Annotated in this window: 56 protein-coding genes and 1 pseudogene (2 of these 57 cut by a window edge); 29 read left to right on the top strand and 28 right to left on the bottom strand. The window is 63.8% G+C overall.

What is annotated here, in order from left to right; all coding sequences use genetic code 11:
• The 3 genes from AC3IYG_RS16785 to AC3IYG_RS16775 all read right to left on the bottom strand — a co-directional run.
• Nucleotides 1-288: the beginning of a glutathione binding-like protein gene (locus AC3IYG_RS16785; RefSeq protein WP_489310299.1), read on the bottom strand. The gene continues 363 nt to the left of window position 1, outside the view; the window shows 288 of its 651 coding nt (coding positions 1-288); the start codon lies at nt 286-288; the stop codon falls past the left edge of the window.
• 135 nt (nt 289-423) lie between these two features.
• Complete coding sequence (locus tag AC3IYG_RS16780; RefSeq protein WP_489310297.1) at nt 424-627, bottom strand: SEC-C metal-binding domain-containing protein; 204 nt, start codon at nt 625-627, stop codon at nt 424-426.
• 7 nt (nt 628-634) lie between these two features.
• On the bottom strand, nt 635-1,132 hold the full coding sequence (locus AC3IYG_RS16775; protein WP_489310295.1) for an LEA/WHy family protein: 498 nt from the start codon (nt 1,130-1,132) through the stop codon (nt 635-637).
• A gap of 114 nt (nt 1,133-1,246) precedes the next feature.
• Between AC3IYG_RS16775 and AC3IYG_RS16770 the strand changes: the two genes are divergently transcribed.
• Nucleotides 1,247-1,807, top strand: a complete 561-nt coding sequence (locus tag AC3IYG_RS16770; protein ID WP_489310293.1) for a hypothetical protein — start codon at nt 1,247-1,249, stop codon at nt 1,805-1,807.
• A 74-nt stretch (nt 1,808-1,881) separates the two neighbouring features.
• Here AC3IYG_RS16770 and AC3IYG_RS16765 read toward each other — a convergent pair whose 3' ends face one another.
• Together AC3IYG_RS16765 and AC3IYG_RS16760 are read right to left on the bottom strand one after the other, a co-directional pair.
• Nucleotides 1,882-2,349 (bottom strand): YchJ family protein, encoded by a 468-nt coding sequence (locus AC3IYG_RS16765; RefSeq protein WP_489310291.1) that lies wholly within the window; start codon nt 2,347-2,349, stop codon nt 1,882-1,884.
• Nucleotides 2,350-2,353: 4 nt separating this feature from the next.
• The gene (locus AC3IYG_RS16760) at nt 2,354-2,851 is read right to left on the bottom strand and encodes a DUF6231 family protein (RefSeq protein WP_489310289.1); all 498 of its coding nucleotides are present in this window, start codon (nt 2,849-2,851) and stop codon (nt 2,354-2,356) included.
• Nucleotides 2,852-3,255: 404 nt separating this feature from the next.
• Here AC3IYG_RS16760 and AC3IYG_RS16755 point away from each other — a divergent pair.
• The 4 genes and pseudogenes from AC3IYG_RS16755 to AC3IYG_RS16740 form a co-directional block, all read left to right on the top strand.
• Nucleotides 3,256-3,609: pseudogene (locus AC3IYG_RS16755) on the top strand (OmpA family protein); the annotation flags it as partial.
• Nucleotides 3,610-3,722: 113 nt separating this feature from the next.
• The gene (locus tag AC3IYG_RS16750; RefSeq protein ID WP_489310287.1) at nt 3,723-4,451 is read left to right on the top strand and encodes a PA1041 family peptidoglycan-binding anchor lipoprotein; all 729 of its coding nucleotides are present in this window, start codon (nt 3,723-3,725) and stop codon (nt 4,449-4,451) included.
• A 127-nt stretch (nt 4,452-4,578) separates the two neighbouring features.
• On the top strand, nt 4,579-4,854 hold the full coding sequence (locus AC3IYG_RS16745; protein ID WP_489310285.1) for a DUF1145 domain-containing protein: 276 nt from the start codon (nt 4,579-4,581) through the stop codon (nt 4,852-4,854).
• Nucleotides 4,847-5,626, top strand: a complete 780-nt coding sequence (locus tag AC3IYG_RS16740) for a collagen-like protein (protein ID WP_489310283.1) — start codon at nt 4,847-4,849, stop codon at nt 5,624-5,626. The genes AC3IYG_RS16745 and AC3IYG_RS16740 overlap by 8 nt, the downstream gene beginning before the upstream one ends.
• 71 nt (nt 5,627-5,697) lie before the next feature.
• Here AC3IYG_RS16740 and AC3IYG_RS16735 read toward each other — a convergent pair whose 3' ends face one another.
• Nucleotides 5,698-6,162 carry a CopD family protein gene (locus AC3IYG_RS16735; protein WP_489310282.1) on the bottom strand — a complete coding sequence of 155 codons (465 nt, stop codon included), beginning with the start codon at nt 6,160-6,162 and terminating at the stop codon, nt 5,698-5,700.
• A gap of 86 nt (nt 6,163-6,248) precedes the next feature.
• Here AC3IYG_RS16735 and dinG point away from each other — a divergent pair, with 86 nt between their 5' ends.
• From dinG to AC3IYG_RS16705, 6 genes are all read left to right on the top strand, one after another.
• Nucleotides 6,249-8,393: an ATP-dependent DNA helicase DinG gene (dinG, locus tag AC3IYG_RS16730; protein WP_489310280.1), complete on the top strand. Its 2,145-nt coding sequence runs from the start codon at nt 6,249-6,251 to the stop codon at nt 8,391-8,393.
• A gap of 71 nt (nt 8,394-8,464) precedes the next feature.
• Nucleotides 8,465-10,864 (top strand): beta-agarase, encoded by a 2,400-nt coding sequence (locus AC3IYG_RS16725; RefSeq protein ID WP_489310278.1) that lies wholly within the window; start codon nt 8,465-8,467, stop codon nt 10,862-10,864.
• A gap of 134 nt (nt 10,865-10,998) precedes the next feature.
• Nucleotides 10,999-12,144, top strand: a complete 1,146-nt coding sequence (locus AC3IYG_RS16720) for a serine hydrolase domain-containing protein (protein WP_489310276.1) — start codon at nt 10,999-11,001, stop codon at nt 12,142-12,144.
• A 126-nt stretch (nt 12,145-12,270) separates the two neighbouring features.
• Nucleotides 12,271-13,107, top strand: a complete 837-nt coding sequence (locus AC3IYG_RS16715; protein ID WP_489310274.1) for an OmpA family protein — start codon at nt 12,271-12,273, stop codon at nt 13,105-13,107.
• Nucleotides 13,108-13,128: 21 nt separating this feature from the next.
• Complete coding sequence (gene pdxH, locus AC3IYG_RS16710; RefSeq protein WP_489310272.1) at nt 13,129-13,776, top strand: pyridoxamine 5'-phosphate oxidase; 648 nt, start codon at nt 13,129-13,131, stop codon at nt 13,774-13,776.
• Nucleotides 13,777-13,890: 114 nt separating this feature from the next.
• Entirely contained in the window at nt 13,891-14,355 is a 465-nt protein-coding gene (locus AC3IYG_RS16705) for an outer membrane lipoprotein (protein ID WP_489310270.1), read from the top strand.
• Between the two features lie 67 nt (nt 14,356-14,422).
• Here the strand turns inward: AC3IYG_RS16705 and nhaA are convergent, their stop codons facing one another.
• Nucleotides 14,423-15,598, bottom strand: a complete 1,176-nt coding sequence (gene nhaA, locus AC3IYG_RS16700; RefSeq protein WP_489310268.1) for a Na+/H+ antiporter NhaA — start codon at nt 15,596-15,598, stop codon at nt 14,423-14,425.
• A gap of 248 nt (nt 15,599-15,846) precedes the next feature.
• On the opposite strand from nhaA, the gene AC3IYG_RS16695 reads away from it, so the two are divergent.
• Genes AC3IYG_RS16695 through AC3IYG_RS16685 form a run of 3 tightly spaced genes read left to right on the top strand, consistent with a single transcriptional unit; the run spans nt 15,847 to nt 18,357 of the window.
• Nucleotides 15,847-16,731, top strand: coding sequence for a DMT family transporter (locus tag AC3IYG_RS16695; RefSeq protein ID WP_489332212.1), 885 nt, complete (start codon nt 15,847-15,849; stop codon nt 16,729-16,731).
• 10 nt (nt 16,732-16,741) lie between these two features.
• Nucleotides 16,742-17,839, top strand: a complete 1,098-nt coding sequence (locus tag AC3IYG_RS16690; RefSeq protein ID WP_489310266.1) for a PLP-dependent cysteine synthase family protein — start codon at nt 16,742-16,744, stop codon at nt 17,837-17,839.
• Nucleotides 17,840-17,844: 5 nt separating this feature from the next.
• On the top strand, nt 17,845-18,357 hold the full coding sequence (locus AC3IYG_RS16685; RefSeq protein ID WP_489310264.1) for a GNAT family N-acetyltransferase: 513 nt from the start codon (nt 17,845-17,847) through the stop codon (nt 18,355-18,357).
• 9 nt (nt 18,358-18,366) lie between these two features.
• Here the strand turns inward: AC3IYG_RS16685 and AC3IYG_RS16680 are convergent, their stop codons facing one another.
• The 4 genes from AC3IYG_RS16680 to AC3IYG_RS16665 all read right to left on the bottom strand — a co-directional run bounded on the left by AC3IYG_RS16680 (nt 18,367) and on the right by AC3IYG_RS16665 (nt 22,726).
• Complete coding sequence (locus AC3IYG_RS16680) at nt 18,367-19,980, bottom strand: NAD(P)/FAD-dependent oxidoreductase (RefSeq protein ID WP_489310263.1); 1,614 nt, start codon at nt 19,978-19,980, stop codon at nt 18,367-18,369.
• Between the two features lie 97 nt (nt 19,981-20,077).
• Nucleotides 20,078-21,076 carry a type I glyceraldehyde-3-phosphate dehydrogenase gene (gene gap / locus AC3IYG_RS16675; protein WP_489310261.1) on the bottom strand — a complete coding sequence of 333 codons (999 nt, stop codon included), beginning with the start codon at nt 21,074-21,076 and terminating at the stop codon, nt 20,078-20,080.
• Between the two features lie 256 nt (nt 21,077-21,332).
• Entirely contained in the window at nt 21,333-22,004 is a 672-nt protein-coding gene (locus AC3IYG_RS16670) for a COG3650 family protein (RefSeq protein ID WP_489310259.1), read from the bottom strand.
• 122 nt (nt 22,005-22,126) lie between these two features.
• The gene (locus tag AC3IYG_RS16665; RefSeq protein ID WP_489310257.1) at nt 22,127-22,726 is read right to left on the bottom strand and encodes a short chain dehydrogenase; all 600 of its coding nucleotides are present in this window, start codon (nt 22,724-22,726) and stop codon (nt 22,127-22,129) included.
• A gap of 114 nt (nt 22,727-22,840) precedes the next feature.
• Between AC3IYG_RS16665 and AC3IYG_RS16660 the strand changes: the two genes are divergently transcribed.
• On the top strand, nt 22,841-23,755 hold the full coding sequence (locus AC3IYG_RS16660) for a LysR family transcriptional regulator (protein WP_489310255.1): 915 nt from the start codon (nt 22,841-22,843) through the stop codon (nt 23,753-23,755).
• Nucleotides 23,756-23,794: 39 nt separating this feature from the next.
• On the opposite strand, the gene AC3IYG_RS16655 is transcribed toward AC3IYG_RS16660, so the two are convergent.
• The 10 genes from AC3IYG_RS16655 to AC3IYG_RS16610 all read right to left on the bottom strand — a co-directional run bounded on the left by AC3IYG_RS16655 (nt 23,795) and on the right by AC3IYG_RS16610 (nt 33,302).
• A complete protein-coding gene (locus AC3IYG_RS16655) occupies nt 23,795-25,006 on the bottom strand; it encodes a class I SAM-dependent methyltransferase (protein WP_489310253.1) in 1,212 nt (403 codons plus the stop codon).
• Nucleotides 25,007-25,245: 239 nt separating this feature from the next.
• Nucleotides 25,246-25,755 (bottom strand): DoxX family protein, encoded by a 510-nt coding sequence (locus AC3IYG_RS16650; protein ID WP_489310251.1) that lies wholly within the window; start codon nt 25,753-25,755, stop codon nt 25,246-25,248.
• Complete coding sequence (locus tag AC3IYG_RS16645; protein ID WP_489310249.1) at nt 25,752-26,540, bottom strand: HvfC/BufC N-terminal domain-containing protein; 789 nt, start codon at nt 26,538-26,540, stop codon at nt 25,752-25,754. Before AC3IYG_RS16645 ends, AC3IYG_RS16650 begins: the two co-directional genes overlap by 4 nt.
• The gene (gene bufB / locus AC3IYG_RS16640; RefSeq protein ID WP_489313937.1) at nt 26,537-27,442 is read right to left on the bottom strand and encodes an MNIO family bufferin maturase; all 906 of its coding nucleotides are present in this window, start codon (nt 27,440-27,442) and stop codon (nt 26,537-26,539) included. Before bufB ends, AC3IYG_RS16645 begins: the two co-directional genes overlap by 4 nt.
• Nucleotides 27,443-27,468: 26 nt before the next feature.
• Nucleotides 27,469-27,774: a BufA1 family periplasmic bufferin-type metallophore gene (locus tag AC3IYG_RS16635; RefSeq protein ID WP_489310247.1), complete on the bottom strand. Its 306-nt coding sequence runs from the start codon at nt 27,772-27,774 to the stop codon at nt 27,469-27,471.
• A gap of 358 nt (nt 27,775-28,132) precedes the next feature.
• The gene (locus AC3IYG_RS16630) at nt 28,133-28,834 is read right to left on the bottom strand and encodes an ABC transporter ATP-binding protein (RefSeq protein WP_489310245.1); all 702 of its coding nucleotides are present in this window, start codon (nt 28,832-28,834) and stop codon (nt 28,133-28,135) included.
• 3 nt (nt 28,835-28,837) lie between these two features.
• Nucleotides 28,838-29,605 (bottom strand): high-affinity branched-chain amino acid ABC transporter ATP-binding protein LivG, encoded by a 768-nt coding sequence (gene livG, locus AC3IYG_RS16625; RefSeq protein WP_489310243.1) that lies wholly within the window; start codon nt 29,603-29,605, stop codon nt 28,838-28,840.
• Nucleotides 29,602-30,870: a high-affinity branched-chain amino acid ABC transporter permease LivM gene (locus tag AC3IYG_RS16620; RefSeq protein WP_489310241.1), complete on the bottom strand. Its 1,269-nt coding sequence runs from the start codon at nt 30,868-30,870 to the stop codon at nt 29,602-29,604. The genes livG and AC3IYG_RS16620 overlap by 4 nt, the downstream gene beginning before the upstream one ends.
• Nucleotides 30,867-31,790 carry a high-affinity branched-chain amino acid ABC transporter permease LivH gene (livH, locus tag AC3IYG_RS16615; protein WP_489310239.1) on the bottom strand — a complete coding sequence of 308 codons (924 nt, stop codon included), beginning with the start codon at nt 31,788-31,790 and terminating at the stop codon, nt 30,867-30,869. Before livH ends, AC3IYG_RS16620 begins: the two co-directional genes overlap by 4 nt.
• Nucleotides 31,791-32,174: 384 nt before the next feature.
• Nucleotides 32,175-33,302: a branched-chain amino acid ABC transporter substrate-binding protein gene (locus AC3IYG_RS16610; RefSeq protein ID WP_489310237.1), complete on the bottom strand. Its 1,128-nt coding sequence runs from the start codon at nt 33,300-33,302 to the stop codon at nt 32,175-32,177.
• Between the two features lie 313 nt (nt 33,303-33,615).
• On the opposite strand from AC3IYG_RS16610, the gene AC3IYG_RS16605 reads away from it, so the two are divergent.
• The 5 genes from AC3IYG_RS16605 to AC3IYG_RS16585 all read left to right on the top strand — a co-directional run bounded on the left by AC3IYG_RS16605 (nt 33,616) and on the right by AC3IYG_RS16585 (nt 37,807).
• Entirely contained in the window at nt 33,616-33,915 is a 300-nt protein-coding gene (locus tag AC3IYG_RS16605) for a DUF2288 domain-containing protein (RefSeq protein WP_489313936.1), read from the top strand.
• Between the two features lie 166 nt (nt 33,916-34,081).
• Complete coding sequence (locus AC3IYG_RS16600; RefSeq protein ID WP_489310235.1) at nt 34,082-34,447, top strand: DUF5064 family protein; 366 nt, start codon at nt 34,082-34,084, stop codon at nt 34,445-34,447.
• Between the two features lie 197 nt (nt 34,448-34,644).
• A complete protein-coding gene (locus AC3IYG_RS16595) occupies nt 34,645-35,538 on the top strand; it encodes an NAD(P)-dependent oxidoreductase (protein WP_489310233.1) in 894 nt (297 codons plus the stop codon).
• The gene (locus AC3IYG_RS16590) at nt 35,535-36,326 is read left to right on the top strand and encodes a hydroxypyruvate isomerase family protein (RefSeq protein ID WP_489310232.1); all 792 of its coding nucleotides are present in this window, start codon (nt 35,535-35,537) and stop codon (nt 36,324-36,326) included. The genes AC3IYG_RS16595 and AC3IYG_RS16590 overlap by 4 nt, the downstream gene beginning before the upstream one ends.
• A gap of 152 nt (nt 36,327-36,478) precedes the next feature.
• Nucleotides 36,479-37,807 (top strand): spinster family MFS transporter, encoded by a 1,329-nt coding sequence (locus AC3IYG_RS16585; protein ID WP_489310230.1) that lies wholly within the window; start codon nt 36,479-36,481, stop codon nt 37,805-37,807.
• A 74-nt stretch (nt 37,808-37,881) separates the two neighbouring features.
• Here AC3IYG_RS16585 and rapA read toward each other — a convergent pair whose 3' ends face one another.
• Nucleotides 37,882-40,728, bottom strand: coding sequence for an RNA polymerase-associated protein RapA (gene rapA / locus AC3IYG_RS16580; RefSeq protein ID WP_489310228.1), 2,847 nt, complete (start codon nt 40,726-40,728; stop codon nt 37,882-37,884).
• A gap of 231 nt (nt 40,729-40,959) precedes the next feature.
• On the opposite strand from rapA, the gene AC3IYG_RS16575 reads away from it, so the two are divergent.
• From AC3IYG_RS16575 to ccoM, 4 genes are all read left to right on the top strand, one after another.
• Nucleotides 40,960-41,259, top strand: coding sequence for an aspartate-semialdehyde dehydrogenase (locus AC3IYG_RS16575; RefSeq protein ID WP_489310226.1), 300 nt, complete (start codon nt 40,960-40,962; stop codon nt 41,257-41,259).
• A 45-nt stretch (nt 41,260-41,304) separates the two neighbouring features.
• Nucleotides 41,305-41,907 (top strand): alpha-ketoglutarate-dependent dioxygenase AlkB family protein, encoded by a 603-nt coding sequence (locus AC3IYG_RS16570; protein ID WP_489310224.1) that lies wholly within the window; start codon nt 41,305-41,307, stop codon nt 41,905-41,907.
• Nucleotides 41,904-42,062, top strand: a complete 159-nt coding sequence (locus AC3IYG_RS16565; protein WP_489310222.1) for a hypothetical protein — start codon at nt 41,904-41,906, stop codon at nt 42,060-42,062. Before AC3IYG_RS16570 ends, AC3IYG_RS16565 begins: the two co-directional genes overlap by 4 nt.
• Before the next feature lie 156 nt (nt 42,063-42,218).
• On the top strand, nt 42,219-42,335 hold the full coding sequence (gene ccoM / locus AC3IYG_RS16560; protein WP_489310220.1) for a cytochrome c oxidase subunit CcoM: 117 nt from the start codon (nt 42,219-42,221) through the stop codon (nt 42,333-42,335).
• 105 nt (nt 42,336-42,440) lie between these two features.
• On the opposite strand, the gene AC3IYG_RS16555 is transcribed toward ccoM, so the two are convergent.
• Genes AC3IYG_RS16555 through AC3IYG_RS16540 form a run of 4 tightly spaced genes read right to left on the bottom strand, consistent with a single transcriptional unit; the run spans nt 42,441 to nt 46,062 of the window.
• Nucleotides 42,441-43,526: an ABC transporter permease gene (locus tag AC3IYG_RS16555; RefSeq protein WP_489310218.1), complete on the bottom strand. Its 1,086-nt coding sequence runs from the start codon at nt 43,524-43,526 to the stop codon at nt 42,441-42,443.
• The gene (locus tag AC3IYG_RS16550) at nt 43,523-44,470 is read right to left on the bottom strand and encodes an ABC transporter ATP-binding protein (RefSeq protein ID WP_489310216.1); all 948 of its coding nucleotides are present in this window, start codon (nt 44,468-44,470) and stop codon (nt 43,523-43,525) included. Before AC3IYG_RS16550 ends, AC3IYG_RS16555 begins: the two co-directional genes overlap by 4 nt.
• The gene (locus AC3IYG_RS16545; RefSeq protein ID WP_489310214.1) at nt 44,457-45,428 is read right to left on the bottom strand and encodes an HlyD family secretion protein; all 972 of its coding nucleotides are present in this window, start codon (nt 45,426-45,428) and stop codon (nt 44,457-44,459) included. The genes AC3IYG_RS16550 and AC3IYG_RS16545 overlap by 14 nt, the downstream gene beginning before the upstream one ends.
• On the bottom strand, nt 45,418-46,062 hold the full coding sequence (locus AC3IYG_RS16540) for a TetR/AcrR family transcriptional regulator (protein WP_489310212.1): 645 nt from the start codon (nt 46,060-46,062) through the stop codon (nt 45,418-45,420). The genes AC3IYG_RS16545 and AC3IYG_RS16540 overlap by 11 nt, the downstream gene beginning before the upstream one ends.
• A 176-nt stretch (nt 46,063-46,238) precedes the next feature.
• On the opposite strand from AC3IYG_RS16540, the gene AC3IYG_RS16535 reads away from it, so the two are divergent.
• From AC3IYG_RS16535 to AC3IYG_RS16525, 3 genes are read left to right on the top strand one after another with little or no spacing between them, the layout of a single operon-like run.
• Nucleotides 46,239-48,242, top strand: coding sequence for an FUSC family protein (locus AC3IYG_RS16535; protein ID WP_489310210.1), 2,004 nt, complete (start codon nt 46,239-46,241; stop codon nt 48,240-48,242).
• Nucleotides 48,229-48,435: a DUF1656 domain-containing protein gene (locus tag AC3IYG_RS16530; RefSeq protein ID WP_489310208.1), complete on the top strand. Its 207-nt coding sequence runs from the start codon at nt 48,229-48,231 to the stop codon at nt 48,433-48,435. The genes AC3IYG_RS16535 and AC3IYG_RS16530 overlap by 14 nt, the downstream gene beginning before the upstream one ends.
• An 11-nt stretch (nt 48,436-48,446) precedes the next feature.
• Nucleotides 48,447-49,334 (top strand): efflux RND transporter periplasmic adaptor subunit, encoded by an 888-nt coding sequence (locus AC3IYG_RS16525; protein WP_489310206.1) that lies wholly within the window; start codon nt 48,447-48,449, stop codon nt 49,332-49,334.
• Nucleotides 49,335-49,428: 94 nt separating this feature from the next.
• Here the strand turns inward: AC3IYG_RS16525 and AC3IYG_RS16520 are convergent, their stop codons facing one another.
• Both AC3IYG_RS16520 and AC3IYG_RS16515 read right to left on the bottom strand, forming a co-directional pair.
• Complete coding sequence (locus AC3IYG_RS16520) at nt 49,429-49,899, bottom strand: MaoC family dehydratase (protein ID WP_489310204.1); 471 nt, start codon at nt 49,897-49,899, stop codon at nt 49,429-49,431.
• Nucleotides 49,896-50,855, bottom strand: a complete 960-nt coding sequence (locus AC3IYG_RS16515) for an alpha/beta hydrolase (protein WP_489310202.1) — start codon at nt 50,853-50,855, stop codon at nt 49,896-49,898. Before AC3IYG_RS16515 ends, AC3IYG_RS16520 begins: the two co-directional genes overlap by 4 nt.
• A 213-nt stretch (nt 50,856-51,068) precedes the next feature.
• On the opposite strand from AC3IYG_RS16515, the gene fadD2 reads away from it, so the two are divergent.
• Together fadD2 and fadD1 are read left to right on the top strand one after the other, a co-directional pair.
• Entirely contained in the window at nt 51,069-52,757 is a 1,689-nt protein-coding gene (gene fadD2 / locus AC3IYG_RS16510; RefSeq protein ID WP_489310200.1) for a long-chain-fatty-acid--CoA ligase FadD2, read from the top strand.
• Nucleotides 52,758-52,997: 240 nt separating this feature from the next.
• On the top strand, nt 52,998-54,352 hold the 5' portion of the coding sequence (gene fadD1, locus AC3IYG_RS16505) for a long-chain-fatty-acid--CoA ligase FadD1 (RefSeq protein WP_489310198.1). Its footprint extends 334 nt past the window's final position; the window shows 1,355 of its 1,689 coding nt (coding positions 1-1,355); the start codon lies at nt 52,998-53,000; its stop codon lies beyond the right edge, outside the window.

Below are 54,352 nucleotides of genomic sequence, written 5' to 3'. Positions count from 1 at the left end.
TTCCTGGCGACCGCGCAGGTCGCTCGGGATGAATTGCCCGATCTTCTCGGCGAGGTAGAGCAGGATCGCCCCGGACTCGAACAGCGCCAGCGGTTCGCCGCCGTCGGCCGGTTCCAGGTCGACGATGGCGGGAATCTTGTTGTTCGGTGAAATCTTCAGATAGCCCGGCTGGAACTGCTCGTTCTTGCTGATATTGATCGGATGCAGGCGGTAGGGCAGGCCAGCCTCTTCCAGAAACAGGCTGATCTTGTGGCCGTTGGGGGTGGTCCAGTAATAAAGATCGATCATCGAGGCATCTCCGCACGGTGGGCGTGCTGCAGACATGGGCAGGACGGGTTCGCTTGGCTGTCTAAGCTGCCTGAGCTCGGCGCAGAAACCAACAGGCCCGCTGTATGCGGGCCTGGCGGAAGAACGAGCGGCGGGTCAGGCGCCGTGGCACTTCTTGAACTTCTTCGCACTGCCGCAAGGGCAGGGGTCATTGCGGCCCACGTCCTTCAGTGCGTTGCGCACCGGCTCCTGGTGGCTGTGGTTGCAGTCCGGGCCATGCACGTGGCCGTGATCATGATCGTGATGATGGTCGTGGTCATGCTGGCAGTCAGGACCGTGGACGTGGGGTTCTTGGCTCATGGGGGTACTACTCCGGAATAAAATCGCCGGGAATTATCTCGCCATTTCGCTTCAGGTGCACGCTGCGCCCGAACAGCAGGCCGGTTTTCACTTCACCCTGGAAGCGATAGCGGATCGGCTGGTCGGGATGATCGAGCAGTTTGACGATGGGTTTCAGGTGGCGCCAGAGGTTGGTGCGCACCGGTACTTCGAATATGTGGTGGCCATTGGCGGGTACGGTGAACCAGGCGTCGGACTCGCCTTCGGCCAGCTTCAGGTCGTTCAGGTACAGGCTGTAGTCCAGGCCGCGCACAGGCAGGCTCACGGAGTTCGGGTTGTCGATGCGAAAGCGCAGGACAAACTGTTGCTCCAGCAATTTAGCCTTGATGACATCCACTTTGATGAGGCGGACATCCGGGTCCTTGAATTCGCCTGTGAACCAGGTACCGCATCCTGCGAGGCCTGAAAGCAGGCCGGAAAACATCAATAGGCTGATAATTCTTATCATTTGCGCCTGGTACGGCATTTCAATACTCCGCTGACGCCCCAGTGTGTAATAAGCAACTGCTTGGCTGCAACTTGTTGTTTATGGGAAAAAACCTACGCCATACTGACGGCTGACTCGGACAGGAGTGTGACCATGAGCCGCTACGAGATTGCCTTTTCCGGGCAGTTGGTACCAGGTGCCCAGTTGGAACTGGTCAAAGCCAACCTGGCCAGGTTGTTCCAGGCCGATGCCCAGCGCATCGCCTTGTTGTTCTCCGGGCGCCGGCTGGTGATCAAGAACAATTTGGATGCCGCGGCCGCCGAGAAGTATCGCGTGACCCTGGAGCGTGCCGGCGCGTTGGTGGATGTGCAGTCCATGGACGTCGAGATCGAAGAAGTCGAGCTGGCGCCGCCGCCGGCTTATGACGCCGCACTGGCGGTGGTCGTGGCTCCGCAGGCCGCTGGAGCGGCGCCGGGTAAACTGGTGGTGGTGCCGCGCGATGAATATATGGCGGCGTTCGTCGATGTCGAGGCACCAGACTTCGGCATCGCTCCGCTGGGTGTCGACCTGCAGGACGACAAGCCCGAGCCGCTGGCGCCGACTGTCGATTTGTCGCAGTTCAGTCTGGCGCCGGCCGGCAGCGATATGGGCCAGGCCAAAGCAGGCCCCGCTGGCCCGCCGCCGGACACCTCGCACCTGAAGTTGCAGGAGTAGCACCACGAGGCCCGCATCAGCGGGCCTTGTCGATTCTGTGCGGCGCAGAGGTGGGCCTGGTGGGCATCAGCCGCTTAGATGAAGCCGGCGCAACACTTCTTGAACTTCAAGCCGCTGGCACAGGGGCAGGGGTCATTGCGCCCGGCCTTGAGCGCTACAGTGGAGTCGATGAAGTACCAGCGCCCGTCGTTCTGCACGAAGCCCGAGCGCTCACGGTGGCTGTGTTCGCCCGCGCTGTCGTGCCAGCGAGCGGTGAAGGTGACGAAGGCGTGCTCCGGCTTGCCGCCATGCACCTCGGCACTTTCCACCTCGAGGCCGAGCCAGGTGCTTTGCAGGCTCCAAGCCCGTATGGCGTCGGCATCCAGCCCAGTCTGTTGCGCGGGCAGAGTGGTGGCCACCAGGTAGTCGATCAGGCCTAGCACATAGGCGCTGTAGCGCGAGCGCATGAGGGTTTCGGCGCTCGGCGCCGGTGTGCCGGAGTGGTAACGGCCGCAGCATTCGTCCAGGTGATTGCCACTGCCACAGGGACAGGCCGGAGTCATGGGCTTACCACCAGTACTTGCCGAAGTTTTGCGGATTGGCCCAGAACTTGGCGTTCAGCCAGTCGGGCACCTGTTTGTACTCGCGCAGATCGTAGGTGAACAAGGTCACGGTCTGTTCGGCGCGGCGGAAGCGTTCACTGGCTTGCAGGGCCAGGGCGAACAAGTCGGTGTCTTGCCAGCCGCAGGCGTCGAGGTCGATCAATACGGCCAGGCGGCTGGCATTGAGGTTGCGAATGCCGCCGAGCAACTCCAGGCCGGTGCGTTTTGGCAGGTGCTCCAGGCAGTCGGCGATCACCGCCAGGTCGAAACGCCGGGCGGCCAGGTCTGCCGGGAGCGGGCCGGCAGCCGCGTGAGCGAGTTGGCTATCGGGGTGTGCGCGCTGAAACGCTTCCAGTGCCGGCAGATCGCTAGCACCGACCAGCAGTACGCTGTCAGGGGTATAGCGATCGAGCAGGGCAGCCAGTGCTTGCTGCGGCGTGCGCGAAGAAAAACTCTCAGTCATCGAAAATCCTCGATCATGTTCGAGAAGACTAGCGTGGTGCGATGATACGGCCTAGTCCTGGCGGATTTTAAAAGTCCCGTCTTTACTTCCATGGAGTCGGTTTGAACCGATCCTATGAGGAGACTTTGCATATGAGCATTACAAGGACCGCATTACCCCTGATTTTGGTGACTGGTGTTTTGACCGGTTGCGCCGGTGTGCAAAAGACCGACTGGCCAGTTTGTGCGGCAGTCGGGGGCGTGGGTGGCGCGGCGTTGGGCGCCATCGAGAGCAGTTCCTGGGCGGGTTGGGGCGCGCTGATCGGTGGTGGTACGGCCGCCGCCTACTGCTGGGTGCATGGTGCGAGCGAGGAGGTGGCTGTCGTCGAGGAAGTAGTCGTAGTCGAGGAAGTGGTGGAGCCTGAGGCCGCACCGGTGCGCGTCGAACTGGACGTGAAGTTCGACTTCGACAAGTCGAAAGTCAAAGAAGAAAGCTATGGCGACATCAAGAACCTGGCTGACTTCATGAACCAGTACCCGGCCACTTCCACCTCTGTTGAAGGTCACACTGACTCCGTCGGTCCTGACGCTTACAACCAGAAGCTCTCCGAGCGCCGCGCAAACGCCGTTCGTGAAGTGCTGGTCAACCAGTACGGTGTTGGCGGCGAGCGCGTCAACGCTACCGGTTTCGGCGAGTCCAAGCCGGTTGCGGATAACGCTACCGCTGAAGGTCGGGCCATCAACCGCCGCGTGGAAGCGGAGGTCGAAGCCAAGCCGTAACCCGCGTCTCGCTTGGGTAGCACACCCTCTAGGAGGGTCGCTTGTGCAACCCGGGCGGCGGGTCTTTACTCCTGAGTTACCGGCATTCGCCGGTGACTCAGGAGATCCTCACCATGAGAACTTCATTCTCACGGGCCGCGGTACCCCTTCTTCTGGTCAGCAGTATTCTTTTTGGTTGCGCCTCGACTTCCAGTACGGGAGGTGCGGTGATCAACCAGGGGAACTGGCCCATTTGCAGTGTGATTGGCGGCTTGGCCGGTGGCGGCTTGGGCGCAATCGAAAGTTCAGCCTGGGCAGCCGGTGGTGCTGCGATCGGCGCGTTGACGGGCGGGTTGATCTGCTACGCGCAAGACGGTGACGACGACGGCGATGGCGTTTTCGACCGCCGTGATACGTGCCCGGACACCCCAGCCGATACCCCGGTCAATTCCAGCGGCTGCCCACTCCCGCAGTACCCGGAGGCAGCACCCGAGCAGGTTGCGGCGGTGCAGGATGAGGTTATCGTGTTGAGCGACCTGGGCAATGTGTTGTTCGCATTCAATTCAGCCGAGCTGAGTGCGCAAGCCAAGGAGCTGCTGGCGGATGTCAGTAATCGGTTGACCAGCGCCAACCTGATCAGTGTCAAGGTTGCCGGGCATACCGACAGCGTTGGCTCGGATGCCTATAACCAAGACCTTTCAGAGCGGCGGGCGCAGAGTGTGGCGGATTTCCTGGTGAGCCAGGGAGTGCCGGCCAATAAGGTCACGACCATCGGTTACGGGGAAAGCCAGGCAGTGGCGGACAATGCAACCGATGCAGGACGTGCGCAAAATCGTCGGGTCGAGTTGCATGTCGACCGCTAATGCTTGAGTGTTTGAATGCTGCGGGGGCTGGTATGGCCCCCATGGTTTTTTCCGAGGACGCTAGTCTCGTTTACCCCGAAGCAGTTAAGGTGCGGCAAAGCCACACAATAATAAGCAGGGGGGCGCAATGAAGATGTTTCTGGGGTTGGGTAAGGTATTGACCGGGTTGTTCTGGTTGCTGGTGTTGGTCAATTTGTCGAGTCCGTTCGCAAAGCCTTTCGATCTACTGCTCTCTCTCGTCGGTGGCGTGATTCTGCTGGCCCATCTGATCGAGTTGAGCCTGTTCGCCAACCGTTTCCGGGATCGTCCGCAGCCTGGGCTGGATCGCCTGCAGGTATTGCTGTTCGGCGTATTTCACCTGCTTTGTTTGCCGGCGCCGAAGAAGGAGGCCGAGTATGCGTAAGCTCTGTTTGCTGGCCTTGCTGTGCAGCCCGCTGGTGCAGGCGGACGTGCAGGTCACGGTGGCGTCCAACTCACTCCTGCGGTTGCCGACGACCACCAGCGTGCTCCTGCTGGATCGGTTGGAGGTCGCCGATTACGGCACCCTGTTGATCCCCGCGAACGTGAATGAAATCCGTGTCGGTGAGTTGCGCCTGGGGCGTGACGCGCGCCTCTCGATTGCGCCGAGCGAGCAGGCGTTTCGCCTGGAGGTGACGCGGGCCGAGCTTGGCGCCGGCAGCCATATCAACGCCCGCGGAACCAAAGGCACGGCGCAACAGCCGGCAACGGCGGGGCGTAACCTGAGCTTGCGCTTCGAGAGCGTCACGCTGGCCGAGTTGACGGTGGATGCCCGTGGCGGCGTCGGTGCGCCGGGTTATCGTGGCCTGGATGGCGCCGATGGCGATGCGGCGGGTTGCGCCTGGGGTCAGGCCAGCCGTGGGTACGACGGGCAGAACGGCGGCAATGGCCATAGCGGTGCTGCCGGTGGCCAGGTTCGCCTGGAAGTGCCCGAGCAGTTCCCCGAGCAGTCGTTGCATGTGCGCCTGGATGGCGGGGCCGGCGGCGCTGCGGGGGTGGCCGGTAGTGGTGGCGCGGGAGGCGCGTCCAAGGGCTGTCTGCTCTATCGTGTCGAGGGCGCTCGTGCGGGGCGCGCAGGCCAACCTGGCGAGCCAGGGGCCAGTGGCAGCGCCGGCAGTTTCAATCTGGTGCGCTTCGGCCAGGCGCCCAGCAACTGATGGCGGGTGCCGCCGCGTGCCGGGCAACTGGCCCGCACGCGGTTGCAGCCCGTCTGCTTCAGCTGTTTAGCTCAAAAACTCGGCCGGGCGGCGGCAATTGCCACCAGCGTCAAACCGATCAGCAGGTTGAAGCCCACCAGGCGGCGAATCCGCCCCAGTGCGGCGCCAGCGTTCGGCCAGTCTTCGGCCGTCACCGCACGGCGCAGCTCCGGCAGTTGCAGGGCCTGGACGCGAATGAATAGCGCGACCATGGCGATATACAGCCCCATCATGATCTGTACGTAACGCGGCGCGGCCTCGAAGCCGGCAAAGCGCAGCTGCAGCATGCCGACCCCGCTGATCGGCAAGACCAGCACCGCCAGCCAGACCCAGACGAAGAAGCGTGGAAAAACCTCGGCCCACAGTTTCAGCCGGGCAGGGGCTTCGAGCGCGCTGACAGCGGCTGGGCGCAGAACCATCCAGGCGAAGAACATGCCGCCGACCCAGATCAGGGCGGCCAGCACATGCAAGGCGTAGACAAAAGCATAAGCGGTCATTCGGTAATCTCCGGTCGGGCGCGCTATCATAGCCGCCCGGTTGAACTACTGAAAATTTATCCAGCCTTCTGGCGCCCGCAGACTCCATGCTCAGTACCGAACTCAAATCCCAGATCCAGGGCGCTTACTCCCGCTTTCTCGAAGCGAAAAGCCTCAAGCCACGCTATGGCCAGCGTTTGATGATCGCTGAAATCGCCAAGGTGCTGGGGGCCATCACGGTCGATGATGAAAACCGGCGCAACAGCGACCCCGCAGTGGTGGCCGTGGAAGCCGGTACCGGCACCGGCAAGACTGTGGCTTACAGCCTGGCGACCATCCCTCTGGCCAAGGCCGCGGGCAAACGCCTGGTGATCGCCACCGCCACGGTGGCCCTGCAAGAACAGATCGTGTTCAAGGACCTGCCCGAGGTGATGCGCAACAGCGGGTTGAACTTCAGCTTCGCCCTGGCCAAGGGGCGCGGGCGGTATCTGTGCCTGTCCAAACTCGACATGTTGCTGCAGGAAGGCGAGGCGCAGAGCGCCACTGCCCAGTTGTTCGCCGAAGAAGGCTTCAAGATCGAAGTGAATGAGGGTAACCAGAAACTCTTCACGCAAATGGTCGAAAAGCTCGCCGGGAACAAATGGGATGGCGACCGCGACAGCTGGTCCGACGCCCTGGAAGACGCCGACTGGGCGCGCCTGACCACCGACCACAGCCAGTGCACCAACCGCCATTGTCCGAACTTCCAGCAGTGCGCCTTCTATAAGGCGCGCGAGGGCATGAGCAAGGTCGATGTGATCGTCACCAACCACGATATGGTGCTGGCGGACTTGGCCCTGGGGGGCGGCGCCGTGCTGCCGGACCCGCGCGACACGCTGTATGTGTTCGACGAAGGCCATCACCTGCCGGACAAGGCCATCGGCCACTTCGCCCACTACACCCGCCTGCGCTCCACGTCGGACTGGCTGGAGCAGACTGCGAAAAACCTGACCAAACTGCTGGCCCAACACCCGCTGCCGGGCGATCTCGGGCGTTTGATCGAGCAGGTGCCTGAGTTGGCGCGCGAAGTGCGCACGCAGCAGCAGTTCATGTTTAATGCCTGCGAGCAACTGGCGGACTTCAAGGCCGGCGAAGACATGGAAGGCCGCGAACGGCCGCGCCATCGTTTCGCCGGTGGCCTGGTGCCCGAGCATTTGCGCGAGATGGGCATCGAGCTGAAAAAAGGCTTTTCCCGCCTGACCGACGTTTACACCCGGCTGACCGAACTGCTCAAGGAAGCCATGGATGGCGAGGCCGCCATCGGCATCGCCAGCCACCAGGCGGAGGAGTGGTACCCGCTGTTCGGCAGTTTGCTGGCGCGAGCCCAGGGCAATTGGGAACTGTGGACGGCGTTTACCGTGGAAGACCCGCAAGACAGCCCGCCCATGGCGCGTTGGCTGACCCTGGCCGAGAGCGGCGCGCTGTTCGATATCGAGGTCAATGCCAGCCCGATCCTGGCGGCCGAGACCCTGCGGCGCAATCTGTGGAATGTCGCTTATGGCGCCCTGGTGACGTCGGCGACTCTGACCGCGCTGGGCACCTTCGACCGCTACCGGATGCGCGCCGGCCTGCCGAAAGTGGCGGTCACCGCCGTGGTGCCGAGCCCCTTCCATCACGCCGATGCCGGCGTGCTGCGGGTGCCGGACCTGAAGGCCGACCCGCGGGATGCCGCCGCCCACACCGCGGCGATCATCCGCGAGCTGCCGACCCTGGTCGAAGGTTCGCGTGGCACCCTGGTGCTGTTCTCCTCGCGCAAGCAGATGCAGGAAGTCTTCGATGGCCTGGAGCGCGACTGGCGCAAGCGGGTATTCATCCAGGGCAACCTGTCCAAGCAGGAGACCCTGAACAAGCACAAGGCGCGGGTCGACAGCGGCGAGTCCAGCGTACTGTTCGGCCTGGCCAGCTTCGCCGAAGGGGTCGATTTGCCCGGGGCCTATTGCGAGCATGTGGTCATCGCCAAGATTCCCTTTGCCGTGCCGGACGACCCGGTGGAAGCGGCGCTCTCCGAATGGATTGAAGCGCGCGGCGGCAACCCCTTCATGGAAATCGCCGTGCCGGACGCCTCGTTGCGGCTGGTCCAGGCCTGCGGCCGGTTGCTGCGCACCGAAGAGGATCGCGGCACCATTACCTTATTGGATCGGCGAGTGGTCACACAGCGTTACGGCAAGGCGATCTTGAATGCCTTGCCGCCGTTTCGCCGGGAAATTGCATAAGGCACGGGTTTGCTTGGCATCATTGCCCAAGTCCGTTGTCTATTGGCTGGTTGTTTAGGAGAGCCTGTCACATGATTCGCCGTTCACTGCCTGGTGTTTTCGCGCTGTTGTTCGCCGCGCCGTCGCTTGCCGCGCCGGCCGAGCAGCAGACGCTGTTCAATTTTGTCAGCCCCGCCGATGTGGTGCAGGTGACGACGCAAAATGCCAGCCTGCCTTCTCTGAGCGCCGAACTCGGGGCCGAAAGCGAGCCGCTGCGGCGGGTCACCTTCAACCCGAGCGACAACCCGAGCCTGCGGTTGACGCCGCAGAACGGCCAGTGGGACTGGTCGCAAGCGAACGTCATGAGCCTGCGCATTCAAAGTGCGATGGACTGGGCATTGACCCTCGATGTGCGCATCGAGAGTGCTGATGGCAAAGTCCTCACCAGTCGTATCGCGCTGCCCGCCGGGCCGGCGCAAACGCTGCTGGTGCCGCTGCATGCCACATCGCCCCGCGCCCAGGGCATGCGTGCCGGCCCGCCGATGCCCTGGACGAAGGATGGTCAGCGGCTGCTGCTGGCGAGCACTGTCGAAGGTGAGCTGGATGCCAGCAAAGTCACCGCCGTAAGCCTCTCGCTGAGCAAGCCGGATGTCGCGCAAAGCATTCTGCTTGGGCGTTTTGGTGTGCGTGTCGGCGACGATACCGAGCAGGCGCTGTTTACCGGCATCGTCGATGCCTACGGCCAGTACACCCGTGGCCAGTGGCCGGAAAAGGTCAATAGCGATGCGCAACTGAAAGCCGCTGCGGCCAAGGAAAAGGCTCAGTTGCAAGAGTGGCGGGCGAATCGACCGAAACAGGATCAGTTCGGCGGCTTGCTCGGCGGCCCGGAGTTCAAGGCCAAGGGCTTCTTCCGCACCGAAAAGCGAGACGAGCGCTGGTACCTGGTCACGCCCGAGGGCCATCCGTTCTATTCCCTGGGCGTCAACGCCGTGACTGCCGCGGACAGTGCCACCTATGTGGAGGGCCGTGAGGCCATGTTCACTGCGCTGCCGAAGGCGGGCGATGCGCTGGCCGCGTATTACGGCAGCGGCAATCACCACAGCGATACGGGTGCGGCCAAAGGGCGCAACTTCGACCAGGGCCGTTGGTTCGACTTCTATGGCGCCAACCTGCAGCGCACCTACTCCGAACGCGAGTGCGAGAAGGCCCCGGCCGCGAGTGATGCAGCCGCTGCAGAGAGCAGCGCCCCAGCCCCGACAGCCGAACAACCGACGGCGGTCGCCAAGGCTGAGCGGTGCCCGAGCACGCGCTTTGATCTCGAACGCTGGACCGGTCATACCCTCGAGCGCCTGCAGGCCTGGGGTTTCAATACTGTCGGCAACTGGAGCGAGCCCGCGCTGGGTGCCGAGAAGCGCGTGCCCTATACCATTCCGTTGTTGATCAGCGGCGATTACAAAACCATCAGCACCGGCCTCGATTGGTGGGGCGGCATGCCCGATCCTTTCGATCCGCGTTTTGCCATGGCCACTGAGCGCGCGGTGGCGATTGCCGCCCGCGACCACCGTGACGACCCTTGGCTGCTGGGCTTTTTCGCCGACAACGAATTGGGTTGGGCCGGCCCGGGCGACGACCCCAGAGCACGCTATGCGTTGGCGTATGGCACGTTGCGGCTGACCACTGACGTGCCGGCGAAACGCGCCTTCCTCAAGTTGCTGCGGGATAAATACCGTAACCAGCAGGGCCTCTCGAAAGCCTGGGGCATTGGGCTGTCGGCCTGGGAATTGATGGAAGACCCGGGTTTCGAGGCGCCTCTGCCCAGCCCCGAGTACCCGGCCATCGAGCAGGATTTCCAGAACTTCCAGCGGTTGTTTGCCGACACCTACTTCAAGACCATCGACGACGCCCTCGACTGGCACGCACCCAATCATCTGCTGCTCGGCGGGCGCTTCGCCGCCAGTAACCCGGAGGCGGTGGCTTCCTGCGCGCAGTATTGCGACGTGTTGAGCTTCAACTTCTACACCCGCGAGCCGCAACAGGGGTATGACTTCGCCGCGCTACGGGCGCTGGACAAGCCGCTGATGGTCACTGAGTTCCACTTCGGCTCCCGTGATCGTGGGCCCTTGTGGGGCGGGGTGACCGAGGTCTACAAAGAGGAAGAGCGCGGCCCGGCCTATGCGCATTTCCTGCAGAAGGCCTTGGCCGAACCGTCGATCGTCGGTTTGCACTGGTTCCAGTACCTCGATCAACCGGTAACCGGCCGCCTGCTCGACGGTGAAAACGGTCACCTGGGCCTGCTCGGCATCACCGATCGACCGTTCCAGGGCTTTGTCGAGGCGGTACGCAAGGCCAACCTGCAAGTCGCCAAAACCCTGCTGGCCGCGCTCGCCAAAGCGCCGCAAGCGGCCAAGCCGGCTGCCGCGGAAAAACCGTCGCAAGCGCCCGCTGCGGCTCAGCCTGCGAGCAAGCCCGAGCCCCAACCGACCAAGCCGTAAGCCCCACTCGCGGCGCCGAGCCTGCCTTTGGGTAGGTTCACAAAGGCGCCGCGGGCGGGAACAATGCGACCACTTCGTTGATGCCTCGATTGTTGAATATCCGGGTGTCCAACCCTTCGCTCAAGGAGCCTAGTGTGCAGATTCAGGGCTATTTCGACCTTAATTTCGAAGCAGTGAAAGCGGCTTTCGCCGCACTCTTCGATGACCCGCAGGAGCGCGGGGCGGCGCTGTGCATCCAGGTCGAGGGTGAGACGGTCATCGACCTCTGGGCCGGCAGCGCCGACAAAGCCGGCGAACAGCCCTGGCACAGCGACACCATTCTCAACCTGTTCTCCTGCACCAAAACCTTCACGGCGGTTACGGCCTTGCAGTTGGTCGCCGAAGGCAAGCTGCAACTGGATGCGCCGGTTGCAACGGTCTGGCCGCAGTTCGCGGCGGCCGGCAAGGAGCGGATCACCCTGCGCCAGTTGCTCAGCCATCGTGCCGGGTTACCGGCTTTGCGCGAGTTGCTGGCGCCGGAAGCGCTGTATGACTGGGGCACCATGACTGCGGCGCTGGCCGCCGAGCGGCCCTGGTGGACGCCCGGCGAAGGCCACGGCTATGCCGCGATCACCTATGGCTGGCTGGTCGGTGAGCTGCTGCGGCGAGCCGATGGGCGTGGGCCGGGCGACTCCATCGTGGCGCGCACCGCAGCGCCGCTGGGGTTGGACTTTCACGTGGGGCTGGCGGACGAGGAGTTCTACCGGGTCGCGGAAATTTCCCGGGCCAAGGGCAACTTCGGCGATGCGGCCGCGCAGCGCCTGCTGAAAACCATGATGAGCGAGCCGACCTCGATGAGCACGCGGGCCTTTACCAATCCGCCGTCGATCATGACCAGCACCAACAAGCCCGAATGGCGGCGCATGCAGCAGCCGGCGGCGAATGGCCACGGCAACGCCCGTAGTCTGGCTGGCTTCTACGCCGGCCTGCTGGCAGGGCGTTTGCTCGACACTGAACTGCTCGGCGAACTGACGCGCGAACACAGTGTTGGCGAGGACAAGACCCTGCTGACGCAAACCCGTTTCGGCCTCGGTTGCATGCTCGACCAGCCGACGGTAGCGAACGCCACCTATGGCCTCGGGCCGCGTGCCTTTGGTCATCCGGGCGCCGGCGGCTCTATCGGTTTTGCCGACCCCGAGTGTAAGGTGGCATTCGGTTTTGTCACCAACACCCTCGGCCCTTACGTATTGATGGATCCGCGCGCGCAAAAGCTGGCGCGGGTGTTGGGTGAGTGCCTGTAGGGCAGCCGACTTGCAGTGTCATCAACAGGGATTCGTTAGGGGGAACTGGCCGCTAACGCCAGTCCCAACGCCTGTTCGTGCGGGCCCGCTGACCCGTTTTTCAATTATTTTTCGTTTGGGGTTCCAATGTTTTCTACCAAGCCTGTCGCTCTCGCTCTGTGTGTCGCCCTCACCGGTTGTGCCCATTCATCAGACGCTACCGAAGCCAAAGCCAGCCAGGGCTGGTGGCCGTTCGCGAGCAAGCAGGAAGCGCCGAAGAAAGTTGTCGCCATGCCGGACCCCAAGATCACTCAGGCGTGGCTGGACGAGTACGAGCCGCGTCTGCGTGAAGCGCTCAAAGGCAGCAAGTTCGAACTGGAGCGCCGCGAGAATCTGCTGGTGGTCACCGCGCCGGTTGATTCGGCGTTCAATGCCGATCGGCCGAACATGCTGCTGCCCATCACCCTCGGGCCATTCAGCCGGATAGCCAAGATTGTCGAAGGCGACAAGAAAGTCGCGGTGCTGATCCTCGGGCATGCCGACAGCTCGGGCAACGAGGTGCGTAACCGTGAGCTCAGCCTGGAGCGGGCGCGGGCGGTGACGGCGATTTTCCGCCTCAGCGGTTTGAAGGGTAATCGTTTGATGGTCAAGGGTTTCGGTTCGTACTTGCCGCGTGCCGCCAACGACAGCCAGGAAGGGCGCGCGCTGAACCGTCGGGTCGAGATCATGCTGACCGCGCAGGCCACCATGTCGGCCCTGTTGGCGAAGTACAGCGAACCAGCGGCCCTGCCTGCCAGCGCCGCCATCGTGCAGAGCGAGCCGAAGCCCGTCGCACCGGCAAAAGCCAAGTCGACTGCGACCAAGAGCAAGCCTGTGGTGGCGGCCAAGACCACGCCAACCAAGGTTGCCAAAGCCACGCCGGTGGTGCAGAAAACAGCCAAAAGCAAGCAAGTGGTCGCTGTCGAGCCGGCGGCCAAGCAATAGTCTCATTCCGGAAGATGCGTGATGACCAAGAGCCTGGCCGATATGCGCCGCGACTACACCCGCGATGGCCTCACCGAAGCGCAAGCGCCGGCTGAGCCGTTTGCGTTGTTCCAGCAGTGGTTCGCCGACGCGGTGAGCACCGAGCAGGCGCCGGTCGAAGCCAATGCCATGACCCTGGCGACAGTCGATGAACAAGGCCGCCCGCATTGCCGGGTGCTGTTGCTCAAGGCGCTGGATCAGCGCGGTTTCACCTTCTTCAGCAACTACGAGAGTGCCAAGGGCAAGCAGTTGGCGGCCCGGCCGTTTGCCGCCATGACCTTCTTCTGGCCGACCCTGGAGCGCCAGGTGCGCATCGAGGGCACGGTGGAACGGGTCAGTGCGTTGGAGTCCGACGCCTACTTCCAGGTGCGCCCCTTGGGTAGCCGCCTGGGCGCTTGGGCTTCGCCGCAGAGCCAGGTGATCGCCGATCGTGCCGAGCTGGAGAGCCTGCTGGCGCAGACCGAACAGCGCTTTCTCGACCAGGCTCCGCATTGCCCGGAGCACTGGGGGGGCTATCGGTTACTGCCCGAGCGCATCGAGTTTTGGCAAGGCCGTGCAAGCCGGCTGCATGACCGCCTGAATTACCGTCTGCAGGACGCCGTCTGGCTGTGTGAGCGTTTGGCGCCCTGAGCAGCCGGGGTTAGCTGTCCGCAGGCTGAATAAAATGGATTTTTATTGCGTCTACCGTGACAGCAGTAGGCGCCACGGAGTCTAATAGGTAATGGAACTTTTTGGAGAAATGCTATGCGTAAGTCTGTCCTGTTGACCGCTTCGTTCACCGCACTGGCGTTGGCCTTGAGTGGTTGCCAGTCCAGCCTGACCGGCGACTCCTACTCGCGTGACGAAGCGCGTACCGTGCAAACCGTGCGTATGGGCACCATCGAATCCCTGCGCCCGGTGAAGATCGAAGGCTCGAAAACTCCCATCGGCGCTGGCGCCGGTGCGGTAGTGGGCGGGATCGGGGGCAGCACCATAGGCCATGGTCGTGGCAGCGCGGTGGCGGCGGTGATTGGGGCTGTGGCGGGCGGTTTGCTGGGCGCGGCGACTGAAGAGGGTTTCACCCGCACCCAAGGCGTGGAAATCACCGTGCGTGAAGACGACGGCACCATGCGTGCGTACGTGCAGGGCGTGCAAGAGAATGAAGTCTTCCGCGTCGGCGATCGAGTACGCATCATGAGCGTCAACGGCACCAGCCGCGTCGCTCACTAAGCCTTCGTTCGAAACGAAAAAGCCGGCCCGGCAGTTGCTGCGGGGCCGGCTTTTTTCTGCCTGCGATTCAGCCTTTTTTGCGGCTGGCCATGGCGGTAATGGCATAGCCGAGCACGGCGGCCAGGAATGAGCCGGTCAGGATGCCGACCCGATCCATCCCGACGTATTCGCTGACGCCTGGCGCAAAGGCCAGTGAACCGACGAACAGGCTCATGGTGAAACCTATGCCACAGAGTACCGCGACGCCGAGCACCTGACCCCAGTTGGCGCCGGCGGGCAATTTGGCGATGCGGATTTTAATCGCCAGCCAGGTCAGGCCGAACACCCCGAGGGTTTTGCCCAACAGCAAACCCGCCGCGATCCCCAGGGGCACCGGGTGGGTAAAGCTGGCGAGGCTCAACCCGGCCAACGGCACCCCGGCGTTGGCGAAGGCGAACAGCGGCAAAATGCCGAACGCCACCCAGGGATGCAGCGCATGTTCCAAGGCCAGCGCCGGCGATGGCTGGTCATTGGCGGGGCGCAAGGGAATGGTAAAGGCCAGCGCCACCCCTGCCAGCGTGGCATGCACACCGCTTTTCAATACGCAGATCCAGAGGAACAGGCCGACCACCATATACGGCCCGAGCTTGCTCACCCCCAACCGATTCATCAGCACCAGGATGGCCAGGAAGCTGGCGGCCAGGATCAGCGACAGGGTCGACAGTTCGTTGGAGTAGAACAGCGCGATGACGATGATGGCGCCGAGGTCGTCGATGATTGCCAGGGTCATCAGAAACAGTTTCAGCGACACCGGTACGCGTTTGCCGAGCAGGGCCAGTACGCCGAGGGCGAAGGCGATATCGGTGGCCGTCGGAATCGCCCAGCCACTGACCGCCGCCGGGGTCTGATAGTTCATCGCCCAGTAGATCAGCGCCGGAACGAGCATCCCGCCGATGGCGGCGGCACCCGGCAGGACGATCTGCGAAGGCTGCGCCAAGTGGCCTTCCAGCACCTCGCGCTTGACCTCCAGACCAATGATCAGGAAGAACAGCGCCATCAGCCCGTCGTTGATCCACAGCAGCAGGGGCTTGGCGATTTTCAGCGCCCCGACCTGCGCCACCACGGGGGTGTCGAGCAGGCCGTTGTAGAGGAACGCCAGGGGCGAGTTGTTGATGGTCAAAGCCAGCACGGCGGCAGCGATCAACAGCAGGCCACTGGCAGCTTCCAGCTGGAAGAAGCGGGTGAGGGCGCGACGCACGGACAAAATCGGTCTCCTGGTCTGAATCGAGGGAGGTTAACCCTACCCTGCTAAGCCGTTTCATAAAACAAAAACTATATTCTTTTTAGTTATATGAGGGGGCGGCTAAGCCCGGCTTCAACCCTGTTCGGCTGGTAGCGTAACAGTTCCGTGGAGGATAGCCGCTGCACTGTGACTGTGCGGGTGTGAGGTGGCTTCCTATACTGGCGGCCTTAGGGTGGAGGTTTAGTGTGCAACAGCGCGAAGGTCAGGTTGTGGCTCGGCTGTGTCTGGTTTTGGCCATGGCCTTGTGGGGCAGCTCTTTTATCGCCTTGAAGCTGGCCTTCCAGGAGATAGCGCCCATGTGGGTGATTTTCGGCCGCATGCTGTTCGGCAGCCTGGTATTCCTGCTGGCGTGGCGTTGGCGCGGGCGCATCCTCTACCGCGCCGGGGACTGGAGGTACCTGCTTGGTCTGGCGGCGTGCGAGCCCTGCCTGTACTTCATCTTCGAGGCTCTGGCGTTGCAGCGCACCAGTGCTTCCCAAGCGGGGATGATCACCGCGCTGTTGCCGCTGCTGGTGGCGGTCGGCGCCTTCTTGATATTGCACGAGCGCATCAGCCGCACCACCTTGGCCGGTTTTCTCCTCGCCGTGCTGGGCGCTGCGTGGCTGGGCTTGGCGGGGGAAGCGGATGCGCATGCGCCGGCGCCGCTGCTGGGCAACTTCTTCGAGCTCCTGGCCATGCTCTGCGCCACCGGCTACACCCTGTTGCTCAAGCACCTGTCGGCGCGTTACTCGACCTTCTTCCTGACGGCCCTGCAAGCTTTTGTCGGTTCACTGTTCTTCCTGCCATTGGCGGCCATGAGCACCGCCGTTCCGGGCGAGGTCAGCGCCCTCGGCTGGGGCGCGGTCTTGTACCTGGGCGTGGTCGTCACGGTCGGCGCCTATGGCCTGTACAACTTCGGGGTCAGCCGCCTGCCAGCGAGCCAGGCGTCCGGCTTTATCAACCTGATTCCAGTGTTCACCCTGCTGCTGGCTACGCTGTTTCTCGGCGAGCGCCTGAGTTTCGAGCAGATGCTGGCGGCCGGGCTGGTGTTCGCCGGCGTGGCGCTCAGTCAGTGGCGCAGCACGCCGCCGACGCCGGTCGGCATTCTGGATTGAGAGGTGGGTTATGAGTGATGCACGACAGTGGGCGCGCGAGGCGATCCGGATCATCGAGGCGGATTTCCAGCGCAGCGCCGATACCCATCTGATTCCCCTCGAGCTACCCGGCTTGCCGGGCGTCGAGCTGTATTTCAAGGACGAGTCCAGCCACCCGACCGGCAGCCTCAAGCACCGCCTGGCCCGTTCGTTGTTCCTCTATGCCTTGTGCAATGGCTGGCTGAAGCCCGGTGCGCCGGTGATCGAGGCCTCCAGTGGTTCGACGGCAATCTCCGAGGCGTATTTCGCGCGGCTACTGGGCCTGCCGTTCATCGCGGTGATGCCCGCGTCGACCTCCCAGGAAAAGATTGCCCAGATCGCCTTTTACGGTGGCCAGAGCCATCTGGTCGCCGACCCGACGCAGATCTACGCCGAGTCCGAGCGGCTGGCGCGGGAACGGGGCGGGCATTTCATGGATCAGTTCACCTATGCCGAGCGGGCGACCGACTGGCGGGCCAACAACAACATCGCCGAGTCGATCTTCCAGCAACTGCGCTTCGAGCGCTTCCCAGAACCGAGCTGGCTGGTTTCCAGTCCCGGCACCGGCGGCACCATCGCCACCCTGGGCCGCTATGTGCGTTACCGCCAGCACTGTACCCAGGTGTTGTGTGCCGATGCCGAGCGCTCGGTGTTCTTCGATTACTACCAGAGCGGCGACGCCAGCTTGCGCCTGGAATGCGGTTCGCGCATCGAAGGCATCGGCCGGCCGCGGGTCGAGGCGTCGTTCCTGCCGCGGGTGATCGACGCCATGTGCAAGGTGCCGGACGCGCTGTCGCTGGCGGCCATGCACTACCTGGCGCAGCGCCTGGGACGGCGGGTGGGCGGCTCCAGCGGGACCAACCTGATCGGCGCCCTGCTGGTCGCCCGGCGCATGGTGGCGGCGGGCGAGAAAGGTTCGGTGGTGGCGATTCTTTGCGATGGCGGCGAGCGTTATGCCACCACCTACTACGATCCGGCCTGGCTGCAGGCTCAGGGTTTCGACCTGACTGCATCGATCGCCGCGGTGGCCGCCTGTGCCGAGCAGGGCGCGCCCTTGCCGGCCGGCGTGCCCACGGCCGGGCTCCAGTGATGGGCATGGACGCATTGCAAATTCGGCGGGCCGAAACGGGCGATATCGCCGGGCTCTGCGCCTTGATCTTCGAGCACGGGTTAAACCCCTGGAACCACCTGCCGGTTGCTGGGGTGACTGCGCATTTGCAGGGCATTGGCGACGGTTCGGTGGAGGCCGTGCTGGCCGAGCGCGCTGGCACGTTGCTGGGGTTCGTCAGCTTTCAGGCGACCGACTACTTTGCCAGCTATCAAGCGGTCGAGCGCCGCGGGCTGCTGCAGGGGTATGTCAGCGAGGCGGTTGTTCACCGTGAGATGACGGGGCAGGGGTTGGGTTCACGCTTGCTCGTTCAGGCGCTGGCGCGTCTGGCTGAGCGGGGGCTGGTCGATATTTACATCGACCGCCACGAGGAGAACGCCGCTTCGGCGGGGATGATGCGCAAGGCCGGTTTTGTCGAGCTCGAAACCTATGACGATCCCGAGCGCCGCCCGAATGGATCGCGGCGCACGACACTCTGTTACCAGCGGATCGCGCGTTAGTCCGGCCGCTTAAGCTTCGATGCCGAGCATGTTGCGCGCCAGCGCTTCGGCCACGCGAATGCCGTCGACCCCGGCCGAGAGAATCCCACCGGCATAGCCCGCGCCTTCCCCGGCGGGGAACAGGCCTTTGACGTTGAGGCTCTGCAAGTCTTCGCCGCGGGTGATGCGCAGCGGCGAGGAGGTGCGGGTCTCGATGCCGGTCAGAACCGCGTCGTGCATGGCGAAGCCCTTGATCTGCTTGTCGAACGCCGGCAGCGCTTCGCGGATCGCCTCGATGGCGAAGCTCGGCAAGGCCGTGGCCAGGTCCACCAGGTGTACGCCGGGCTTGTAGGAAGGCTCGATGCTGCCCAGCGCGGTGGTCGCCTTGCCGGCAATGAAGTCGCCGACCAGTTGCCCCGGCGCCGCATAGGTGCTGCCGCCGAGGATGAAGGCGTGGGACTCCAGGCGCTCCTGCAACTCGACCCCGGCCAACGGGCCGCCCGGATAATCGACCTCCGGGGTGATGCCGACGACGATGCCGGCGTTGGCGTTGCGCTCGTTGCGCGAGTACTGGCTCATGCCGTTGGTGACCACGCGGTTGGGTTCCGAGGTGGCGGCGACCACCGTGCCGCCCGGGCACATGCAGAAGCTGTAGACCGAGCGCCCGTTCTTGGCGTGATGCACCAGCTTGTAGTCGGCGGCGCCGAGTTTCGGGTGGCCGGCGAACTTGCCCAGGCGCGCCCGGTCGATCAGCGATTGCGGGTGTTCGATGCGAAAGCCCACCGAGAATGGCTTGGCTTCCATGTACACGCCGCGACTGTGGAGCATGCGGAAGGTGTCGCGGGCGCTGTGGCCGAGGGCGAGGATCACATGTTCGCTGCGAAGCTGTTCGCCGCTGGCGAGTTCCACGCCGCGTAGCTGGCCGTCTTCGAGCAGCACGTCGGTGACCCGCTGCTCGAAGCGGATTTCGCCGCCCAGCGCTTCGATCTGCTGGCGCATGTGCTCGACCACGCCGGTCAGGCGGAAGGTGCCGATGTGCGGCTTGTTGACGTAGAGAATTTCTTCCGGCGCGCCGGCCTTGACGAACTCATGCAGCACCTTGCGGCCGAGGTGCTTGGGGTCCTTGATCTGGCTGTAGAGCTTGCCGTCGGAGAAGGTGCCGGCGCCGCCTTCGCCGAACTGCACGTTCGACTCCGGGTTCAACACGCTTTTGCGCCACAGGCCCCAGGTGTCTTTGGTGCGCTGGCGCACCTCTTTGCCACGTTCGAGCACGATCGGCCGGAATCCCATCTGCGCCAACAGCAAGGCGGCAAAAATCCCGCAGGGACCGAACCCGACCACCAACGGCCGGCTGGCCAGTTCCGCAGGCGCCTGGCCGACGGGCTTGTAGGCGGTGTCGGGGGCGACGTTGAGGTGCCGGTCATCGTTGAACTTGGCCAGCAGCGCGGCTTCATCGCGCACCGTCAGGTCGATGGTGTAGATGAAGCACAGCTCGGCGGATTTCTTGCGCGCGTCGTAGCTGCGCTTGAACAGGCTGAAGTCCAGCAGGTCGCTGTCGGCGATGTCCAGACGCTGCACGATGGCTGGGCGCAAGTCCTCTTCCGGGTGGTCGATCGGCAGCTTGAGTTCGGTGATTCGTAGCATGAGGCAATCCAGTATCAGGGCCGGAGGCAACCCGGCAGCTTTTCACGAGGCGGCGATTATACCCGCGATTGAGCAAACGGCGGCTCAGGCTGTCGGCTCAGGGCTTCAGCCAGGCCAGCAGGACATCGAGCATGCGGTTGGCGAAGGCCCACTCGTTGTCATACCAGGCCAGCACCTTGACCAGGTCGCCCTGCACGCGGGTGTGGTTGAGGTCGACCACGCAGGACACCGGGCAGCCGCTGAAGTCGCTGGACACCAACGGCAGCGCGTTGCACTCCATCACCCCGCTGGGCAGTTGCGCCGCGCCCTGTTGCAGCGCGGCATTGATCGCTTCGCGGCTGGTTGGCCGCTCGGCGGTAAAGGTCAGGTCGAGCAGCGAGACGTCCGGCGTCGGCACGCGGATCGACAGGCCATCCAGACGCCCCGCCAGCTCCGGCAGCACCAGGCCGATGGTCTTGGCTGCGCCGGTGCTGGTGGGGATCATCGACAGGGCGGCGGCGCGCGACCGATAGGGGTCGCCATGGGCCTTGTCCAGCAGGCTCTGGTCATTGGTGTAGGCGTGCACGGTATTGATCAGGCCCTGGCGAATGCCGACCGCCTGGTGCAGCAGCATGGCCAGCGGCGCCAGGCAGTTGGTGGTGCAGGAGGCGTTGGAGACGATCTGCTGGCTGCCCAGCAGCCCATGATTGACTCCATAGACCACCGTCAGATCGGCGCTTTCCAACGGGTGCGAGAGCAATACCCGTGAGGCGCCAGCGGTCAGGTGGTGTTCCACCTGGGCACGTTTCTTCAGTTTGCCGGAGCATTCCAGCACCAACTCCACGCCGAGCGGGTCCCACGGCAAATTGACCGGGTCGCGCTCCTGCAGCAGCTTGATTGGATGGCCGTTCACCAGCAGGCGGTCGTCGCTCAGGCTGACCTGCCCGGCGAAACGGCCGAAGGTGGAATCGAAGCGGGTCAGGTGGGCGAGGGTCTGGTGATCGCCCAGGTCGTTGATCGCTTCGATACGGATTCTGTGTTCCAGGCCGCGCTCGAACAGGGCACGCAGAACAGCGCGGCCGATGCGGCCATAACCATTCAGAGCAATACGCAGCATAAGGTGTCTCCTGCGGGGGTATTGCTCTGAGCTTAGGTGCTCAGCAGCCAGGCTGCGCTTGGCAAGCTATGGCAAAAGGTCTCGATGTGTCGGCTACAGCGGCTTTTCCGGGGCGCGTTCATGGACTATGTCGGGTCGACTGTTGCAGGGTCCGGATTGGGACAACGCACACCCTGTAGGCGCGGGCCATACCCGCGAAGCTTGGGGGCGCGAATGTGCCCCCTGAATCACCTGCTTTGCGGGCTATCGGCCGACCTCAGTCGTTGCGTGAGCCGCCGAAGTAGGCGCAACCACGCTGGATCTTGCCATCCAGGCGCAGCTCGGCCGTGAGGTATTGCACTGCGCCGCTCATGCTGTCGGCGCAACGTTGCGGTGCCACCCAGAGTTCCAGGCGTTGGCCGTTGGCTTCGCTGGTAAGGTTGAAGCGGCCATCCGGCAGTTGCTCTTCCAGGTAGGGCAGGGCCAGCGCGTCCTGCCCCGGGCGTTCGAGTACCAGGCCTTTGCCACTGACGCTGACGCTCCAGCCCGGCTCATTGCCGCTGGCGCGCAGGGTCAGGTGCTTGAAGTTGGGGTCGTCGCACGCATGTCCTTCGCGCTGTACGCGATACAGGCGGCTGAGGTTCAGTTGGCCGTCGGCGCCGGCCACCTTGCTGGCATTTAGGCTGCCGCTGAGGTCGGCGAACAATGGGCCTTTGCCGCCGTCCAGCAGCGCCGCCGCTTCTTGCAGCAGGCCGGTGTTGCCGCTGTCGTTGATCACGAAGTGGCGCTGTTCCTGGCACGGCCGCAGTAGCAGTTGGCCGGCGCTGACGTTCAGCTCGCCTTGCATGCGGGTCGCCGCAACTGCTGGCGTGTATGCTTGTTGGTCGAACATCGCGCAACTGGCGAACAGCGGTAGAAGGGCAAGCAATAGGGGGCGAACAGCGCGCATCAAAGGTCTCCTGGCAAGTGCGGCCACGTTACCCACGCGCATGGGCGACCACAAGGGCGGTCGGGCAAATCAATCGCCTTGGCGGCTCGCCAGTGTGTTGTGCCAGCGAGCGCCAGGGATGCTCAGCCGACGCGGTAAATCTGTCCGGTCTGGGCACCTTCCACGCTTTTCGCGTAGGCCAGCGCCACATCCACTGCCGGTACCGGTTTGAAGCCACGGAAGAAGGGCCCGTAGGTGTCCATCGATTCGACCAGTACGTTCGGGCTCACCGCATTGACCCGCAGGCCGCGTGGCAGCTCGATGGCGGCGGCGCGCACGAAGCTGTTGACCGCGCCGTTGACCATGCTCGCCGAAGTGCCGGCAATGATCGGGTCGTCGCTGAGAATGCCCGAGGTCAGGGTGAACGAGCCGCCATCGTTGATGAACTCGCGGCCGATCAGCAGCAGGTTGACCTGGCCCATCAGCTTGTCCTGCAGGCCGATGGCGAACTTCTCTTCGCTCATCTCCGCCAAGGCACCGAAGTGCACCGAGCCGGTGGCGCTGACCAGCGCATCGAAGCGCCCGGTCTTTTCGAACAGCTGGCGAATCGAAGCGCTGTCGCGGATATCCACCTGGAACTCGCCACTGCTGCGGCCAACGCGGATGATCGCGTGACGTTCCGCCAGCTCGCGCTCTACGGCCTGGCCGATGGTGCCGCTGGCGCCGATCAGAATAATTTTCATGGACATGCTCCCGGATTGACGTGAAGAAAGGTCGACGGGGAACAGTGTAGAGCGCGGTTTTATCGCTGATAATCCAGCTAATCAGAAACCTTTGGTTCTCGCTGGGAAACAGTCATGAGTGAAATGGATGACCTGGCGGCCTTCGCCATGCTGCTTGAGGCTGGCAGTTTTACCCGTGCCGCCGAGCGTTTGGGTTGCAGCAAAGGGCAGTTGTCCAAACGCATGCGTGCGCTCGAAGAAGGCTTGGGCATGACCTTGCTGCACCGCACCACGCGCAAGTTATCGCTGACCGCGGCGGGGGCGGCGCTGTTGCCGGAAGCTCAGGCACTCACCGCTCAAGCCATCCGCGCACGGCAAACCCTGGCGCGGCTCAAGGATGAGGTGGCCGGCACCGTGCGGATCAGCGTGCCGGTGTCGCTGGGGGAAACCTTCTTCGATGCGCTGCAGTTGGATTTCTCCAGGCGCTACCCCGAGATACGTATCGAATTGGAGCTGAGCAATACCTACCGCGACCTGGTGGCCGAGGGTTTCGACCTGGCGATCCGTTCCGGCCTGCAAAGCGATGAGCGCCTGGTGGCGCGGCCGTTGTTATCCATGCAGGAGCTGACCTGTGCCAGCCCGGCGTATTTGCGACAACAGGGCGAACCGTTGCAGCCGCAGGATTTGGGCACGCATGTGTGCCTGCTCAACAGCCATTACAGCGGCCCTGAAGAATGGCTCTATCACCGTCAGCACGAGTTGACGCGGGTGCGCGTGACCGGGCCGTTTGCCAGCAATCACTACAGCCTGTTGAAAAAGGCCTGCCTGGGCGGCGCCGGGATTGCCCGCTTGCCGTCCTATATGCTGCACAAGGAGTTGGCCGATGGCAGCCTGGTCTGGCTATTGCGCGATTACCAGACGCGCAGCAGCCCGGTGTTTCTCGTGCACCCCTATCAGCACGGGCTGCCCAAACGCACCCAGGTGCTGGCGGATTACCTGTTGGCTTGGTTTGAGCAGAGCCGCAAGGAGTTGGATCGGTTGACCCAGTGAGTTCGCCCGGTGCGCATGGCGCACCGAGAGTGCCGCGAACTAGAGCCGCTCGTCTGCCTTGAGCAAGGTCTCCAAGCAGTGCTCCTGGATGCCGTAGAAGGTCTTGATGCCCTGGATCTTCTCCAGCAGCTCGGCCGGGTTGACCGGTTCGGCGCGTTTCACCGCAAGGATCATCTTGTTCTTGTTGGTGTGTTCCAGCGAGACGAACTCGAACACCTTGGTTTCATAGCCGCAGGCTTCGAGCAGCAAGGCGCGCAGGCTGTCGGTGACCATCTCCGCTTCCTGGCCCAGGTGCACGCCGTACTGCAGCATCGGCCGCAGCGTGCTCGGGCTGTGCATCTGCGGGCGGATCTGCTTATGGCAGCAGGGCGAACACATGATGATCGCCGCGTCGCAGCGGATCCCCAGGTGAATCGCGTAATCGGTGGCCACGTCGCAGGCGTGCAGGGCGATCATGATGTCGATGGCCGCCGGCGTATAGGTGCGTACATCGCCGTGCTGGAAGGACAGCCCCGGTTGTTCCAGGCGCGCCGCCGCGCTGTTGCACAGCTTGACCATGTCTTCGCGTAGCTCCACGCCGCTGACGATGGCCTCCAGCCCCAGGCTGCTGCGCAGGTAGTCGTGCATGGCAAAGGTCAGATAGCCCTTGCCGGAGCCGAAGTCCACCGCGTGGATGGGTTGATCCTGGCGCAGCGGCGAGGCGCTCAAGGCGTGGGAAAACACCTCGATGAACTTGTTGATCTGCTTCCATTTGCGCGCCATCGCCGGGATCAATTCATGCTTGGCGGTGGTGACCCCGAGGTCGGCGAGAAACGGTCGGCTCAGCTCGAGAAAGCGTTTCTTTTCGCGGTTGTGTTCGGCCGAGGGGGCCTCGCGCTGTACAGCCTTGCCGATAAACAGGCGGCTGGTGTCCTTCTTGCTGAACACCAGTTGGACTTCGTCGGTCAGCGACAGCAGGTGGGCGTTCTTGAACGCCGCGGGCAGCAGCTCGGCAATGCCGGCAAGGGCCTCCGCCACTGGCAGGTTCTTGGTGATGTCGCGGGTTTTGTAGCTGTAGACGAACGACAGGCACGGCTGCTCGCGCACGCTGACCTGGCGGATCGCCACGCGCTGCAGATCCACTTCGGCGCCACGGTATTTGCTCAGCAGCAGTTTGACGAAGGTGTTCTGCGCAAGGCTGGTTTCCAGCCGCGCGAGGAATTCTGCGCGGTGATCGGTCACCGGCGCGGTGGACAAGGAGTCGACTGGCACGAAGGAGCCTCGGAAAGCGCTGCCACGGCAAGCGCTGGAAAGTGGGTGCGCCCGGTTCCATAGCGGCACTGCTATCAACCCGTGCGTGGGCGCGCTGTACCCGGATTGCCTGGTCATACAGCGCTGAGCCCAGACCGGTGGAACCCGTGGACGGCTACGGGCCGCCATTCTACAGGGTTGGCGGCGAGCTGGCAGATTTGCTGCCGGCCTGCCGTCGGTCGCGGGATCAACTGCAAGCGCTAGCGGTAACGCTTGGCGATCAACTGATCGATAGACAGCACGCCAGGCCCGCGGGCGACCAGGTAGAGCAGCACGGCGGCCCAGGTGCCATGGGTCGGGTAGGCGTCCGGGTAGACGAACAGCTGGATCGTCAGCGTCATGCCCAGCAGGGCCAGGGCCGAGAAGCGCGTGGCGAAGCCGAGCAGGATCAGCAACGGAAAGAAGTGTTCGCTGAAGGCCGCGAGGTGCGCGGCCAGTTCCGCCGAAATCAGGGGTAAGGCGTACTCGCTGCTGAACAACGGAATGGTCGAGTCGGCCAGCCGCGGCATACCCAGTTCGAAGGTGCCGGACAGCAGGTCGATGGCCAGGCCTTCGATCTTGGTCTGCCCGGATTTCCAGAACACCGCGGCGATGGAAAAACGCCCGATAAAGGCGATCAGGCTGTGCGGGATACGCTGGCACAGGTCGATCAACTGACCGATCAGGCGTTCGGGAAGGGAGGCGTTTGCGAGCTGCGCGGGAGCGTTCATGGCGATGACCTTGTGCGGGGCTGAGGTGGCAGGAGTAAGTCGGTGATGGCGCCCGTGCGGATCAACAGCGCCAGGCAGGCGCTGAGGTCGAAACTGGCATCGGTGCCCAGTGCCTGCTCGGCGGCGGGCCCGAGTGGCATGCCCTGTTGCAGGTCGTGGATGAATTGCGCGCCAGCGGGCGGTACGGCGAGCACCAACACCTGCAGTTCGTTGCGCAACACCAGGGCGTTTTCCGCCAGCCGCGGGTCGATGCTTTCGATCGCCAGTTCGCCCTGATGGGCCGCCCACAGCGAGACCACGGAAAAGGGCGAGACGAGCACATTGAGCGAGGGGTGCAGTTGGAAGCGCAGTTCGCCCAGGCATTCCGGCGCTGCCAACGCGGCGGCAATTTCCTGCGCCGCCAGGGGGGCGCGGTCGGCCGCGTGGTAGGCCCGCACGCGCAGGGCTTCGAGGCGCGCCACGTCGGCCAGGTAGGGCAGGCTGCGGGCGGGCTCGAAGCCCTCGATAAAGGTCGCGAAGTCCTCGCCGTAGTACACCAGCAACCGCGAGCGGGGCGGGTGGGCCTCGACGTAGGCATGGGCCATGGCGCGAAAGAAGGTCTCACCCACCAGTTCGTGGACCACCGGATAGCTGTCCGCCAGGGCGTCGATCAGCGAATTGAAGACATTATTGCGATAGACCGCGAAGCGCCTGGCCGGGTCCGAGTCGTTCCAGGTCGTCAGGCCGTTCGGGCAGGGCCGGGAGGGGTCGAGCAGGGCGGCGACGAAGGCGGACTGAGTGTTCATGCCCGCACCTGCGGCCGGTTCGTCCGCGGCCCGTGCAGCAGGCGTTCGGCCTGGCGGGTTTCGGCGAGCAGCACTGGCAGGGCCGGCACCTGGTTGTCGCGCTCGATCAGCGTCGCTGTCGGGCCGATCAAGTGCAGTACTTGCGCGTAGAGCGCCCATACTGCGTCATCGACCGCTGCGCCGTGACTGTCGATCAGCAGGCGGTCGCCGGCGCCATCGATGTCTTCGGCGAAACCGGCCAGATGAATCTCGCCCACGGCGCTCAGGGGCAGGGCACGGATATAGGTGAGCGCATCGCGCTGGTGATTGATACTGGAGACATAGGCATTGTTGACGTCGAGCAGCAGGCCGCAACCGCTGCGCCGCACGACCTCGCTGATGAAGGTCGCCTCATCCATGCTCGAATGGGCGAACTCGACATAGGTGGCCGGGTTCTCCAGCAGCATGGGGCGTTGCAGGCGGTTCTGGACCCGGTCGATATGCTCGCAGACGCGCTTCAGCGTGGCCTCGTCATAGGCAACGGGCAGCAGGTCGTTGAGAAACAGCTGGCCATGGCTGGACCAGGCCAGGTGTTCGGAAAACGCCTGCGGCTCATAGCGCTCGACAAGTGCGGCGAGCCGTTGCAGATGGTGTTCATCGAGGGGCCCTTCGGCGCCGATGGAGAGACCCACACCGTGCAGCGACAACGGGTAGCTGGCGCGGATCAGGCCGAGGAAATGGTGGAAGGGGCCGCCTGCCACCATATAGTTCTCGGCATGGATTTCAAAGAAGCCGACGTCGACCGCGCCGTCGAGTATTTCCCGGAAATGCTGGGGCTTGAGCCCCAGCCCGGCGCGTGCCGGCAGGTTTGCCGCGTCTGCGGATTCAGTCCGGTAGGCGGCGCGGGGCGGCGAATCAAGCATGATCATCGATCGGGGCCTGAGGGCGATCAGCTTTTGGCTTTGTAAGCCTGAAGCTGGCCGAAACCGCTCGGCGAGGTCTGCGAAGCGGTCTTCTCGCAGGTGCCTTTGGGTACCAGCTTCCAGGCGTCGGCCTGATGATCCTTTTTCGAGGTGCCGGCGCAGGTGGTGCCCGCGCCTGCGGCGCAATCGTTCTTGCCTTTGAGCGCCACGCCGAAGCATTTCTCGGTGTCGGCGGCCTGCGCGGTGAGCGGCGCCGCCGCGATGCTCAGCGCGCTGCCAAATGCCAGTGCCAGGGCTGCCGCATGAAAGGTGCTGGAGGTGGTGGTTTTCATCGTATGTGCTCTTGTCGGAATGGGGGTGTTGACGTTCAAGTGTATCCGGCGTGCTCGGGTTGTATCGCTCGCCTACTGAACTAGAGCGCGTTGGTTCGGCTTTGTTACAGGGGCGGTGAAAAATACAGGGCGTTGGTCGCGTGCCCTCTCCCCAGCCCCTCTCCCGCAGGCGGGAGAGGGGCGCCGATCGCGTGGCAAACGGATAAGCGTAGGAGCGGGCCAGGCCCGCGAAAGTTTTGATCGACAAGGGCTCGGCGTCCGTTCATCGCGCAGGCGCGGAGCGTGAGAAGGATAAATGGCCAACAAAAAACCCCGCCTGGTTGACCGGGCGGGGCTGTCTGTTGCCGTTGGCGTGTCGTTAGCCGCCGAGGTAGGCGTCGCGCACCTTCGGGTCGTTGAGCAAGGCTTCACCGCTGCCTTGCATCACCACCCGGCCGTTTTCCAGCACATAGGCGCGGTCGGCGATCTTCAGCGCCTGGTTGGCGTTCTGCTCGACCAGGAACACCGTTACGCCATCTTTGCGCAGCTGTTCGATGATCTCGAAAATCTGCTGGATGATGATCGGTGCCAGGCCCAGCGATGGCTCGTCGAGCAACAGCAGTTGTGGTTTGCTCATCAGCGCCCGGCCAATGGCGAGCATCTGCTGTTCGCCACCGGACATGGTGCCGCCACGCTGATTGAAGCGCTCTTTCAGGCGTGGGAACAGGTGCAGAACCTTGTCCAGTTGCTTCTGGTAGTCGGCCTTGTCGGTGAAGAAACCGCCCATCACCAAGTTCTCTTCTACCGTCAGGCGGGCGAAGATGCGTCGACCTTCCGGCACCACGGCAATGCTTTTGCGCATGATGTCGCAGGAGTCCAGGCCGACCAGTTCCTCGCCCTGGTAGCGGATGCTGCCGCTGGCCGCGCGCGGCGAGCCGCAGAGGGTCATCAGCAGGGTCGACTTGCCGGCGCCGTTGGCGCCGATCAGGGTGACGATTTCGCCTTTCTGCACTTCCACGCTGACGTTATGCAGCGCCTGGATCTTGCCGTAGAAGGTGGAAACGTTATCGAAATACAACATAAGTTACGCCTCCCCCAAGTAGGCTTTGATCACGTCCGGATTGTCGCGAATCTGCTCCGGTGTGCCGTCGGCCAGGGGCGTGCCCTGGTTGATCACCACGATGTGGTCGGAAATGCTCATGACCAGCTTCATGTCGTGTTCGATCAGCAGCACGGTGACGTTGTGCTCATCGCGCAACATGGCGATCAGCTGCTTGAGGTTTTCCGTTTCGTGGGGGTTCAGGCCTGCAGCCGGTTCGTCGAGCATCAACAGGCGCGGCCGGGTCATCATGCAGCGGGCGATTTCCAGCCGGCGTTGCTGACCATAGGCCAGGGTGCCGGCCGGGCGGTTGGCGACATCGGTCAGGTTGACCTGCTCCAGCCAATGGGCGGCGAACTCCATCGCTGCGCGCTCGCTCTTGCGAAAGCTTGGGGTTTTGAACAGCCCGGCGAGGAAGTTGGTGTTCAGGTGCCGATGCTGGGCGATCAGCAGGTTTTCCACCACGGTCATGTCCTTGAACAGACGCACGTTCTGGAAGGTCCGCACCACGCCCTTGCGGGCGATCTGGTGGCCGGGCAGGCCCTGGATCGCCTCACCATCGAGCAGGACGCTGCCGGAGGTTGGCTGGTAGAAACCGGTCAGGCAGTTGAACACGGTGGTCTTGCCGGCGCCGTTCGGGCCGATCATCGAGACCACCTGCTTTTCGTTTACCGTGAGGCCCACCCCGTTGACGGCCAGCAGGCCGCCGAAGCGCATGGTGAGGCCGCTTACCTCGAGAATCGGGCGGCTCATTGGCGCAGCTCCAGGTGGGGGCGTTGCATGGGCAGCAGGCCCTGTGGACGCCAGATCATCATCAGTACCATCAAGGCGCCGAACATCAACATGCGGTATTCGCTGAACTCGCGCATCAGCTCCGGCAACAGAATCATCACCACCGCCGCGAGAATCACTCCGAGCTGTGAGCCCAGGCCGCCGAGCACGACGATGGCGAGAATGGTCGCCGATTCAAGGAAGGTGAAGGATTCCGGCGTTACCAGGCCCTGGCGCGCGGCGAAGAAGCTGCCGGCGAAACCGGCGAAGCAGGCGCCGAGGGTGAAGGCCGAGAGCTTGATCACGGTGGGGTTCATGCCCAGCGCGCGGCAGGCGATCTCGTCTTCGCGCAGGGCTTCCCAGGCGCGACCGATCGGCATGCGCAGCAGGCGATTGATCACGAACAGGGCGAGCAGGGCCAGCAGCAGGGCCACCAGGTAAAGGAAGATCACCTTGTTGATCGAGTTGTAGGCAATGCCGAAGTACTCGTGGAAGGTCTGCAGGCCTTCGGCGGCTTTACGCTCGAAACTCAGGCCGAACAGGGTCGGTTTGTCGATGTTGCTGATGCCGTTGGGGCCACCGGTCAGCTCGGTCATGTTGCGCAGCAGGATGCGGATGATCTCGCCGAAGCCGAGGGTGACGATGGCCAGGTAATCGCCGCGCAAGCGCAGCACCGGGAAGCCGAGCAGGAAGCCGAACAGCGCCGCCATCATCCCGGCGATCGGCAGGCAGATCCAGAAACCCAGGCCGTAGTAGTGCGAGAGCAGCGCATAGCTGTAGGCGCCGACGGCGTAGAAGCCGACATAACCCAGGTCCAGCAGACCGGCCAGGCCGACCACGATGTTCAGGCCGAGGCCGAGCATGACGTAGATCAGAATCAGCGTGGCGATATCCACCGCGCCGCGTGAGCCGAAGAATGGCCAGATCAGCGCCACCACGATCAAGCCCAGCACGATCCAGCGCTGGGTCGAGGGCAGGGTGATGAAGTTGCTGGCCGAGGCTGGCACGCCTGGCAGTTTGGGGGTCTTGTCCCAGGCCGTCTGGATCTGCGGGCGGAACATCTGCCAGCAGAACATCGCCACCGCGCAGGCGGCAATCGCCCACAGGGTCGGGGCGCTGGCGCCGTGAACTTCCAGCTTGATACCGACGATGTTCAGCTTCAGGCCGAGTATCGGGTAGGCGACCGCAAGTACCAGCAGGGCGCTGAAAAACGCGGTCTTGAGCGATTTAGTCGAAGAGCTAGTCATACCTTCTCAACCTCCGGACGGCCAAGAATGCCAGTCGGCCGGAACAACAGGACCAACACCAATAGGCCGAAGGCCACCACGTCTTTGTATTGGTCGCCGAACACGTCGGCGCCAAAGGCTTCGGCAACACCCAGCACCAACCCACCGAGCATCGCGCCGGGGATGCTGCCAATGCCGCCGAGTACCGCGGCGGTGAAGGCCTTGATCCCGGCGAGGAAGCCCAGGTTCGGGTTGATCACGCCATATTGCATGCCCAGCAGCACCGCCGCGACGGCAGCCAGGGTGGCGCCAATGACGAAGGTCAGGGCGATGATGTTGTTGGTGTTGATACCCAGCAGGTTGGCCATCTTGATGTCTTCGGCGCAGGCGCGGCAGGCACGGCCCAGGCGCGAGCGGGAGATGAACAGCGTCAGGCCGAGCATCACCAGGAAGGTCACGATGAAGATCAGCACCTGCATATAGGAGATCACCACACCGTTCATGGTGCTCTCGCCGAATACGAAGTTGCCGGGGATCAGGTTGGGGATCGCTTTGTCTTTGGAGTTCTGCGCGAGCAGGACTTCGTTCTGCAGGAAGATCGACATACCGATGGCCGAGATCAAGGGGATCAATCGGTTGCTGCCGCGCAGCGGTCGATAGGCGACCCGTTCGATGCTGTAGCCGTAGGCACTGGCAACGATGATGGTGGCCGCAAAAGCGGCGATCAGGATCAGCGGCAAGCTGTCCAGACCGAGCATGGTCAACCCGGCAATCGCAATGAAGGCGACGTACGAGCCGAGCATGTAGACCTCGCCATGGGCGAAGTTGATCATGCCTATGATCCCGTAGACCATGGTGTAGCCAATGGCGATAAGGGCATAGGTGCTGCCAATGGTCAGGCCATTAACCAGCTGCTGTAAGAAATGGTAGATATCAGGCATCACAACTCTCCGGCAAAACCAGCAAAACCTGTTGTGCGACTCGATAGCGGTGTCAGGACCTTGTTCAAACCGCGCGGTACAGGCTGTACGGCGACCCACAGCGTGGTGGGAATGTCGTTTGCGTTGGTAACGCAGGCGAGCTTCGGTTGTTACTCGGTGTCTTCACAAAGCACGTCCTATGCTTCGCCCCGTTCGGGGCCGGCTTGCGCCGTTCAAATTTGCCAGGGCAAATCCGCCTTGCTATGTCGTTTGCGTGTTGGGTTTTGAAAGCTTTCGCGTGGGCTTTGGCTCATTGCTTTTGGCTGAGCTTGCGCCCGGTTACCTCTTAAAACAAAGCCCACTGCATGTGCAGTGGGCTTTGGGTTCAGGCGGGACGCCCTCTAGTTACTTAAGAGGGGCTTCAGTCTTGGTGCCGTCGGCATGCCAGTCGTAGACCACGAAGCTGAAGTCCTTCAGGTCACCCTTGGCGTCGAAGCTGAGGTCGCCGGTCGGGGTGGAGAAGGTGTTGGCGCGCAGGGCGGCGGCTACCTTGGCGGTGTCGGTGTCGCCGGCTTTCTTGATGCCTTCGGCGATCACTTGGACCGCTGCGTAAGCCGGGAACACGAACGGACCGCTCGGGTCTTCGTTCTTGGCTTTGAAGGCGGCAACCAGCGCCTGGTTTTTCGGCTCTTGGTCGAACGACTTCGGCAAGGTCACCAGCAGGCCTTCGGAAGCCGGGCCGGCAATGGCGGACAGCTCCTTGTTACCCACGCCTTCCGGACCCATGAAGCGTACTTTCAGGCCTTTCTCTGCCGACTGACGCAGCAGCAGGCCGAGTTCCGGGTGGTAGCCGCCGTAGTAGACGAAGTCGACGTTGGCTTGTTTCAGCTTGGAAACCATCGCCGAGAAGTCCTTGTCGCCGGCATTGATGCCTTCGAACAGTGCAACCTTGACGCCTTTGCTTTCCAGGGTCTGTTTCACGGCAGTGGCGATACCTTCACCGTACTGCTGCTTGTCGTGGATCACCGCGACGGTCTTCGGCTTGATGTGATCAGCGATGAAGTTGCCGGCGGTTGGGCCTTGCAGGCTGTCCAGGCCAATGGTGCGGAACACCAGTTGATAGCCACGAGCGGTGATTTCCGGGCTGGTGGACGCCGCGGTGATCATCAGAATGCCCTCGTCTTCGTAAATATCGGACGCCGGCTGAGTGGAGCTGGAGCAGAGGTGGCCAACCACGAATTTGACTTCGTCGTTGACGATCTTGTTGGCGACGGCAACGGCTTGTTTCGGGTCGCAAGCATCGTCGTAGACCACGCCTTCGAGCTGCTGGCCGTCAACACCGCCGGCTTTGTTGATTTGCTCGATGGCCATCTTGGCGCCGATGAATTGCATCTCGCCGTACTGGGCGACAGCGCCGGTAACCGGGCCTGCCAGGCCAATCTTGATGGTGTCAGCTGCCAGTGAATAGCTGGCGACGCCGGCCATGGCCATGGCGGCAAACAGCTTGGAAATCTGCTTAGTAGCCTTGTTCATAGTGCTCCACTCGTGTGTTTTTCGTTGTTGTTAGTCCTGGCGGCCTGAGCTGTAGAACCGGCTGGAAATGCCCGGTTGTACCCCGGCTACTGTACCGGTGCAGTGTAGAGCGCCGATTTGTGCCTTGAAAAGCCGCTACAGGAGTGAGGAAAGGGTCCATGTCGCTAAAATGCAATAAACGTACAGAAAAACGGCGTGCCTTGGCGTCGCGTGGCGGCGTCAGGCCGGCTTGCCTGCACGATGTGTGAGGCTATCATTGCGCCCGTCTGCACGTTAGCCATTGATCACAGAGTACGCCATGACAGAGAACGAGATCACAGAACAACCTAGTACCCTCTATGCAAAGCTACTTGGGGAAACGGCGCCGATCAGCTGGCAGGAGCTGCAGCCGTTCTTCGCCCGGGGTGCATTGCTCTGGGTCGATGCGGCGATGGATCTGGTTGAAGTGGCGCTGGCTGTGGCGCAGAACGACCAGGCCAAGGTCGCGGCTTGGCTGGCCGCCGAGCAGGTCAGCAAGGTCGAAGAACGGCGAGCCGAAGACTTGTTGGCACGCGACCCGAAGTTGTGGGCCGTGGTTGTAGCACCCTGGGTGTTGGTCCAGGAGCGGGCTTGAGGGCTGCCGTTGGATTGACGCAGCGCACTGTCAGTTGCTTGCGGGCGGTCTAGACTGAACGGGCCTGTCTGGCGATACCTTCAATTTGCCCGCGCGCAGCCCGGTGCCGCGCAAAGCGCAAGCCCGCACAGATTCGCAACAGACTTGAATTATCAGGAGCACCGCCATGTTCGAACCTGGTCATCTGCATCGCGCTGGCTTGCCTGGCTTGCCCGGGCAGGCGGATTTTTCCATCGACCTCTACTACGAGGTGCGCAACGACCCGCAAAAGGGAGCGATGCTGCACTTCAAGATGGTCGGTGAGGTGGAGGGTAAGGCGTTTGAGGAAGAGTTCGAGCTGCACCGCGACGTTGCCTTCAACTTTGCCAGCGTCGCCACGCGGATCGCGGCCAAGCACGGCCTGCACCCGCGATTCGGGCCGATTCTGCGCGACCATAAAGAATTCGATCTGATGTTCGAGGACATCAGGTCGAAGCTGCATGCCCACCCGGGCGAGCCGGTGGACCTCGATCGTTTGCTCAATGGCGACTAGCTGGCAGGTCCGCGTGCAGGCGCCGGCGCTTTGGCCAAACCCTTCTGGAGCGGGTTCCGGATGCAATAACTGACTACGCACCCGTTCAGCGTTGCCTCGGGTTGCTGTCCTTTGCAGGCGCGCCCTGCCGGCGAAAGTCCCCAGGCAAAAGCTGAACCGTTAAGATGGCCACTTTGCCAGCGGTATTGGAGCCTTGCATGAGCGCCGTTTTACCCTCTCTCGCCTTCGCCGGTATTGGCCTGATGGGCCTGCCGATGTGTCAACGCCTGCTTGCCGCCGGTTATCCATTGGCCGTCTGGAACCGTTCGCCGGACAAATGCGCGGCGCTGGTGGCCGCCGGTGCGCGGCAGGTATCCAGCCCGGCTGAGCTCTGCGCTGCAGCTGATGTGGTGATGCTCTGTCTGGCCGATACCCGCGTGGTACGCAAGGTTGTATTCGGTCCAGGCGGACTGATCGAGGGGGCGCGGCCGGGGCAGTTGCTGGTGGATTTTTCCAGCCTGGAGCCAGCGGCTACCCGCGAGATGGCGGCCGAGCTGGAAAGCCGCACCGGCATGCACTGGCTGGATGCGCCGGTGTCGGGCGGCACGCTCGGGGCTGAGGCCGGTACGCTGACGATCATGGCTGGCGGTCGCGTGGATGATGTCGAGCGGGTGCGGCCGATTCTGCTGCACCTGGGGCAACGCCTGACGCGCATGGGCGCGGTTGGCGCGGGGCAGGTCACCAAGGTCTGTAACCAGATGATCGTCGCCTGCAATGCGCTGGTGATCGCTGAAGTCGTGGCCCTGGCGGAGAAGTCCGGGGTCGACGCCAGTTTGCTCGCGGCGGCCCTGGCCGGTGGGTTTGCCGACTCCAAACCGCTGCAGATTCTCGCCCCGCAGATGGCGGAAAACCGCTTCGAGCCGATCAAGTGGCATGTCCGTACGCTGCTGAAGGATCTCGATACCGCGGTAAAACTCGCCCGTGAGCATGACTCGGCCACGCCGCTCAGCGCCCTGGCGGCGCAGTTGATGCGCCTGCACGGCAGCAGCCAAGGCAACCTCGAACGCGATCCGGCGACCCTGGTGGAGCTGTATCGGGAGAAGACCTCATGAGGATCGCCGCCAACCTGTCGCTGCTGTTTACCGAGCTGCCGTTGCAGCAACGGGTCGCGGCGGCAGCGATGGCAGGTTTTGATGGGGTGGAGGTGCAGTTTCCCTACGAACTGCCGGCTGAGGAGCTGCACACGGCCTTGGTGGCCGCGCGGATGCCGCTGGCGCTGATCAATCTGCCGGCGGGGGATTTGCTCGACGGTGGCGCCGGCCTGGCCGCTGTGCCGAGCCGTCAGGCCGAGTTCGATGCCGCGCTGGAGCAGGCCCTGGCCTATGCCACGGTCGTGCGCCCGGCCGGCGTCAATGTGTTGCCTGGGCGGCTGGCGGCCGGGCTTGGGCGCGAACAGGCGCTGGCTGCGCTGGTCGCGAACCTGCGGCGCGCCGCCGAGGCGTTTCAGCCGCTCGGCATCCGGGTGCTGTGCGAGGCGATCAATCCGCTGGATATGCCGGGTTTCCTGATCACCACGCCGCCGCAGCTGGATGAGCTGCTGCGGGAGGTCGACCACCCCAATTGCGCCGCCCAGTTCGACCTGTATCACATGGCGCGGCAAGGACTGGACCTGGCGGCGGGCATCGAGCTGCTGGCCGGCCGGATCGCTCATGTGCAGTTCGCTGATTGCCCGGGGCGGGGCGAGCCCGGTAGCGGGCAGCTGGATTTCGCCCTGCTGCGCCAGGCGCTGACGGCCAGCGGTTATGAAGGCTGGCTGGCGGCCGAATACCGGCCCACTGCGGCGGCCGATTCGCTGGGCTGGCTCGGGCAGTGGCGGCGCGAGGCGGCGGCCGGGCGCTGACGGTCCGGTTCGGGTTGCCGCGGTTGCATGTCTTTACATATCCGCTACGAATGGTCACAGACAGCTCGCGGCGAAGGCTCTAGATTGCATGCTCGCAGGTCCGTCCGGAAAACTACCGCGGCTCACTCAAGAACAACAAGAGAGACCGATCCATGCAGCAAGCCCCGCAAGCAGCCAATGCCTGGCGCGTTTTATTTCTGCTATTTCTCGCCAATCTGTTCAATTTCTTCGATCGCACCATTCCGGCCATCATCATCGAGCCGATCCGCCTGGAGTGGAGCCTCAGCGATTTCCAGATCGGCCTGATCGGCACGGCCTTCACCATCGTCTATGCCATCGCCGGCGTGCCGTTGGGGCGCATGTCCGATACCGGCGCACGGCGCAAAATCATGGGCTGGGGCCTGGTGGCGTGGAGTGGGCTGACCGCGGTCAACGGCCTGGCCTGGAACTTCTGGAGCTTCCTGCTGGTGCGCATGGGGGTCGGTATCGGCGAAGCCAGCTACGCGCCAGCGGCCAATTCGCTGATCGGCGATCTGTTCCCGGCGCACAAGCGGGCGCGGGCAATGGGCATTTTCATGCTGGGTCTGCCGCTGGGCCTGCTGCTGGCCTTTTTCACCATTGGTGCGATGGTCGAGGCCTTCGGCAGCTGGCGGGCGCCGTTCTTCATCGCGGCGGTGCCGGGCGTGATTCTGGCGCTGTTCATGTTTTTTATCCGCGAGCCGCAACGCGGCGCGGCGGAGACGGTGCAGGTGTCGGTGGCGGCGGTGGATAAGCCGCTGCGTAAGGTGCTGGGCATCCGTACCTTCTGGTGGTTGGTACTCGCCGGCCTGACCTTCAACTTCGCCACCTATGCCTGCAACTCGTTCATGGTGCCCATGCTGCAGCGCTACTTCCTGATGCCCTTGGGCCAGGCGGCGGTGGCCACCGGCGTGATAGTCGGCATCACGGGTCTGATCGGCCTGACGGCGGGCGGTTGGGTGGCGGATAAACTGCACCAGCGCTTCGCCCGTGGCCGTTTACTGTTCGGCGCGGTGTCGATGTTGATCGCCTCGTTGGCGACCGGTGCCGCTTTGTGGCAGGGGCAGACGGAGATCGGCGTGTTCGTGGCCATCTTCAGCATTGGTTGGCTGTTCGCCTACAACTTCTATACCTGTGTCTATACCGCGATCCAGGATGTGGTCGAGCCGCGTTTGCGGGCGACGGCCATGGCGTTGTTCTTTGCCGGTTTGTACCTGCTCGGCGGTGGCCTCGGGCCGGTGGTGGTCGGGCTGCTATCCGACCATTTCGCCCATTCGGCGATGGTTGCCGCCGGGGCGAGCGAGATGAGCGAAGCGTTCAAGGCGGTGGGGTTGCACGCTGCGATGTACCTGATCCCGCTGGCGCTTTTTCTCACCATGTTGTCGCTGTTCCAGGCCTCCCGCACCCTCGGGCGCGATGCGTTACGCATGCAGCAGACGATGGCCGCTGGCGTGCCGGCCTGAAGTCGCTCCCACAGTGCATCGTCCTGAAACGACAAGGCCCGCAATTGCGGGCCTTGTCGTTTCAGTGGGTTGGATTACCCGGCCACCAGCACGCGAATGGCCTCCAGGCGCAGGGCGGCTTTGTCGAGCATGGCCAGACCTTGCTCGCGCTGCTTGCGCAGGGTTTCCAGCTCGCTGTCGCGCACGCTCGGGTTGACGGCTTGCAACGCGGTCAAGCGGGCCAGCTCTTCTTCGGTATCGGCAGCCAGGCGACGCTTGGCTTCGGCGACCCGTTCGGCATGCCGTGGGCTGATCTTCTCTTCGGCGGCATTGATCTGCGGGTTGAGCGAGTCGCGCTGGGCCTGGACGAACTTGTTGGCGCTGGCGCGCGGCACGGTTTCCAGTTGCTCGTTGAGCTTCTCGAACGAGACCTTGGCGGCCAGGTCGTTGCCGTTGCTGTCCAGCAGGCAGCGCAGCGCCGCCGGCGGCAGGTAGCGACCCAATTGCAGGGCGCGCGGGGCGACCACTTCGCTGACGTAGAGCAGTTCGAGCAGCACGGTGCCGGGTTTCAGCGCCTTGTTCTTGATCAGCGCCACCGCGGTGTTGCCCATTGAGCCGGAGCGGACCAGGTCCATGCCGCCTTGCACCATCGGGTGTTCCCAGGTGAGGAACTGCATGTCCTCGCGGGACAGCGCCTGGTTGCGGTCGTAGGTGATGGTCACGCCTTCGTCGTCGCCGAGCGGGAAGCTGGCATCCAGCATTTTCTCGCTGGGGCGCAGCACCAGGGCGTTTTCCGAATGGTCTTCGCTGTCGATGCCGAAGGCCTCGAACAACTCTTCCATGTAGATCGGCAGGGCAAATTCGTCGTCCTGCTCGTAAATCGCCTCGGCCAGCGCTTCACCTTCACCGGCGCCGCCGGAGTTCAGTTCCAGCAAGCGGTCACGCCCGGCGTGCAGTTCGCCCTCAAGGCGTTCGCGTTCGGCGCGGGCTTCGTCGACCAGGGTTTGCCACTCGTCGTCATCGCCACTTTCCAGCAGCGGCAGCAGGCGCGGGCCGAACTGGTGCTGCAGGGCGTTGCCGGTCGGGCAGGTCGCCTGGAAGGCGTTCAGTGCCAGGTGGTACCACTGGAACAGGCGCTCTTGCGGGCTGCTTTCCAGGTAGGGCACATGCAACTGGATGGTGTGCTTCTGGCCGATGCGGTCGAGCCGGCCGATGCGCTGTTCGAGCAGGTCCGGGTGCGACGGCAGGTCGAACAGCACCAAGTGGTGGGAGAATTGGAAGTTGCGGCCTTCACTGCCGATCTCGGAGCAGATCAGCACCTGGGCGCCGAACTCTTCGTCGGCGAAGTAGGCGGCGGCGCGGTCGCGTTCGAGGATGTTCATGCCTTCATGGAACACCGTGGCCGGGATACCGGAGCGCACGCGCAGGGCGTCTTCCAGGTCCATGGCGGTTTCCGCGTGGGCGCAGATCACCAGCACTTTGACCCGTTTGAGCATCTTCAGGGTGTCGATCAGCCAGTCGACGCGCGGGTCGAAGCGCCACCAGCGCTCGTCCTCGTGGGTGTCCGGCTGGGCCTGGTAGCTGACTTCCGGGTAGAGGTCGGCGTGCTCGCCGAGCGGTAGTTCCAGGTACTGATCCGGGTTTTCCAGCGGATAGGGGTGCAACTGGCGCTCGGGGAAGCCTTGCACGGCGGCCCGCGTATTGCGGAACAACAGGCGGCCGGTGCCGTGACGATCGAGCAGTTCGCGGATCAGGCGCGCCGCTGCTTCGCTGTCGCCATCGTTGACCGCGGCGAGCAGCGCTTCGCCTTCGGCGCCGAGGAAGTCATGGATGGTCTTGTGCGCCTCGGGCGAGAGGTGGCCCTGGTCGAGCAATTCCTGCACCGCTTCGGCGACCGGCTTGTAGTTGGCGCTTTCGGCGCGGAAGGCTTCGAGGTCGTGGAAGCGGTTCGGATCGAGCAGGCGCAGGCGGGCGAAGTGGCTGTCCTGGCCGAGTTGTTCCGGGGTGGCGGTCAGTAGCAGGACGCCGGGGATGACCTCGGCCAGTTGCTCGACCAGCGCGTATTGCGGGCTGGCTTGCTCCGGGTGCCAGACCAGGTGGTGCGCCTCGTCGACCACCAGCAGGTCCCAGCCGGCGGCGAACAGGGCATCTTGTGCGCGTTCGTCTTCGCACAGCCATTCCAGGGCCACCAGGGCCAGCTGGCAATCCTCGAAGGGGTTGTCGGCATCGCTTTCGATGAAGCGCTCGGCGTCGAACAGCGCGACTTCCAGGTTGAAGCGCCGGCGCATCTCCACCAGCCATTGGTGCTGGAGGTTTTCCGGTACCAGGATCAGTACCCGGCTGGCACGCCCGCTGAGCAGTTGGCGGTGGATGACCAGGCCGGCTTCGATGGTTTTACCCAGGCCGACTTCGTCCGCCAGCAACACCCGTGGGGCGATGCGGTCGGCCACTTCGCGGGCGATGTGCAACTGGTGCGGGATCGGTTGGGCGCGCACGCCACCCAGGCCCCAGAGCGAGGATTGCAGCAGGCGGCTGGTGTGTTCGAGGGTGTGGTAGCGCAGGGCGAACCAGAGCAGCGGGTCGATCTGCCCAGCGAACAGGCGGTCGCTGGCCAGACGGAACTGAATGAAGTTGGACAGCTGGGTTTCCGGCAGGGTGACGGCCTGGTGCTGCGCGTTGAGGCCGTGGTAGACCAACAGGCCGTCGACGTCGTCGACTTCCTGAACGGTCAGTTTCCAGCCTTCGAAGTGCGTGATCTCGTCGCCCGGCGAAAACCGCACGCGGGTCAGTGGGGCATTGCGCGTCGCATACTGGCGGGTTTCGCCAGTGGCCGGGTAGAGCACGGTGAGCATGCGGCCGTCCTGTACCAGGATGGTTCCCAAGCCCAACTCCGCTTCGCTGTCACTTATCCAGCGTTGCCCCGGTTCATACTGCTGCGCCATGCCTGTCTCCCGCGATGAAAAAGCCGGCTATGGTAACGGAACGCGGTCCCCAGGCCAAAGGCGCTGTAGCACTTGCCAGTAGGACTTGAGTCGAAAGTGTAGCGAGCGCACCCTCAAGCTGACGGCTGAATGGCCGACAGCCTGACCAAAGGAGCTTGTTTTTTATCTTGGCCCCGCGAGAACAGTGGTCTTCACGTGGCCTGCAACGGAGGGCGCAAAGGAGGTGCTTATATGTTGTCACCCATTCCCCACAGCATGATGCCGGTGACCGCGCAGCAGGACCCGGTCAAACCGCTGCCTGAGATTGCGCCCGTGGCGCCGCTGCAAGGCAGTGCCAGCGAAAGTGCGGTAGAGCTGGATAGGCGCCATCCGCAGGAGGCCGAATTATCCCAGCGCGAGGAGCAGCGTCGGCGGCGCCAGCGCCGTGGTTATACCGCCGAGGAGCTGGCCGAAGGCGAAGTGGCCGCCGAGGATCAGGCGCTGCTCGATGAGTTGCCGCGCCAGGGCCTGTGGGTGGATGTCGAAGTCTGAGCGGCGCACACTGTGAGCGTGTCGCTGCCTGTTTAGTGAGCCCCTGTGGACCTGTTCGCCGATACCGATACCGCCGTCGTGCTGCCCGATGCCGAGCTGCGTTTCATGCCCGCATGGCTGGACCTGGCCACGGCGGATCGCTGGCTCGCCGACTTGTCGGTCGAGACTCCCTGGCAGCAGCCGCAGGTGTTCCTGCATGGTCGCTACTACCCGGTGCCGCGTCTGGTGGCCTGGTACGGCGATGCCGAGGCGAGCTATCGCTACTCTGGCCTGGTTCATCAGCCGCTGCCCTGGAGCGCGCTGCTGGCCGAGATCCGCTGTCGGGTCGAGGCCGCCGCCGGGCAACGGCTGAATGGCGTGCTGCTCAACTATTACCGCGACGGCCAGGATTCCATGGGCTGGCACAGCGACGATGAGCCGGAGCTGGGGCGCAACCCGCTGATCGCTTCACTCAACCTCGGCGGCTCCCGGCGTTTCGACCTGCGGCGCAAAGGCAGTAGCCGTATCGAGCACTCGCTGGAGCTGGGCCATGGTTCGCTGCTGGTCATGGGCGGCCCGACACAGCATTATTGGCAGCATCAGGTGGCGAAGACGCGCAGCCCTTGCGCGCCACGTCTGAATCTTACGTTCCGCTGGATCCGCGCATGAGCAATGACGAAAAACTGATCGACTTCGGCGCCGAGCGTGACAAGCGCATTCATGACCTGCACGAGAAACGTCTCAACGACGTGCGCAATGCCTTCGAGCAGGCGATGCCGCTGAGCAAGGGCAAAAAGCCCAAAGGCAAGCCGAAGAAACGCTGAACACCCGCGCAAGCCCCCGATCAATTGATCTGGATCAGTTGCCGTCTCGCTTCGCGGGCCGGGGCATGCCGCTATTGATCCAGATCAATTTCCCCTGCCTGCTGTGCGGCTATCTTTGAGCCATCGAAACACAGCGCTAACCGCAGGAGGCAGCCGATGTTCATCGATGTAGTGGTTCTCGCCGGTATTGGCACCGTCGGCCTGATGTTCGCCTTCTTCGGTGGGTTCGCCTATTTCATCTGGAAGGACACGCACAAGCGTAAACCGCGCTAGTCGTTCCGGATCAGGAGCACGCAAGGCACTTCGGGCGACTTCGGTCGCCTTTTTTGTGTCCGGATTCACGATCATTTCCGCGTTCGCGGAGGCGAGGGAGAGCCTCTAATCCAGGCGCTTATGCACCCGCGACACCGCGACGAGCAGCATCAGCAGAGTGAACAGCAACAGCGCCAGCATCTCCGGCCACAGCTCGGCCAGGGTCGCGCCGCGCAGCATGATGCCGCGCGCCAGCCGCAGAAAGTGCGTCAGCGGCAGCACTTCGGCGATCCATTGCGCGGCCTTGGGCATGCCGGCGAAGGGGAACATGAAGCCCGACAGCAGGATCTGCGGCAGGAAGGTGAAGAAGGCCATCTGCATCGCCTGGAACTGGCTCTGCGCCAGGGTGGAAATGAACACGCCGAGGGTCAGGCTGGCGAAGATGAACAACAGCGCGGCGCCATACAGCTCCAGCAGCGAGCCGCGCACCGGCACCTCGAACAGCAGGCGGCCGACGATCAGGATCACCGTTACCTGTACCAGGCCGATGCCGACGAAGGGCAGCACCTTGCCGATGGTCAGCTCCCAGGGCGACACCGGCGTGGTGATGAGCATTTCCATGTTGCCGCGCTCGCGCTCCCTGACCAGGGCGATGGCGGTGAACAGCACCATGGTCATGGTCAGGATCACCCCGACCAGCCCCGGCACGGTATTCAGCGGCGCCAGCCGTTCCGGGTTGTAGAAGTTCACCACCTGCATCGCCTGCTTGCTGCTCCAGCCTTGCAGCGGGTAGCTCGCCAACTGGCGGGCCGAGGCCTGCACCACCTGATCCGAACCATCCACCACCAGTTGCAGTGGCGCGCGGGCCGGGTCCTGGCGTTGCAGGCGGGCCTCGAAGTCCGGCGGGATCACCAGGGCGGCGCTGATCTTTCCCGCGCGCAGCAACCGTTCCAGCTCCTGGGTGCTGGCCAGGCGGTACTTGAAGTCGACCACCTGGCTCGAACCGATTTCCGCTGCCACCTCGCGCGAGCGGGCGCTGTTGGCCTGATCGAGCACGGCCGCATCCAGGCCGCGCACATCCATGTTGATGGCGTAGCCGAACAACACCAGTTGCATGATCGGAATGCCGACGATCATGGCGAACGTCAGGCGGTCGCGGCGCAACTGGCGCAGCTCCTTGAGCACGATGGCGCCCAGGCGGTGCAGGTTCATGCGTCCTCCCGGGCCTGCTGCAGCGGGCGCTGGGTAACGGTGACGAAGACGTCTTCCAGGTTCGGCTCGGTCTCCTGCACCTGCGCTTCGATCTGCTGCTCGGCCAGGCGTCGGCTGATGCGCGCATGCGCGTCCGGGGCGGCGCTGAGCACGCGCAGGGTCGCGCCGATCTGGGCCATGGCGATCACGTCGTGCAAATCCTGCAAGGCCCGCTGGGCCTGACGCGGCTGCGCGCATTCGACCAGCAGCGGGCGGCCGGGCAGGGCGTCCATGAGCTCGGCCGGGCTGCCGTCGGCGACCAGCCGGCCAGCATCGAGAATGCCCAGGCGGGTGCAGCGCTCGGCTTCGTCCATGTAGTGGGTGGACACCAGCAGGGTGGTGCCGGCTTCGGCCAGTTCGAACAGCGAGTCCCAGAATTCCCGCCGCGACTGTGGGTCGACCGCGCTGGTGGGTTCGTCGAGCAGCAGCAGGTCGGGCTTGTGCAGCACCGCGCCGGCCAGGGCCAGGCGTTGTTTCTGACCGCCGCTGAGGGTGCCGGCGAGCTGCTTGCGGCGGTCGGCCAGCCAGTAGCGTTCGAGCAGTTCCTCGATGCGCTGGCGGGCCGCGGGTTGGCGCAGGCCCTGGACGGTGGCGAGGAACTCCAGGTTTTCGCCGACGGTGAGGTCTTCATAGAGCGAGAATTTCTGCGTCATGTAGCCGATGCGCCGCTTCAGTTCCTCGGCATCGCGTGGGATCTGGCAGCCGAGTACCTCGATCTCCCCGGCGCTGGGCCGCAGCAGGCCGCAGAGCATGCGAATGGTGGTGGACTTGCCGCAGCCGTTGGGGCCGAGGAAGCCGAACACTTCGGCGCGGTTCACCCTGAGGTCGAGGTGGTCGACCGCCGTCAGCTCGCCGAAGCGCTTGGTCAGCCCGCGGGCGCGGATCACCGGGTCACTGCTGCTCATCGTCGATTCGCTCCGCGCGCAGGGGCAGGCCGGCGGGCAGCTTGCGGGCCGCATCGCCGTCCAGCAGCAGTTCGGCGCGGTACACCAGGCGACTGGCGTCGTCGCCGGTAAGGGCGTAGTAGGGCGTGAAGCTGGCTTCGCTGGCGATGCTGCGCACATGGGCGACGAAGCTCGCATCGACGCCCTCGACGCTGACCCGCAGGCGGTCGCCAATGGCGATCCGCGCGCGCACGGAGGCCGGGACAAAGACCCGCGCGTAGGGCGCATCGCCGACCAGCAGGCTGACCACTTCGGCATTCGCCGGTGGCTGATCACCGGGCTTGAAGGGCAGGGCATCGACCCGGCCGGCGCGCGGCGCACGCAGGCTCAGGTGCTCGCGGGAGACTTGCAGTTGCGCCAGGTTGCCGCGCGCGGCTTCCAGGTTGGCGCGGGCCTGTTCGATCTGTTCGGGGCGGGTGCCGCTGGTCAGTTCACGCAACTGGGCATCGGCATTGCTCACGGCGGCGTGGGCCTGATCGCGGCTGGCGCGGGCCTTGTCGAGTTCGGCGATGGCGACCTGGCCGCGCTTGTAGAGAGCGGCGATGCGCTGGTAATTGCGCTCGGCGTCGGTGGAGTCGGCGCGATTGCGGTTGAGGGTGGCTTGCGCGGCTTCGATGGTTTCCAGGCGGGCGCCGTTGTTCAGTTCGGTGAGTCGCGCTTGGGCCTGAGCCACTTCGCCCTGGGCCTGAGCGACACGCGCATCCTGGCGGCGGGGGTCGAGCTGCAGCAGCAATTGTCCGGCTTCGACCCGGTCACCTTCGGCAACCTGCCAGCTCAGGATGGTTTCCGAGGCTTCGGCTGGCAGGCCGATGCGGTCCCATTCCAGCGTGCCGAGCAATACCTCGTCACGCTTCCCGTCGCAACCGCTGAGCAGTGCCAGCAGCAAGGCGCACAGCAGGGCAAGCCGTTCAATCGCCATGGGGAACCTCCAGGCCGCGTTCGAGCAGGGCCAGGGTGTGCGTGATCATGGCTTCGTTGCCGATCTCCGGGTTGGCGAAGATACCCCGCCAGAGCGGCGCGGCGGCATAGGGCAGCATGGTCATACCCATCAGCGAGACCACCAGCAGGCGTGGATCCAGATCGGGGTTGAGGGCGCCCCGGCCCTGGGCCTTGGCGAAGCGCTGGGCCAGCAGCATGGGAATCAACGGGGCGATGCGCTGCGGCAGGAGCTCGCGCAATACGCCGCCTTCGCAGAGGATTTCGCGCACCCACAGCGGCGGAATCCACGGATGTTCGGCAACGGTTTCGCTCAGGCCGCGAACGAAGCGCCGCACCAGTTGCAGGGGCTCGTCGCCGGCGTCCTGCAGGCCAACGGCGATCTGCGTCAGCAGGGGCAGGAAGCGCTCCTCGACCATGGCGTCCACCAGGCGCTGCTTGTTGCCGAAGTAGTAGTTGACCATCGCCGGGGTCACCCCGGCTTGCTGGGCGATGCCGCGCAGGCTGCTGGCAGTGATTCCGGCGTGGGCGAAGGCATCGATGGCGGCATCCAGCAGGCGTTCGCGTTGCAGCAGCGCATCGCCGGCGGGCCGACCGGGGGCGCGGGGGACGGTCATGGTCGAATCCGAGGCTGAACCAATATTTATTTAAATACACATTTAATTAATTGGCAAAAGCCGCGATGAGCGTCCCGCTGGACGGCACACTGTTAGCTAGCTAATAATTAGTTTGCGTTGGTGTTGTTCCAGCCGCAGCGGCTATCTTTCATGTGAAGTCCCAACAGGTTTCGCCCGTGCGTGACATTTTGCAGGCCTTCTGTGCGCCCGATCTTGCGGCCGCACAGTTCGCGATCAAGACCCTGCTGGGCGGTGGGCTGGCGCTCTGGTGCGCGCTGCGCTTGGGCCTCGAACAGCCACAGTGGGCGTTGATGACGGCGTTCATCGTCGCCCAGCCGTTGTCCGGCATGGTGGTGCAGAAAGGCCTGGCGCGGTTGCTCGGAACCTTGATCGGTACGGCCATGGCGGTGCTGATCATGGCGCTGTTCGCCCAGACGCCCTGGCTGTTCCTGCTGGCGCTGGCCGCTTGGCTGGGGCTGTGCACGGCGGCTTCGACCCTGTTGCGCAGTGCCTGGTCCTATTCCTTCGTACTGGCCGGTTACACCGTGGCGATCATCGGCCTGCCGGCGATCGGCCATCCGCTGACGGTGTTCGATCAGGCCATCGCCCGCAGCAGCGAAATTTCCCTCGGCATCCTTTGCGCCACGGCCGTCAGCGCGCTGCTCTGGCCGCAGCGGGTCGAACGGCACCTGGTGAAGCAGGCGAGCGAGGCCTGGCTGGCCGGGATCCAGGCGGCGCGGGCGGCGCTGACGGGTGAGCAGCAGGTGCATCAGGGCTTGCTCGGCGTGCTCGGGCGCATCGTTGCGGTGGATGCCCAGCGCGAGCATGCCTGGTTCGAGGGCAGCCGGGGGCGGCAGCGGGCGCTGGCCCTGCGTGTAGTGAGCCGCGACCTGCTCAGCCTGCTGCGCCTGGCCCGCGGTGTAGCGCGGCAATGGCGACAGATGACGAAAAGCGAAGCGCAGCAGTTGGCGCCGTGGCTGGATGAGGTACAGCAAGCACTGGTCGAGCCTCGGCCGGCGGTACTGGAGCCACTGCGTGAGCGGTTGTTGAGTGCCTCTGAAGCGGCAGAGTTACCCGCGGTGCAGCAATACTGTCTGGCGCGCATGGCGGTGTTGTTGCGTCAGGCCCAGGCGGCCGCGGATGCGCTGGCGGCGGTGGAAAAGGGCGAGGCGCCAGTCGATGCGCCACCGGCGTTGTCCTGGCATCGCGATGCACAGACGGCAACCCTCTATGGATTGCGCAGCGCGTTGGCGTTTCTCGCCCTGGCCAGTTTCTGGCTGGCCAGCGGCTGGACTGCCGCCGCTGGCGCGCTGACCCTGACGTGCGTGGTCTGTGGCCTGTTCGCCAGCCGCGAGAATGCCGAGCAGATCGGTTTCTGTTTTTTGCGTGGGATTCTTTACGCGTTGCCGGTGGCGTTTCTGGTCGGCCAGTTGTTGTTGCCGCAATTGAGCGGTTTCCCCCTGCTGTGCCTGGCGCTCGGCATCCCGCTGCTGTTCGGCGCCCTGGGCATGGCCAAGCCGGCGCTGGGGGCGACGGCGACCTCGTTCTGCCTGCACTTCATCGTCCTCTGTGCGCCGCAGAACGCCATGCGTTATGACGTCGCCTTGTTTCTCAACGAAGCGATTGCGATGTTGATCGGCGTGGGTTGTGCCGTGCTGGCGTTCCGGCTGATCGGTCTGCGCAACCCGGTCTGGCATGCTCAGCGCTTGCTCAAGGCCACCTTGATCGACCTCAGTCGCTTGCCCCGGCGCACCCTGGCCGGCGCCGAGAACTGGTTTGGCGGGCGCATGGCCGACCGCCTGCTGCAGTTGGCCCGGTATCACCCGCTGCTGCCGGCGCAATCGCGCAACCGCTGGGATGACGGCATCAACAGCCTCGATCTGGGTGATGAGTTGCTGCACCTGCGGCGTTGCCTGGCGGCGGCGGACTCGCCCTTGGGCGGCGCGCAGGAACGGTTTCTGCGCTGCCTGGAACCCATTCTGCGGCAAGGGCCGGAGCCGCAGCATGCCGCGGCGCTGGATCAGCCGGTGGCCGAGCTGCTGGCGGCGCTGCGTGATGCCGGTGCGAGTATCGACCGCCGCTTGGCCCGGGCGGCACTGTTGCAGTTGCAGTACAGCTGGCGGCATTGGTGCGAGCACCGGGGTGTGCATACACAGGAGGCGAGCCATGGGCTTGCGTGAGTGGTCGCTGGGCGGTGTCCTGCTCAGCCCGTTTCTACTTCATGCGCTGCTGGCACTGCTGCTCACCGGGCTGCTGCGTCTCGGGTTGCAGCGCGCCGGGCTGGCGCGCTGGATCTGGCACGAAGCCTTGTTCGATTGTGCCCTGTATGTCTGTGTCCTGGCGGCGCTGACCGCTGTGCTGGGCCACGGGTGAAGGAGAGAGTTATGCGTTCCACTGTACGTGTCGTGATTACCCTGTGTCTGGTCGCGGCGGCATTGCTGGCCGGTTACGGCCTCTGGCAGCACTACATGCTGTCGCCCTGGACGCGCGATGCGCGCATCCGTGCCGATGTGGTGGTGATCGCCCCGGATGTCTCCGGTTGGGTGGTAAGTCTCAAGGTGCACGACAACCAGCAGGTCAAAGCCGGCGATCTGCTCCTGAACCTCGATCACGAGCGGTATCAAGCCGCGCTGGAGAAGGCCCGCGCCGTCGCCGGCACCCGCGAGCAGCAACTGCGCCTGCGTGAACACGAGGCCTCGCGGCGCGCTCATCTCGGCCCGCAGGCGATCAGCGCCGAGCTCAAGGAAAACGCCCAGATCACCGCCGATATCGCCCGTGGCAGCTACCGTGAAGCGCTGGCCGATGTGAAGCTGGCCGAACTCAACCTGGTCCGCAGCGAGCTGCGTGCGCCACGCGCCGGGCAGATCACCAACCTGCGCCTGGCGCAGGGTAACTACGTCACGGCCGGGCAGGCGGTGATGGCCCTGGTCGATGAGCAATCGTTTTACGTGCAGGCCTATTTCGAGGAAACCAAGCTGTCGCGCATCCAGGTCGGAGCGCCGGTCAAGGTCTGGCTGATGAGCGCGGGCAAGGCCTTGAATGGCCGCGTGGAAAGCATCAGCCGCGGCATCACCGACCGCAACGCGATTCCCGATGCGCAGCTGCTGGCGAACGTCGAGCCGACGTTCAACTGGGTCCGTTTGGCGCAGCGGATTCCGGTGCGGATCAAGCTCGAGCAACTGCCGGAGGGCGTGCAACTGAGTGCGGGGATGACGGCGAGCGTGCAGGTCAGCGAAGACGGGCCGGCCGGGAACGGTTCAGCGGCTGAGTAAAGCCTTTTGCCCGCGATCGGAACCATGCCGGTGGGGCGTTTTGGCAGTCGTGGGGCTGGCCGGATAGCGAGGCCAGCCCCACGACAGGCGGTGGTCAGCCGATGGTGATCGGCGGTAGCTCGGTCAGTTCGACGCTTTGCAGGCTGCGCGGGGCGAGGATTTCCGCTTCGCCGTCGACCACCAGCTCATCGCGCTGGTTGAACACGCGGGTGGCGATGCGCACGCGAAACTTCGGCAGTTTTTCCAGAATTTCCAGGCGTACGGTCAGGGTGTCGCCGAGTTTCACCGGCAGGGTGAAGCGCATGGTCTGGCCCAGGTAGATGGTGCCCGGCCCCGGTAGCTCGCAGGCCACCGCGGCGCTGATCAGGGCGCCGCTGAACATGCCGTGGGCGATGCGTTCCTTGAACATGGTGCCGGCGGCATAATCCGCATCCAGGTGCACCGGGTTGTGGTCACCGGAAACGGCGGCGAACAGCTGGATATCGCGCTCCTCCACGGTTTTGCTGTAGCTGGCGGTCTGTCCGACTTCGAGGTCGGCGTAGGGTGTGTTGGTGCTCTGGCTCATGCGGGCTCCTTGGTGTGTGGCTGGCTGCGGCGGCTATGGGCCATTGCCTGGTTCAGCCAGTCGATCAGGTCGCGGGTCACCTCGTCACGGTTGCTCTCGTTGAGCAGTTCATGGCGGGCGTCCGGGTAAATATTCACTTGCAGGTTCTGCTGGCCGGCCAGGCGCAGGGCCGCGCCCAGGTCTTCCAGGCGCTTGCCGTCGCTGACCGGGTCGCAGGCGCCGCCGATCACCAGCAGCGGCAGGTCGTTGTCGATCTGCGCCAGGCGCTTCACCGGGGTGATCTGCTGCAGGCCGTCGAGCAGATCGAGCCACAGCTGGTTGGTGCAGCGAAAGCCGCACAGCGGGTCGTTGACGTATTTGTCGACCTCGGCCGGGTCGCGGCTCAGCCAGTCGAAAGTGGTGCGGTTGGGCTTGAAGGCTTTGTTGAACGAGCCGAAGGAGAGAAACTCGAGCAGCGCGCTGCGCCCGGTCGGGCCTTGGCGCCAGCGTTCGAAGCGGGCAATCGCGGCCGCCGCACGGTACAGCCCGACCGGCTGGTAGTTCGAGCCGGAAAGAATCGCTCCCTGCAGGCTGCAACTGTGTTGCATCAGGTAGGCCTGGCCGATGTAGCTGCCCATGCTGTGGCCGAGCAGGAAGATCGGCACATTCGGGTGCTGCTGGCGGATGTGGTGGTTGAGGTTGGCCAGGTCGCCGATCACCCGTTGCCAGCCCTGCTGCTCGGCGTACATGCCGAGCACGCCACGCTGGGCCGTCTTGCCATGGCCGCGTTGATCGTGCGCATACAGCTCATAACCGGCCTGCACCAGAGCGGCGCCCAGGCGTGCGTAGCGGCCGCTGTGCTCGGCCATGCCGTGGGCGACCATCACCACCGCTTTCGGCGGCTGCTCGGCAAACCAGCGGTTGACGTACAACGGTGCGGCGTCGCTGGCGGTCAGCCAGAAGTCATCGTGAAGCATGGCGAATCCTTGTGCCCGGAGAGTTTGGCATTGTAGAGCCAGCGCCGGCTGTTGTCCCAGCCCCCGCCCTGTGGTCGGGTTATGCCGCTTGAAGCAAGATTCACGCGGTCAATGACGCTCCCTTAAGTATTTGCGCTGACGCCCAGAGCTGCTAAGTTCCCGTCAGCCCCGTCCGCGCGGGCCAGACCTTTTCAGGTAATGGGGATAAAAATAATGCAACCTGATTTCTGGAGCGACAAACGCCCGGCCGGCGTGCCCAATGACATCGATCTTGGCGCCTACAAGTCGGTGATCGAGGTGTTCGAGCGCTCGTGCAAGAAGTTCGCCGACCGTCCGGCGTTCACCAATATGGGCGTGACGCTGACCTACGCCGAACTGGATCGCCTGTCCGGCGCCTTCGCCGGTTATCTGCAAAAGCACACGGATCTCAAGCCCGGCGAGCGCATCGCCGTGCAAATGCCGAACATCCTGCAATACCCGATTGCTGTCTTCGGCGCCATGCGCGCCGGGCTGATCGTGGTCAATACCAACCCGCTGTACACCACCCGCGAGATGCGTCATCAGTTCAAGGACGCCGGGGTGCGCGCGCTGGTGTACCTGAACATGTTCGGCAAGCTGGTCCAGGAAGTGCTGGCGGACACCGAAATCGAATACTTGATTGAAGCCAAGATGGGCGACATGCAGCCGGCGCTCAAGGGCTGGCTGGTCAATACCGTGGTGAAGAAGGTCAAGAAACTGGTGCCGGAGTACCAGCTGCCCCAGGCCGTGGCGTTCAAGGATGCCTTGAAGCAGGGTCAGGGTCAGCCGCTGAAACCGGTCAAGGTAACGCTGGATGACATCGCCGTGCTGCAGTACACCGGCGGTACCACCGGGGTGGCCAAGGGCGCGATGCTGACCCACGGCAACCTGGTAGCCAACATGCAGCAGGTCGACGCCTGCCTGTCGCAGCACGGCGCGGATGGCCGATCGCTGATGAAAGAAGGGCAGGAGGTGATGATCGCGCCACTGCCGCTTTATCACATCTATGCCTTCACCGCGAATTGCATGTGCATGATGGTCAATGGCAACCACAACGTGCTGATCAGTAACCCGCGGGACATCGCCGGCTTTATCAAAGAACTGCAGAAGTGGCGCTTCTCGGCGCTGCTGGGCCTCAATACGCTGTTTGTCGCCTTGATGGATCACCCGGATTTCAAGAACCTCGACTTCTCCAACCTCAAGGTCACCAACTCCGGTGGCACCGCGTTGGTCAAGGCGACCGCCGAGCGCTGGTATGCGATGACCGGTTGCACCGTGGTGGAAGGCTATGGCCTGACCGAAACCTCGCCGGTGGCCAGCACCAACCCCTATGGCGACAAGGCCCGCCTGGGCACGGTCGGCATCCCGGTGCCGGGCACCGGCTTCAAGGTGGTCGATGACAATGGCCTGGAACTGGCCCTCGGCGAGCGCGGCGAGCTGTGCATCAAAGGCCCGCAGGTGATGAAAGGCTACTGGCAGCGTGTCGAGGCGACCGCTGAAGTGCTGGATGCCGATGGCTGGTTGAAGACCGGCGATATCGCGGTGATCGACCCGGATGGTTTTGTCCGCATCGTCGACCGCAAGAAGGATCTGATCATCGTCTCGGGTTTCAACGTCTACCCCAACGAGATCGAAGATGTGGTCATGGCCCATCCGAAGGTCGCCAGTTGTGCGGTGATCGGCGTGCCGGACGACAAGTCCGGCGAAGCGGTCAAGCTGTTCGTGGTCGCGCGCGAGGCGGGCCTGACCGCCGAAGAGCTGAAGGCTTACTGCAAGGAGAACTTCACCGGCTATAAAGTACCCAAGCACATCGTCTTCAGGGATGCCCTGCCGATGACGCCGGTGGGCAAAATCCTCCGTCGCGAGCTGCGTGATATCGCCTAGAAAGCCCCAGGCCCGGCCGTTCATCGGCTTGTAGTTGGGTTTGTTTTAAAAATGACCGAAAGCCTGGCTCTCGGTCATTTTTTTGACTGGTGAGGCGGTGTTTGGTGCTAGGCGCACCCTGGCAAAGCTGCTACTCTCGGCCCGCTTTTTGGCCTGCCAGCCGAGAAAAAAAGCACATAAACACAACAAACAACCGCCATCGCGCGGTGAAGATTAGCTGTTGCTTAGGAGTGGGCTTCCATGACCGAAAACTTCTGGAAGGATAAGTACCCTGTTGGGGTTGCTGCCGAAATCAACCCCGATCAGTACCCGAATATTCAGGCGGTACTGAAACAGTCTTGCGAACGCTTCGCCAACAAGCTGGCCTTCAGCAACATGGGCAAGTCGCTCACCTATGGTGAGTTGTATGAACTGTCCGGAGCCTTTGCGGCTTACCTGCAGCAACACACCGACCTGCAACCGGGCGACCGTATCGCCGTGCAGCTCCCGAACCTGCTGCAATACCCGGTCGCCGTCTTCGGTGCCATTCGCGCCGGGCTGATCGTGGTCAACACCAACCCGCTCTACACCGCGCGGGAGATGGAACACCAATTCAATGATTCCGGCGCCAAGGCGCTGATCTGCCTGGCGAACATGGCCCATCTGGCCGAAGTCGTGCTGCCGAAAACCGGGATCAAGCGCGTCATCATCACCGAAGTCGGTGACATGCTGCCGCCGCTCAAGCGCTTGCTGGTCAACAGCGTGGTCAAGTACGTGAAGAAGATGGTGCCGGCCTTCAACCTGCCTGGCGCGGTCAAGTTCAACGAGGCCTTGGCCAAGGGCCGTGGCCAGCCGGTCAAGGACGCCAACCCGAACAGTGGCGAGATCGCCGTGCTGCAATACACCGGTGGCACCACCGGGGTGGCCAAGGGCGCGATGCTGACCCACCGCAACCTGGTGGCCAACATGCTGCAATCCAAGGCGCTGATGGGCGCCAACCTGAATGACGGTTGCGAGATCCTGATCACACCGCTGCCGCTCTATCATATCTACGCCTTCACCTTCCATTGCATGGCGATGATGATGATCGGCTGCCACAACGTGCTGATCACCAACCCGCGCGACCTGCCGGGCATGATCAAGGATCTGGCGAAGTACAAGTTCAGCGGCTTTGTTGGTTTGAATACCCTGTTCGTCGCCCTGTGCAACAACGAGGAGTTCCGCAAGCTGGACTTCTCCGCATTGAAGGCCACTCTCTCCGGCGGCATGGCGCTGCAACTGGCCACCGCCGAGCGCTGGAAGGAAGTCACCGGCTGCGCCATCTGCGAAGGTTACGGCATGACCGAGACCAGCCCGGTGGTGTCGGTGAACCCGCTCCAAAACATCCAGGTTGGCACCATTGGCATTCCGGTGCCATCGACCCAGTGCAAGGTCATCGACGATGCCGGCAACGACCTGCCCATGGGTGAGCGTGGCGAGTTGTGCGTCCAAGGCCCGCAAGTGATGAAGGGCTACTGGCAGCGCCAGGAAGCCACCGACGAAATCCTCGACGCCGCGGGTTGGTTGAAAACCGGTGACATCGCCGTTATTCAGGACGATGGCTACATGCGCATCGT

It is taken from the genome of Pseudomonas sp. KH_027 (assembly GCF_057838565.1).
The sequence above is the reverse complement of the archived record's forward strand: the minus strand, read 5'-3'. Positions and strand labels throughout refer to the sequence as shown.

Bases quoted from the DNA above. Each gene is read 5' to 3' on its own strand.
- AC3IYG_RS16780 (WP_489310297.1), bottom strand. From the start codon at position 627: ATGAGCCAAGAACCCCACGTCCACGGTCCTGACTGCCAGCATGACCAC.
- AC3IYG_RS16775 (WP_489310295.1), bottom strand. From the start codon at position 1,132: ATGCCGTACCAGGCGCAAATGATAAGAATTATCAGCCTATTGATGTTT.
- AC3IYG_RS16770 (WP_489310293.1), top strand. From the start codon at position 1,247: ATGAGCCGCTACGAGATTGCCTTTTCCGGGCAGTTGGTACCAGGTGCC.
- AC3IYG_RS16765 (WP_489310291.1), bottom strand. From the start codon at position 2,349: ATGACTCCGGCCTGTCCCTGTGGCAGTGGCAATCACCTGGACGAATGC.
- AC3IYG_RS16760 (WP_489310289.1), bottom strand. From the start codon at position 2,851: ATGACTGAGAGTTTTTCTTCGCGCACGCCGCAGCAAGCACTGGCTGCC.
- AC3IYG_RS16750 (WP_489310287.1), top strand. From the start codon at position 3,723: ATGAGAACTTCATTCTCACGGGCCGCGGTACCCCTTCTTCTGGTCAGC.
- AC3IYG_RS16745 (WP_489310285.1), top strand. From the start codon at position 4,579: ATGAAGATGTTTCTGGGGTTGGGTAAGGTATTGACCGGGTTGTTCTGG.
- AC3IYG_RS16740 (WP_489310283.1), top strand. From the start codon at position 4,847: ATGCGTAAGCTCTGTTTGCTGGCCTTGCTGTGCAGCCCGCTGGTGCAG.
- AC3IYG_RS16735 (WP_489310282.1), bottom strand. From the start codon at position 6,162: ATGACCGCTTATGCTTTTGTCTACGCCTTGCATGTGCTGGCCGCCCTG.
- dinG (WP_489310280.1), top strand. From the start codon at position 6,249: ATGCTCAGTACCGAACTCAAATCCCAGATCCAGGGCGCTTACTCCCGC.
- AC3IYG_RS16725 (WP_489310278.1), top strand. From the start codon at position 8,465: ATGATTCGCCGTTCACTGCCTGGTGTTTTCGCGCTGTTGTTCGCCGCG.
- AC3IYG_RS16715 (WP_489310274.1), top strand. From the start codon at position 12,271: ATGTTTTCTACCAAGCCTGTCGCTCTCGCTCTGTGTGTCGCCCTCACC.
- pdxH (WP_489310272.1), top strand. From the start codon at position 13,129: ATGACCAAGAGCCTGGCCGATATGCGCCGCGACTACACCCGCGATGGC.
- AC3IYG_RS16705 (WP_489310270.1), top strand. From the start codon at position 13,891: ATGCGTAAGTCTGTCCTGTTGACCGCTTCGTTCACCGCACTGGCGTTG.
- AC3IYG_RS16690 (WP_489310266.1), top strand. From the start codon at position 16,742: ATGAGTGATGCACGACAGTGGGCGCGCGAGGCGATCCGGATCATCGAG.
- AC3IYG_RS16685 (WP_489310264.1), top strand. From the start codon at position 17,845: ATGGACGCATTGCAAATTCGGCGGGCCGAAACGGGCGATATCGCCGGG.
- AC3IYG_RS16680 (WP_489310263.1), bottom strand. From the start codon at position 19,980: ATGCTACGAATCACCGAACTCAAGCTGCCGATCGACCACCCGGAAGAG.
- gap (WP_489310261.1), bottom strand. From the start codon at position 21,076: ATGCTGCGTATTGCTCTGAATGGTTATGGCCGCATCGGCCGCGCTGTT.
- AC3IYG_RS16670 (WP_489310259.1), bottom strand. From the start codon at position 22,004: ATGCGCGCTGTTCGCCCCCTATTGCTTGCCCTTCTACCGCTGTTCGCC.
- AC3IYG_RS16665 (WP_489310257.1), bottom strand. From the start codon at position 22,726: ATGAAAATTATTCTGATCGGCGCCAGCGGCACCATCGGCCAGGCCGTA.
- AC3IYG_RS16660 (WP_489310255.1), top strand. From the start codon at position 22,841: ATGAGTGAAATGGATGACCTGGCGGCCTTCGCCATGCTGCTTGAGGCT.
- AC3IYG_RS16650 (WP_489310251.1), bottom strand. From the start codon at position 25,755: ATGAACGCTCCCGCGCAGCTCGCAAACGCCTCCCTTCCCGAACGCCTG.
- AC3IYG_RS16645 (WP_489310249.1), bottom strand. From the start codon at position 26,540: ATGAACACTCAGTCCGCCTTCGTCGCCGCCCTGCTCGACCCCTCCCGG.
- bufB (WP_489313937.1), bottom strand. From the start codon at position 27,442: ATGCTTGATTCGCCGCCCCGCGCCGCCTACCGGACTGAATCCGCAGAC.
- AC3IYG_RS16635 (WP_489310247.1), bottom strand. From the start codon at position 27,774: ATGAAAACCACCACCTCCAGCACCTTTCATGCGGCAGCCCTGGCACTG.
- AC3IYG_RS16630 (WP_489310245.1), bottom strand. From the start codon at position 28,834: ATGTTGTATTTCGATAACGTTTCCACCTTCTACGGCAAGATCCAGGCG.
- livG (WP_489310243.1), bottom strand. From the start codon at position 29,605: ATGAGCCGCCCGATTCTCGAGGTAAGCGGCCTCACCATGCGCTTCGGC.
- AC3IYG_RS16620 (WP_489310241.1), bottom strand. From the start codon at position 30,870: ATGACTAGCTCTTCGACTAAATCGCTCAAGACCGCGTTTTTCAGCGCC.
- livH (WP_489310239.1), bottom strand. From the start codon at position 31,790: ATGCCTGATATCTACCATTTCTTACAGCAGCTGGTTAATGGCCTGACC.
- AC3IYG_RS16610 (WP_489310237.1), bottom strand. From the start codon at position 33,302: ATGAACAAGGCTACTAAGCAGATTTCCAAGCTGTTTGCCGCCATGGCC.
- AC3IYG_RS16600 (WP_489310235.1), top strand. From the start codon at position 34,082: ATGTTCGAACCTGGTCATCTGCATCGCGCTGGCTTGCCTGGCTTGCCC.
- AC3IYG_RS16595 (WP_489310233.1), top strand. From the start codon at position 34,645: ATGAGCGCCGTTTTACCCTCTCTCGCCTTCGCCGGTATTGGCCTGATG.
- AC3IYG_RS16590 (WP_489310232.1), top strand. From the start codon at position 35,535: ATGAGGATCGCCGCCAACCTGTCGCTGCTGTTTACCGAGCTGCCGTTG.
- AC3IYG_RS16585 (WP_489310230.1), top strand. From the start codon at position 36,479: ATGCAGCAAGCCCCGCAAGCAGCCAATGCCTGGCGCGTTTTATTTCTG.
- rapA (WP_489310228.1), bottom strand. From the start codon at position 40,728: ATGGCGCAGCAGTATGAACCGGGGCAACGCTGGATAAGTGACAGCGAA.
- AC3IYG_RS16575 (WP_489310226.1), top strand. From the start codon at position 40,960: ATGTTGTCACCCATTCCCCACAGCATGATGCCGGTGACCGCGCAGCAG.
- AC3IYG_RS16565 (WP_489310222.1), top strand. From the start codon at position 41,904: ATGAGCAATGACGAAAAACTGATCGACTTCGGCGCCGAGCGTGACAAG.
- ccoM (WP_489310220.1), top strand. From the start codon at position 42,219: ATGTTCATCGATGTAGTGGTTCTCGCCGGTATTGGCACCGTCGGCCTG.
- AC3IYG_RS16555 (WP_489310218.1), bottom strand. From the start codon at position 43,526: ATGAACCTGCACCGCCTGGGCGCCATCGTGCTCAAGGAGCTGCGCCAG.
- AC3IYG_RS16550 (WP_489310216.1), bottom strand. From the start codon at position 44,470: ATGAGCAGCAGTGACCCGGTGATCCGCGCCCGCGGGCTGACCAAGCGC.
- AC3IYG_RS16545 (WP_489310214.1), bottom strand. From the start codon at position 45,428: ATGGCGATTGAACGGCTTGCCCTGCTGTGCGCCTTGCTGCTGGCACTG.
- AC3IYG_RS16540 (WP_489310212.1), bottom strand. From the start codon at position 46,062: ATGACCGTCCCCCGCGCCCCCGGTCGGCCCGCCGGCGATGCGCTGCTG.
- AC3IYG_RS16530 (WP_489310208.1), top strand. From the start codon at position 48,229: ATGGGCTTGCGTGAGTGGTCGCTGGGCGGTGTCCTGCTCAGCCCGTTT.
- AC3IYG_RS16525 (WP_489310206.1), top strand. From the start codon at position 48,447: ATGCGTTCCACTGTACGTGTCGTGATTACCCTGTGTCTGGTCGCGGCG.
- AC3IYG_RS16520 (WP_489310204.1), bottom strand. From the start codon at position 49,899: ATGAGCCAGAGCACCAACACACCCTACGCCGACCTCGAAGTCGGACAG.
- AC3IYG_RS16515 (WP_489310202.1), bottom strand. From the start codon at position 50,855: ATGCTTCACGATGACTTCTGGCTGACCGCCAGCGACGCCGCACCGTTG.
- fadD2 (WP_489310200.1), top strand. From the start codon at position 51,069: ATGCAACCTGATTTCTGGAGCGACAAACGCCCGGCCGGCGTGCCCAAT.